This is a genomic window from Mesorhizobium sp. WSM4846 (assembly GCF_055811415.1).
This window is the reverse complement of sequence record NZ_JBVVPZ010000003.1, coordinates 1-56644: the sequence shown is the minus strand read 5'-3', so window position 1 is coordinate 56644 and position 56644 is coordinate 1. Positions and strand designations below refer to the sequence as shown.

At 63.3% G+C, this 56644-nt stretch carries 53 protein-coding genes, 1 tRNA gene and 1 pseudogene (1 of these 55 cut by a window edge); 33 read left to right on the top strand and 22 right to left on the bottom strand.

Annotated elements, in window-relative coordinates; translation table 11 throughout:
* Together AC0L15_RS04235 and AC0L15_RS04230 are read left to right on the top strand one after the other, a co-directional pair.
* Window positions 1–7, top strand: the end of a protein-coding gene (locus AC0L15_RS04235; protein ID WP_287122515.1) for an intradiol ring-cleavage dioxygenase. The gene continues 725 nt to the left of window position 1, outside the view; 7 of the gene's 732 nt are visible here — the last part of the coding sequence; the start codon falls outside the window, past its left edge; the stop codon is at window positions 5–7.
* A gap of 218 nt (window positions 8–225) precedes the next feature.
* Window positions 226–696 carry a MarR family winged helix-turn-helix transcriptional regulator gene (locus AC0L15_RS04230; RefSeq protein WP_023796815.1) on the top strand — a complete coding sequence of 157 codons (471 nt, stop codon included), beginning with the start codon at window positions 226–228 and terminating at the stop codon, window positions 694–696.
* Window positions 697–712: 16 nt separating this feature from the next.
* Here AC0L15_RS04230 and AC0L15_RS04225 read toward each other — a convergent pair whose 3' ends face one another.
* Window positions 713–1591, bottom strand: coding sequence for an AraC family transcriptional regulator (locus AC0L15_RS04225; protein ID WP_287246688.1), 879 nt, complete (start codon window positions 1589–1591; stop codon window positions 713–715).
* A gap of 35 nt (window positions 1592–1626) precedes the next feature.
* Between AC0L15_RS04225 and AC0L15_RS04220 the strand changes: the two genes are divergently transcribed.
* The 5 genes and pseudogenes from AC0L15_RS04220 (at window position 1627) to AC0L15_RS04200 (ending at window position 4803) form a co-directional block, all read left to right on the top strand.
* Complete coding sequence (locus AC0L15_RS04220; RefSeq protein ID WP_287246687.1) at window positions 1627–2034, top strand: DUF2000 family protein; 408 nt, start codon at window positions 1627–1629, stop codon at window positions 2032–2034.
* A gap of 44 nt (window positions 2035–2078) precedes the next feature.
* Window positions 2079–2192, top strand: a pseudogene (locus AC0L15_RS04215) (EamA/RhaT family transporter); the annotation flags it as partial.
* Window positions 2193–2315: 123 nt separating this feature from the next.
* The gene (locus tag AC0L15_RS04210) at window positions 2316–3338 is read left to right on the top strand and encodes a LacI family DNA-binding transcriptional regulator (protein ID WP_023796812.1); all 1023 of its coding nucleotides are present in this window, start codon (window positions 2316–2318) and stop codon (window positions 3336–3338) included.
* A complete protein-coding gene (locus tag AC0L15_RS04205; protein ID WP_287246686.1) occupies window positions 3335–4318 on the top strand; it encodes a 2-hydroxyacid dehydrogenase in 984 nt (327 codons plus the stop codon). The genes AC0L15_RS04210 and AC0L15_RS04205 overlap by 4 nt, the downstream gene beginning before the upstream one ends.
* An 89-nt stretch (window positions 4319–4407) precedes the next feature.
* Window positions 4408–4803 carry a hypothetical protein gene (locus AC0L15_RS04200; RefSeq protein WP_287246685.1) on the top strand — a complete coding sequence of 132 codons (396 nt, stop codon included), beginning with the start codon at window positions 4408–4410 and terminating at the stop codon, window positions 4801–4803.
* Between the two features lie 17 nt (window positions 4804–4820).
* Here AC0L15_RS04200 and AC0L15_RS04195 read toward each other — a convergent pair whose 3' ends face one another.
* Entirely contained in the window at window positions 4821–5594 is a 774-nt protein-coding gene (locus tag AC0L15_RS04195) for a gamma-glutamyl-gamma-aminobutyrate hydrolase family protein (RefSeq protein WP_287246684.1), read from the bottom strand.
* Between the two features lie 287 nt (window positions 5595–5881).
* Between AC0L15_RS04195 and AC0L15_RS04190 the strand changes: the two genes are divergently transcribed.
* The gene (locus AC0L15_RS04190) at window positions 5882–6991 is read left to right on the top strand and encodes a TRAP transporter substrate-binding protein (RefSeq protein WP_287246683.1); all 1110 of its coding nucleotides are present in this window, start codon (window positions 5882–5884) and stop codon (window positions 6989–6991) included.
* A gap of 65 nt (window positions 6992–7056) precedes the next feature.
* Here the strand turns inward: AC0L15_RS04190 and AC0L15_RS04185 are convergent, their stop codons facing one another.
* The 4 genes from AC0L15_RS04185 to AC0L15_RS04170 form a co-directional block, all read right to left on the bottom strand.
* Window positions 7057–8079 (bottom strand): zinc-dependent alcohol dehydrogenase family protein, encoded by a 1023-nt coding sequence (locus AC0L15_RS04185; RefSeq protein ID WP_473495942.1) that lies wholly within the window; start codon window positions 8077–8079, stop codon window positions 7057–7059.
* A 19-nt stretch (window positions 8080–8098) separates the two neighbouring features.
* Entirely contained in the window at window positions 8099–9871 is a 1773-nt protein-coding gene (locus AC0L15_RS04180; protein ID WP_473495941.1) for a TRAP transporter large permease, read from the bottom strand.
* Window positions 9868–10452, bottom strand: a complete 585-nt coding sequence (locus AC0L15_RS04175) for a TRAP transporter small permease subunit (protein WP_027151479.1) — start codon at window positions 10450–10452, stop codon at window positions 9868–9870. The genes AC0L15_RS04180 and AC0L15_RS04175 overlap by 4 nt, the downstream gene beginning before the upstream one ends.
* 267 nt (window positions 10453–10719) lie before the next feature.
* Window positions 10720–11625 carry a branched-chain amino acid ABC transporter permease gene (locus AC0L15_RS04170; protein ID WP_287246680.1) on the bottom strand — a complete coding sequence of 302 codons (906 nt, stop codon included), beginning with the start codon at window positions 11623–11625 and terminating at the stop codon, window positions 10720–10722.
* A 100-nt stretch (window positions 11626–11725) separates the two neighbouring features.
* On the opposite strand from AC0L15_RS04170, the gene AC0L15_RS04165 reads away from it, so the two are divergent.
* From AC0L15_RS04165 to AC0L15_RS04120, 10 genes are all read left to right on the top strand, one after another.
* On the top strand, window positions 11726–12334 hold the full coding sequence (locus AC0L15_RS04165; RefSeq protein WP_287246679.1) for a CGNR zinc finger domain-containing protein: 609 nt from the start codon (window positions 11726–11728) through the stop codon (window positions 12332–12334).
* Complete coding sequence (locus AC0L15_RS04160) at window positions 12327–12866, top strand: hypothetical protein (RefSeq protein ID WP_287246678.1); 540 nt, start codon at window positions 12327–12329, stop codon at window positions 12864–12866. Before AC0L15_RS04165 ends, AC0L15_RS04160 begins: the two co-directional genes overlap by 8 nt.
* Before the next feature lie 220 nt (window positions 12867–13086).
* On the top strand, window positions 13087–16566 hold the full coding sequence (locus tag AC0L15_RS04155) for an indolepyruvate ferredoxin oxidoreductase family protein (RefSeq protein WP_473495940.1): 3480 nt from the start codon (window positions 13087–13089) through the stop codon (window positions 16564–16566).
* 135 nt (window positions 16567–16701) lie between these two features.
* Window positions 16702–19014 (top strand): putative bifunctional diguanylate cyclase/phosphodiesterase, encoded by a 2313-nt coding sequence (locus AC0L15_RS04150; protein WP_473495939.1) that lies wholly within the window; start codon window positions 16702–16704, stop codon window positions 19012–19014.
* Window positions 19015–19161: 147 nt separating this feature from the next.
* Entirely contained in the window at window positions 19162–19941 is a 780-nt protein-coding gene (locus AC0L15_RS04145; RefSeq protein WP_473495938.1) for an N-acyl amino acid synthase FeeM domain-containing protein, read from the top strand.
* 128 nt (window positions 19942–20069) lie between these two features.
* Window positions 20070–20219, top strand: coding sequence for a DUF3096 domain-containing protein (locus AC0L15_RS04140; RefSeq protein WP_023796799.1), 150 nt, complete (start codon window positions 20070–20072; stop codon window positions 20217–20219).
* A gap of 199 nt (window positions 20220–20418) precedes the next feature.
* Window positions 20419–20643, top strand: coding sequence for an aa3-type cytochrome c oxidase subunit IV (locus tag AC0L15_RS04135; RefSeq protein ID WP_023796798.1), 225 nt, complete (start codon window positions 20419–20421; stop codon window positions 20641–20643).
* Window positions 20644–20728: 85 nt separating this feature from the next.
* Entirely contained in the window at window positions 20729–22000 is a 1272-nt protein-coding gene (locus AC0L15_RS04130) for a Re/Si-specific NAD(P)(+) transhydrogenase subunit alpha (protein WP_287246675.1), read from the top strand.
* Window positions 22000–22425, top strand: coding sequence for an NAD(P) transhydrogenase subunit alpha part 2 (locus AC0L15_RS04125; protein ID WP_287246674.1), 426 nt, complete (start codon window positions 22000–22002; stop codon window positions 22423–22425). Before AC0L15_RS04130 ends, AC0L15_RS04125 begins: the two co-directional genes overlap by 1 nt.
* Window positions 22426–22431: 6 nt before the next feature.
* Window positions 22432–23829, top strand: a complete 1398-nt coding sequence (locus AC0L15_RS04120; RefSeq protein WP_287140775.1) for an NAD(P)(+) transhydrogenase (Re/Si-specific) subunit beta — start codon at window positions 22432–22434, stop codon at window positions 23827–23829.
* Between the two features lie 46 nt (window positions 23830–23875).
* Here AC0L15_RS04120 and AC0L15_RS04115 read toward each other — a convergent pair whose 3' ends face one another.
* From AC0L15_RS04115 to AC0L15_RS04105, 3 genes are read right to left on the bottom strand one after another with little or no spacing between them, the layout of a single operon-like run.
* Complete coding sequence (locus AC0L15_RS04115) at window positions 23876–24295, bottom strand: DUF1284 domain-containing protein (protein WP_287246673.1); 420 nt, start codon at window positions 24293–24295, stop codon at window positions 23876–23878.
* Window positions 24292–24870: a biotin transporter BioY gene (locus AC0L15_RS04110; protein ID WP_287246672.1), complete on the bottom strand. Its 579-nt coding sequence runs from the start codon at window positions 24868–24870 to the stop codon at window positions 24292–24294. The genes AC0L15_RS04115 and AC0L15_RS04110 overlap by 4 nt, the downstream gene beginning before the upstream one ends.
* A 35-nt stretch (window positions 24871–24905) precedes the next feature.
* Window positions 24906–25208: a hypothetical protein gene (locus AC0L15_RS04105; protein ID WP_287246671.1), complete on the bottom strand. Its 303-nt coding sequence runs from the start codon at window positions 25206–25208 to the stop codon at window positions 24906–24908.
* An 11-nt stretch (window positions 25209–25219) separates the two neighbouring features.
* Here AC0L15_RS04105 and AC0L15_RS04100 point away from each other — a divergent pair, with 11 nt between their 5' ends.
* On the top strand, window positions 25220–26743 hold the full coding sequence (locus AC0L15_RS04100) for a hypothetical protein (RefSeq protein WP_473495937.1): 1524 nt from the start codon (window positions 25220–25222) through the stop codon (window positions 26741–26743).
* An 86-nt stretch (window positions 26744–26829) separates the two neighbouring features.
* On the opposite strand, the gene AC0L15_RS04095 is transcribed toward AC0L15_RS04100, so the two are convergent.
* Both AC0L15_RS04095 and gyrB read right to left on the bottom strand, forming a co-directional pair.
* Window positions 26830–27747, bottom strand: coding sequence for a hypothetical protein (locus AC0L15_RS04095; protein ID WP_473495936.1), 918 nt, complete (start codon window positions 27745–27747; stop codon window positions 26830–26832).
* Window positions 27748–27993: 246 nt separating this feature from the next.
* On the bottom strand, window positions 27994–30465 hold the full coding sequence (gyrB, locus tag AC0L15_RS04090; protein ID WP_473495935.1) for a DNA topoisomerase (ATP-hydrolyzing) subunit B: 2472 nt from the start codon (window positions 30463–30465) through the stop codon (window positions 27994–27996).
* 312 nt (window positions 30466–30777) lie between these two features.
* Between gyrB and AC0L15_RS04085 the strand changes: the two genes are divergently transcribed.
* Window positions 30778–32148 (top strand): cytochrome P450, encoded by a 1371-nt coding sequence (locus AC0L15_RS04085; protein WP_287246667.1) that lies wholly within the window; start codon window positions 30778–30780, stop codon window positions 32146–32148.
* A 13-nt stretch (window positions 32149–32161) separates the two neighbouring features.
* On the opposite strand, the gene AC0L15_RS04080 is transcribed toward AC0L15_RS04085, so the two are convergent.
* The 7 genes from AC0L15_RS04080 to AC0L15_RS04050 all read right to left on the bottom strand — a co-directional run bounded on the left by AC0L15_RS04080 (window position 32162) and on the right by AC0L15_RS04050 (window position 38405).
* Entirely contained in the window at window positions 32162–33136 is a 975-nt protein-coding gene (locus AC0L15_RS04080) for a complex I NDUFA9 subunit family protein (RefSeq protein ID WP_287246666.1), read from the bottom strand.
* Between the two features lie 119 nt (window positions 33137–33255).
* Complete coding sequence (locus tag AC0L15_RS04075; protein WP_128172920.1) at window positions 33256–33708, bottom strand: DoxX family protein; 453 nt, start codon at window positions 33706–33708, stop codon at window positions 33256–33258.
* Between the two features lie 232 nt (window positions 33709–33940).
* A complete protein-coding gene (locus tag AC0L15_RS04070) occupies window positions 33941–34942 on the bottom strand; it encodes an Ldh family oxidoreductase (RefSeq protein ID WP_287246665.1) in 1002 nt (333 codons plus the stop codon).
* A 125-nt stretch (window positions 34943–35067) separates the two neighbouring features.
* Window positions 35068–35877, bottom strand: a complete 810-nt coding sequence (locus AC0L15_RS04065) for an ABC transporter permease (protein ID WP_287246664.1) — start codon at window positions 35875–35877, stop codon at window positions 35068–35070.
* The gene (locus AC0L15_RS04060; RefSeq protein ID WP_023796782.1) at window positions 35877–36542 is read right to left on the bottom strand and encodes an ABC transporter permease; all 666 of its coding nucleotides are present in this window, start codon (window positions 36540–36542) and stop codon (window positions 35877–35879) included. Before AC0L15_RS04060 ends, AC0L15_RS04065 begins: the two co-directional genes overlap by 1 nt.
* Window positions 36543–36748: 206 nt before the next feature.
* Complete coding sequence (locus tag AC0L15_RS04055) at window positions 36749–37543, bottom strand: transporter substrate-binding domain-containing protein (RefSeq protein ID WP_473495934.1); 795 nt, start codon at window positions 37541–37543, stop codon at window positions 36749–36751.
* Between the two features lie 49 nt (window positions 37544–37592).
* Complete coding sequence (locus tag AC0L15_RS04050) at window positions 37593–38405, bottom strand: ABC transporter ATP-binding protein (protein ID WP_287246959.1); 813 nt, start codon at window positions 38403–38405, stop codon at window positions 37593–37595.
* Between the two features lie 219 nt (window positions 38406–38624).
* Here AC0L15_RS04050 and AC0L15_RS04045 point away from each other — a divergent pair, with 219 nt between their 5' ends.
* The 3 genes from AC0L15_RS04045 (at window position 38625) to AC0L15_RS04035 (ending at window position 41924) form a co-directional block, all read left to right on the top strand.
* On the top strand, window positions 38625–39473 hold the full coding sequence (locus tag AC0L15_RS04045) for a dimethylarginine dimethylaminohydrolase family protein (protein WP_473495980.1): 849 nt from the start codon (window positions 38625–38627) through the stop codon (window positions 39471–39473).
* Window positions 39470–41050, top strand: a complete 1581-nt coding sequence (locus tag AC0L15_RS04040) for a 5-guanidino-2-oxopentanoate decarboxylase (protein WP_473495933.1) — start codon at window positions 39470–39472, stop codon at window positions 41048–41050. Before AC0L15_RS04045 ends, AC0L15_RS04040 begins: the two co-directional genes overlap by 4 nt.
* A 166-nt stretch (window positions 41051–41216) precedes the next feature.
* Entirely contained in the window at window positions 41217–41924 is a 708-nt protein-coding gene (locus AC0L15_RS04035; RefSeq protein ID WP_091592748.1) for an SDR family NAD(P)-dependent oxidoreductase, read from the top strand.
* A gap of 167 nt (window positions 41925–42091) precedes the next feature.
* Here AC0L15_RS04035 and rpsA read toward each other — a convergent pair whose 3' ends face one another.
* The 4 genes from rpsA to aroA form a co-directional block, all read right to left on the bottom strand.
* Window positions 42092–43789: a 30S ribosomal protein S1 gene (rpsA, locus tag AC0L15_RS04030; protein WP_027151507.1), complete on the bottom strand. Its 1698-nt coding sequence runs from the start codon at window positions 43787–43789 to the stop codon at window positions 42092–42094.
* A gap of 205 nt (window positions 43790–43994) precedes the next feature.
* Complete coding sequence (gene cmk / locus AC0L15_RS04025) at window positions 43995–44645, bottom strand: (d)CMP kinase (protein WP_287246661.1); 651 nt, start codon at window positions 44643–44645, stop codon at window positions 43995–43997.
* The gene (locus AC0L15_RS04020) at window positions 44642–44968 is read right to left on the bottom strand and encodes a hypothetical protein (protein ID WP_287246660.1); all 327 of its coding nucleotides are present in this window, start codon (window positions 44966–44968) and stop codon (window positions 44642–44644) included. Before AC0L15_RS04020 ends, cmk begins: the two co-directional genes overlap by 4 nt.
* Complete coding sequence (gene aroA, locus AC0L15_RS04015; protein ID WP_473495932.1) at window positions 44968–46326, bottom strand: 3-phosphoshikimate 1-carboxyvinyltransferase; 1359 nt, start codon at window positions 46324–46326, stop codon at window positions 44968–44970. The genes AC0L15_RS04020 and aroA overlap by 1 nt, the downstream gene beginning before the upstream one ends.
* Window positions 46327–46522: 196 nt before the next feature.
* Between aroA and AC0L15_RS04010 the strand changes: the two genes are divergently transcribed.
* The 10 genes from AC0L15_RS04010 to AC0L15_RS03965 all read left to right on the top strand — a co-directional run.
* Window positions 46523–46909, top strand: coding sequence for a TIGR02300 family protein (locus AC0L15_RS04010; RefSeq protein ID WP_202364872.1), 387 nt, complete (start codon window positions 46523–46525; stop codon window positions 46907–46909).
* A gap of 169 nt (window positions 46910–47078) precedes the next feature.
* Window positions 47079–47154 (top strand) — tRNA-Ala (locus AC0L15_RS04005).
* 662 nt (window positions 47155–47816) lie between these two features.
* On the top strand, window positions 47817–48416 hold the full coding sequence (locus AC0L15_RS04000; protein WP_023796771.1) for an ANTAR domain-containing response regulator: 600 nt from the start codon (window positions 47817–47819) through the stop codon (window positions 48414–48416).
* A 2-nt stretch (window positions 48417–48418) separates the two neighbouring features.
* On the top strand, window positions 48419–49657 hold the full coding sequence (locus AC0L15_RS03995) for a CmpA/NrtA family ABC transporter substrate-binding protein (RefSeq protein WP_287180502.1): 1239 nt from the start codon (window positions 48419–48421) through the stop codon (window positions 49655–49657).
* A 360-nt stretch (window positions 49658–50017) separates the two neighbouring features.
* Entirely contained in the window at window positions 50018–51334 is a 1317-nt protein-coding gene (locus AC0L15_RS03990; protein ID WP_287246657.1) for a CmpA/NrtA family ABC transporter substrate-binding protein, read from the top strand.
* Between the two features lie 61 nt (window positions 51335–51395).
* Window positions 51396–52292, top strand: a complete 897-nt coding sequence (gene ntrB / locus AC0L15_RS03985) for a nitrate ABC transporter permease (protein ID WP_128172929.1) — start codon at window positions 51396–51398, stop codon at window positions 52290–52292.
* 11 nt (window positions 52293–52303) lie between these two features.
* Window positions 52304–53101, top strand: a complete 798-nt coding sequence (locus AC0L15_RS03980; RefSeq protein WP_236379053.1) for an ABC transporter ATP-binding protein — start codon at window positions 52304–52306, stop codon at window positions 53099–53101.
* A 398-nt stretch (window positions 53102–53499) separates the two neighbouring features.
* Window positions 53500–53691 carry a hypothetical protein gene (locus AC0L15_RS03975; RefSeq protein WP_128183418.1) on the top strand — a complete coding sequence of 64 codons (192 nt, stop codon included), beginning with the start codon at window positions 53500–53502 and terminating at the stop codon, window positions 53689–53691.
* Window positions 53692–53806: 115 nt separating this feature from the next.
* Window positions 53807–55048: an MFS transporter gene (locus AC0L15_RS03970; protein WP_287246957.1), complete on the top strand. Its 1242-nt coding sequence runs from the start codon at window positions 53807–53809 to the stop codon at window positions 55046–55048.
* A 19-nt stretch (window positions 55049–55067) separates the two neighbouring features.
* Window positions 55068–56644: FAD-dependent oxidoreductase (locus AC0L15_RS03965; RefSeq protein WP_473495931.1), on the top strand; the 1577-nt coding region annotated here is incomplete at its 3' end.

The window sequence follows — 56644 nt, the reverse complement described above, 5'->3', positions numbered from 1 at the left end:
TGATTGAGTCCCGCATCGGGTGTGGCGTTCCTTCCGAACGCGACCACCTGCGCTGAAAAGTCGTTTGTCATCTAAGTGAAATAAACATCTGGCATTAGCCACGGCGGACACCGCATTGCTTGCCGGCAAAGCTGTTTTGCAAAGCCGGATCTTTTTGATCGTCCATTGCCAACCGGGCGGCTGCCTCTATGCTGTCCACACCGGTTCGGCCGAAGAGGGATAGCCATGGCCAAGGCGGACAAGACTGCGACAATGAGCCGGCTGCATTCGGCGGCGCGGCTGGCGCGTACGGCACTCGCAGCGCGGCTTTTGGCGCACGGCTTCTATGCCGGCCAGGACCAGATCATGCTGGCGCTCGACCGTGAGGACGGGCAGACGCCCGGCAATCTTGCCGGTCGCCTCGGTGTTCGCCCGCCGACCATCACCAAGACCATCAACCGGCTGCAGGCGCAAGGCTTTCTGGAAAAACGCGCTTCTTCCGCCGATGCCCGCCAGGCCCATATCTTTCTGACCGATACTGGCCGCGAAATCATTCATGCCATCGAGAAATCGGTGAAGAAGACCGAGAAGCAGGCGCTGAAGGGGCTCGATAAAAAGGACCAGAAGGCGCTGTTCAAGCTGCTCGCCCGCGTTGAGGCGAACCTCTCGAACGGAGAGATGGTTCTCGTCGATGACGAGATCGACGCCGACGAATGATCCGCGGCTGACGCCATCAGGCAGCGGCTGCTGACGATCCATGCACCAATGCCGACCAGCGGCCCGGCGTGACACCGTACGCCTTCTTGAAGTGCCTACTGAAATGACTTTGGTCGTTGAAACCGGCCGCTATTGCGATCTGCGCCAATGACTCGCTCGCCTCGATCATGCGGCGTGCTCGTTGAAGCCGGCGCATCAAGAGAAAGCGGTGCGGACTGGTGGAGAAAGCGGCACGGAAATGCCGCGACAGGGCATAGCGATCGAGCCCGGTGATCGCCTCCAGCTCCTCGGAACGGACGGTACGGAAAACATTTTCTTCCAGATAGTCGCGTGCCAGGCTAACAGCCCGCCACGCTGTCCTTGGGATCGGTTTCGCCGGCAGGCCTGAATGCCGTGCCAGGCTTTGCATCAATTGCGCAACGAAGTCGGCGACAAACAGATCGTCCAGCTTCTGGTCCAACGGCCCCAGCGCCGAAAGCAGCCGCGTGCGGAAAACAGGATCCGTCACCACGGCATTCCTGACGAAAGGCAGCGATGCGCCTGTCTGATTGAGGCAGTCCAGCACGATGGACGGCTCCAGATAAAGTATCCTGTAACGCAAACCGTCTTCAGTGCCGGCGCCGCCATCGTGCAATTCGTCGGGATGGAGCACGATAATCTGGCCGGGCAGACTGTGATGCGTCGCGCCGCGATACCGGAAAGTCTGGACGCCATGCAGCGTCACGCCGATGGCGTAGGTATCGTGACGATGGAGATCGAAGGCGCTGCCGTGGAACCGGGCCTCGATACGCTCCATTCCGACGCAATCGGGCGCCGAGATGACGCAGTTCTCAGCCGCGTCAACGCACAAACGTCCAAGACCCTGAAAGGCCTCGCCATCTAGACCGTGTGACATCGCCTCATTCACAAACCTCGAATGGCAAATGTCTCATGTTCGACACGAAATTTGCAATCGTGCTGCAGGATAACCTTCCCGTCTGGCAAAAGCTCAACGTAACCGCGTTCCTGACCAGCGGCATCGTCGCGCAGTATAGCGACATCATCGGCGAACCGTATCGCGACCGCGCCGGCAATATCTATAATCCGCTCTCGATCCAGCCTATCATCGTGCTTTCGGCCGATCGCTCGACGCTCAGTGCGATCCACCGGCGGGCGCTGGAACGCGGTGTGACGACCTCGCTCTACGTCGACGAAATGTTTTCGACCGGCTACGACGCGGCGAACCGCGCCGTCTTTGCCGAATTCGCACCCGATGATGCCAAGGTCGTCGGCATCGCGCTGCGCGCCGAAAGGAAGCTTGTCGACAAGATCACCAAGGGTGCCCGCATGCATCCCTGATGCATATCGACACTGGTTCATCCTGTTGATGCTTGGTGTCCTCGGCGCTCGTCATCGTCGCCAGCGGCTTTTGTATCGTTCATCGCGAGCACCGGCTTCGCGTGCGCAACTGCGCTGCCCTCGACGTCGAGGTGGATACGCTGGCAAAAAAACTTTGATTTGTTTCGGAAGGGTGGCATAAGGCCGCGTTTAAACTGTTTAGACCATGATCCCGAAAACGGGCATCCGGTTTTCGCTGGAGATCATGGATTAGCTCTGGATCGTCGGGGGAGCGCAAGGCGCTGGCACAGAAGATCAAGCTTTCGACGATCGCGGATGCGCTCGGTGTGTCCACGGCCACGGTCTCGCTGGCCCTGCGCGACAGCCCGCTGGTTGCTGGAAACACCCGCGACCGCATCAAGGAACATGCCCGCGCCATCGGCTATATCTACAATCGCCGCGCCGCCAGCCTGCGCACCTCGCGTTCGGGCATCGTCGGCGTCGTCGTCCACGACATCATGAATCCTTTCTTCGCCGAGATCCTGCGCTCGATCGAAAGCGAGCTCGACCGCAGCCGGCAGACCTTCATCCTGTCGAACCATTACGACCAGCTCGAAAAGCAGCGCACCTTCATAGACACGCTTCTGCAGCTTGGCGCCGACGGCGTCATCATGTCGCCGGCCATCGGCACGCCGCCCGAAGACATCTTCATGGCCGAGGAAAACGGCCTGCCGGCGGTGCTGATCGCACGCACCGTCGAAGGCGCTGACGTGCCGGTGTTTCGTGGCGACGATGCCTATGGCACCGGGCTAGCCACCAACCATCTGATCTCGCTCGGCCATAAACGCATCGCCATGATCGGCGGCACCGACCAGACCTCGACCGGCCGCGACCGCTACCAAGGCTATCTCAACGCCATGGAGGCGGCAGGGCTGGAGGTCAGGCCGTCCTGGCGCATCCCCGGCCCGCGCACCAAACAGGCTGGCTTCGAGGCCGCCGGGCAGTTCCTGGCGCTGAAGGACAAGCCGACCGCGGCCTGCTGCTGGAACGACCTCGTCGCAATCGGCCTGATGAACGGCATTGCACGCGCCGGGCTGGTGCCGGGCATTGACATATCCGTGACCGGCTATGACGATCTCGAGGAAGCGGCGATCGCGACGCCGGCGCTGACCACCGTGTGGAATGGCCAGCGTGAAGTCGGCCGCCGCGCCGCGAGCGCGCTGCTCGACAAGCTCAATGGGCAGATGGTGCGGCCGTCGCAGGAACTGATCAAGCCGGAACTGCATGTGCGCCAGTCGACCGGCAAACCAGTGGAACGTGCATGACAAAAGCCGAACAGCAGCAAGCAGTCGCCATTCTGGTGCCGGGCCAATTCAACGACCACGCGGTCGGCCGCATCGACCGGACGTTCAGCCGTGCCTGGATCGAACGGCCGGATGCGTCGCTGGTCACCGACGAGATGCGCCGGACGGTGCGCGGCATTGCCGCCTTTGGCGGGATCAACGCAGCCCTCATCGACGCGCTGCCGAATCTCGAGATCATCGCCAATTTCGGCGTCGGCTATGATTCGGTCGATGCCCGTCACGCAGCACAGCGCGGCGTCATGGTCACCAACACGCCGGATGTTCTGACCGAGGAGGTCGCCGATACGGCGATCGGGCTTTTGATCAACACCGTCCGCGAGCTGCCGCGCGCCGAGAGCTGGCTGCGCGACGGCAGTTGGGCACGCAATGGCAACTATCCGCTAAGTCGGCTGACCTTGCGCGGCCGTCGTGTCGGTATTTTCGGCATGGGCCGCATCGGTCTCGCCATTGCGCGCCGGCTGGAGGCCTTTGGGCTGCCGATCGCCTATCACAACCGGCGCCAGGTCGAAGGCTTGCCCTACGAATACCACGGCACGCTGAAAGGCCTTGCCGAGGCGGTCGATACGCTGATCTCGGTGGCGCCCGGCGGCGCCTCGACGGAAAAGGCGGTCAACGCCGAGATCCTGTCGGCGCTCGGCCCGAATGGCGTCTTCGTCAACATCGGTCGCGGCAGCACGGTCGACGAGGCAGCACTTGCCGCGGCGCTTGCCGGCGACACCATCGCCGCTGCCGGGCTCGATGTCTTCGCCGACGAGCCGAACGTGCCGCCGGCGCTGCTCGGCGCCCCCAACACTTCACTTTTGCCGCATGTCGGCTCGGCTTCGGAACATACCCGCCGCGCCATGGCCGATCTGTGCGTCGACAATCTGATTTCCTGGTTTTCGAAAGGGAGGGCGTTGACGCCGGTGCCGGAAACGGAAAATGTCAAGGCGCGCAGTTGAGCTGCATGCTTTCCGGTTTGTTAACGATTAACGACGGCTTAACGCTTTGACATCATTCTTCATCTCTCGCCAACAAGTGGAGAACGCAGATGAAAGCACTTGCTGCATTGATAGCGGTGGTCGCGCTGTTCGGCAGCGTTCAGCTGTTTTACAGCGGCGCAGGCGAAGGCCGCACAGCCGATGAGTCGGCGCAGTCACCCGGCGACTACAGGCTGGTGGCCAATGGCGACGAAGCGTCCTGCGCGGTCAAGCGCGGCACTGAGGTTGCGGATGGCCTGTCGCTGTTGACGGTCACTGAGAATTGCCACCGGGTCTTGCCCGGCATCGAGCGCGCGAAATTCTGGCGTGAGCAGGATGACGGCACGGTTACCTTCAGCGCGAACGGCATCGACCCGATCGTCACTTTCGGCGTCGCCGATGGCGACGGTTATGAATCCTACGCACCAGCCCTGCCGCTGCTGTCGCTGGCGGCCAGCAGCGATTGACGTTGACGTCCGACGGACTATTCCGCGGCGGCCCGCGCGCCGGATTTCGCCGCGGCGTGCACGCGTACCGCCTCGCCAAAGGCGCGGAATATTCTTGCTGAGACGCTGTCCGACTTGACCCAGTATTCGGGATGCCACTGGACGCCGACGGCGAAAGCGCGGGCGTTGCGCACCGAAACCGCCTCGACCGTGCCGTCAGCGGCGACCGCCTCTATCTGCAGCTTCGGGCCGAGCCGGTCGATGGCCTGGCGGTGCACCGAATTGACCTTGATGTCGCCTGCGCCGAACACGCCGGCGAGGCAGCTACCGGGCTTGATCGAAATGGTCTGGCGGATGGCGAACCGTTCGTCCTGATTGTCGCTCGCCGGTGCGCGATGGTCCAGCGATCCCTCGCGCTCCTGGATTTCTGTGGCCAGCGTGCCGCCCAGCGCCACATTCATCTCCTGGATGCCGCGGCAGATGGCGAGCAGCGGCACGCCACGCTCCACGGCCTTGCGGATCAGCGGCAGCGTCGTGGCGTCGCGGGCCGGATCGTAGGGGCCGTTGGCCTCGCTGGCATCGCCGCCATAGAGCGAGGGATGCACATTGGACTTCGAGCCGGTGACCATGACGCCGTCGACCGATGACAGGAGTTCACCGAAATCGAGCCGGTCGCCGAAGGACGGCACCAGCACCGGGAACACGCCGGCGGCCGAAAGCGCCGCCTCCAGATACTGCTGCGGAGCGGCATGCCAGGTGTAGTTGTCGAACTGGCGGACGTCGGTCGATATGGCGACTAGCGGCTGCTGCATCTTTGATCCGGGTCCATTCAGTGCAAGGATTGTTCTGCCTTTAAAATAGGCGATCCGAAGGCGCTTTGCCATGACAAGTTCGGCATGTCGCATGGGCCACGGAAAGGGCGTTAGACTTAAGCTGCAGGAGGTGCGTTCGCGCCGCGTATTTCGCGAAAACGCCGCCGGCAAAACCGGCTCCGATGGCTGGACTCGACTTCTTGCCCGTGTATTGTTTGCCGCGAAGCCGATCCGGGGCACAGAGCATCTCCCGAACGTCGGTCTGTTGATCCAATAGGGAGGACTTCATGGATCGTCGATCATTCATCCGCAAGGCCGGTGTGACCGGTGTCGGCGCTGCGGCGGCTACGGCGGCGCTTGCCGCGCCGGCTATCGCCCAAACCAATCCGAAAGTGACATGGCGCCTGGCGTCGTCCTTCCCGAAATCCCTCGATACGATCTATGGTGGCGCCGAGGTCTTTTCCAGGATGCTTTCGGAGGCGACCGACGGCAACTTCCAGGTGCAGGTCTTCGCCGCTGGTGAACTGGTGCCCGGCCTGCAGGCCGCGGACGCCACCACCGCCGGCACCGTCGAGGCCTGCCATACGGTGGCATATTATTATTGGGGCAAGGACCCGACATGGGCACTAGGTGCCGCGGTTCCGTTCTCGCTCAACGCGCGCGGCATCAATGCCTGGCATTACCACGGCGGCGGCATCGACCTGTTCAACGAGTTTCTCGCCACGCAGGGCCTTTTTGGCCTGCCGGGCGGCAACACCGGCGTGCAGATGGGCGGCTGGTTCCGCAAGGAGATCAACACCGTCGCCGACCTTTCGGGACTCAAGATGCGCATCGGTGGCTTTGCCGGCAAAGTGGTGGAAAGGCTCGGCGTCGTGCCGCAGCAGATCGCCGGCGGCGATATCTATCCAGCGCTGGAGAAAGGCACCATCGACGCCGCCGAATGGGTCGGCCCTTATGACGATGAGAAGCTCGGGTTCTACAAGGTCGCGCCCAATTACTATTATCCCGGCTGGTGGGAAGGCGGGCCGACCGTCCATCTGATGTTCAACAAGGCAAAATACGAGGAGCTTTCGCCGGCCTACAAGGCGCTGGTGCGCACCGCCGCGCAGGCCGCGGACGCCAACATGCTGCAGAAATACGACTTTCTGAATCCGGCGGCCGTGAGGCGGCTGGTGTCCGCGGGTGCCAAATTGCGCCCGTTCAGCCCGGAAATCTTGGCAGCCTGCTCCGAAAAGGCAAACGAGGTCTATGCCGAGATGGAAGCCTCAAACGCGCCGTTCAAGAAGATATGGGACTCGATCAAGGCATTCCGCAAGGAGCACTATCTCTGGGCGCAGGTGGCCGAGTACAATTATGACACCTTCATGATGGTCCAGCAGCGCTCTGCCAAACTCTGACAACAGTTTTGTTCGGCGCCACGCGTTCTTCGGACGCGTGGCGCCGAAACACTTTGATTTGCCGATCAGAGGGGCAGCACCAGCACCTTGACCTCGCCTGGCGCAGGCGGATTGGCGATCACCGCAGCCGCATCCTCAAGCGTCACCTGCCGGGAGATGAGCTTGTCGATCTCGATCGCACCCGAGGCGATGAGATCGGCAGCCCGGCGATGCGTAAACGGATTGAGGAACGACCCCAGCACCCTCAATTCCCGGAACAACAGGTCGAAAGGCTCGAATTCGGCCTTCATGCCTTGAGGCATCACGCCGACGACGACAACCGTGCCACCGGCCCTGGCGAGCCGCATCGATTGCTCGACCGTGTCCCTTACGCCGGCACATTCGAACACCACATCGACACCACCCGGCAGGAGGCCCGACGAACCGACGACCGTGTCGATGATGTCGCAAGCGGTTGGATCGACCGTCGCTGTTGCGCCCAATTCTTCTGCAAGGGCACGCCGCGAGGCCTGGCGCGTCGACAGGATGATTGTCGTCGCGCCGGCAAGCCTCGCCAGTTGCACGGTGAGCAGGCCGATCACGCCGCCGCCAAGCACGGCGACCGAGGAGCCGGGTCTGATCTGCGCCAGGTCCACGCCATGCAGGCAGCAGCCAAGCGGCTCGCATAACGCGCCATGCGTCGGCCTCAGGTCTTTCGGGAGGAGGAAGGCCTGCTTCTGAGGCAGCACGACATATTCGGCGAAGCCGCCGTCGCGGCGGATGCCGATGGCAACCAGATTATGGCACAGATTGATGCGACCGGCGTGGCAGTGCGGACAGTGCCCGCAGGCGATGTTGGGATCGCCGGTGACGCGATCGCCGACCGAAAAGCCGGACACGGCGGTTCCAATCGCCTCGACGATCCCGGAGAATTCATGTCCGAGCGTCACCGGCGGCGTACAGGGAAATTCGCCATGGAAAAGATGCCGGTCGGTGCCGCAGACGCCGCAGGCCTCGATTCGTACCAGGAGATCGTCCGGCCCGGCCACGGGCTTGTCGACCTCCCGAAGGGCGATGCTGCCGACGCCCTCCAGCCGCACCGCTTTCATGTCTGTAGAGCCTCCGGCGTCAATTGAAACTCGGTGGTTTGGACAGATCGGGCGCTGGCGCTGCCGGCTTGGCAGCCGGCGTTTCACCGAAATTCGGCGGCTGCGACAGATCCGGTGCAGGCGCAGTCGGCGCCGTGCCGCCATCCGCTGGCGGAACGCCGAGCGGCGACAGGCTCGGCGTTTCCGGCACCTGGTAGTCGATCGTGCCCGGGTCCGCTGCCGTGCCCTTGTAGTGCATCACCATTTGCGGGAAGGCGATGGTCAAGCCGATCATGATGACCTGGATGCACACGAAGGGCACCGCCCCCCAATAGATCTGGCCGGTGGTTACCGGCGCGATCTTTTTGCCGGTGAGGCGATCGAGATAGGGCACCCGGGCGGCGACCGAACGCAGGTAGAACAGCGCGAAGCCGAAGGGTGGATGCATGAAGCTGGTCTGCATGTTGACGCCGAGCAACACGCCGAACCAGATCAGGTCGATGCCGAGCTTGTCGGCGGCCGGCGCCAAAAGAGGCACGATGATGAAGGCGAGCTCGAAGAAATCGAGGAAGAAGGCGAGCAGGAAGACGAGGATGTTGACGCCGATCAGGAAGCCGATCTCGCCGCCCGGCAGCGATGTCAGGAGGTGTTCGACCCAGATATGGCCGTTGACGCCGTAGAAAGTGAGCGAGAACACGCGCGCGCCGATCAGGATGAACAGCACGAAGGACGACAGCCGCGTCGTCGACGCCAGCGCCTGCTTGACCACATCCAGCGACAGCCGCCCCTTCATCGCCGCCATGATCAGCGCGCCGACAGCGCCCATGGCGCCGCCTTCGGTCGGCGTGGCGATGCCGAGGAAGATGGTGCCCAACACTAGGAAGATCAGCGCCAGTGGCGGGATCAGCACGATGATCACCTGCTGCGCCAGCCGCGACATCATGTTGATCTTCAGGCGCTGGTCGGCGATTGCCACGACATAGATGAGGATCACACCGATGGTGGCGCCGAGGATGTCGGCGTTTTGGCCCTGCGAGGGCGCCAGATAGCGATACGCCGCGTAGGAAACCACGACTGTCGCCAGCACCGCGAACAGCAGCGACAGGACACCGTGGCCGAGGGTGCGGGCCTCAAGTGGCAGCGCCGGCATCGAGTTCGGCCGAATGATCGACATGATCACGATATACATCGTATAAAGGCCGGTCAGAACCATCCCCGGGATCAGCGCACCCGCATACATGTCGCCGACCGAGCGGCCGAGCTGGTCGGCCAGAACGATCAGCACCAGCGAAGGCGGAATGATCTGGGCGAGCGTGCCCGATGCGGCGATGACGCCGGATGCCACACGGCGGTCATAGCCGTAGCGCAGCATGATCGGCAGCGAGATCAGGCCCATGGCGATGACGGAGGCAGCCACCACGCCCGTGGTTGCGGCAAGCAGCGCGCCGACGAAGATCACGGCATAGGCGAGGCCGCCGCGGATCGGCCCGAACAATTGGCCGATCGTATCGAGCAGGTCCTCGGCCATGCCCGATCGTTCGAGCACGATGCCCATGAAGGTGAAGAACGGGATGGCCAGCAGCGTGTCGTTCGACATCACCCGGCTGCCGTAGAAATTGTCCGGCAGCGCGTGCAGCAGCGGCCAAGCGAGATTGATCGAGCCGCCCGAATAGGGTGACAGCACAACGCCGATGAAGAAGAACAGCAGGCCGTTGGCGGCGAGCGAGAAGGCGACCGGATAGCCGATCAGCAGGAAGATGACCAGCGAGGCGAACATGATCGGCGCCATGTTCTGGGCGATGAACTCGATCACGAGCGCACCTCTTCGGCGAGCGCCTTCGCTTCGAGTTCGGCTTGCTCATGCACCGATATGAACGGGGTGGGATCGTCCATGTCGCCGCGCATGATGGCGACCTTCTTGATGATCTCGGAAATGCCCTGAAGCGCTAGCAGGAAAAAGCCGGCCAGCAGGATCGCCTTCGCCGGCCAGATGATCAGCCCGCCGGAATTGTTCGACATTTCGCCGCTGCGAAACGACAGCGACACATAGGGAACGAAATAGATCACCATCAGCGTGACGAACGGCATCAGGAAAAAGAGGTGACCGAGAAGGTCGATCCAGTGCTGCACGCGGCGCGAGAACATGCCGTAGACGACGTCGATGCGGATATGGTCGTTCTGCTTCAGCGTGTAGGCGGCCGCCAGCATGAAGGCGGCGCCGAACAAATACCACTGCAGTTCCAGCCAGGCGTTCGACGACATGTCGAACGTCTTTCGGATGACCGCATTGGCGGCACTGACCAGGACTGCCAGCAGGATCAGCCACGACACCCATTTTCCGATGAACTCGTTCACACGGTCAATGGTTCTGGATAGAGTGAGAAGCCCTGCCATACATTCCTCCCTTTACGCATCAGCCCGAAAATCGGTGTCGATTTCGGAAAGCACGGTGCGTGACTCAAAGAATTAGCGGCGCGCCGATTCCCGCTTGTTTTCCGCCGCTTCAATGTGGCCCAACGGTATGCCGTGCGTGGCCCGGCGGGTCAACACAGGGCAGACCGAGTAAAACAATCTTGTGGGATGGGGAAGGGGCGAAACAGCCGCGGAAGGGATCATGCGCAAAAATCAAAGTGGCAGCCAACGCTTGCCGGGTTGGCGCAGTCAGACGATCTTGCTCTGGTCTCGCCCGGCGCCGATCAGCACCAGCATGGCGACGAGGAACAGATACATCCAGGCGTCGCGCCACTCGACCGGAAAATAGCCGGCCCACAGCGATTCGGCCATGCCGAAAGCGGCAGCGCCAAGTGCTGCCCGCAACGGCGAGAGATAGCCGCCCACCGCCGTCACGAACAGGATTTTCAGCCCGTAGACCAGGCCGGAGCCGAAGCTGATGTTGCCATAGTAAAGGCCGGCGAGGACACCGGCCAGCGCCGCGCAAAAGCCGCCGGCGAGCACCGCGTGCCGAAACACCGCGCGCACGTCGACGCCGCACATGGCGGCGGCTTTGGGGTCGTCGGACACGGCGCGCCAGCGCCGGCCGAAACTCGAGCGGGCGAACGCCCAGGAGGCGAGCACAATGGTTGCCACGACGATCCCGCAGTCGAGCAATTGGATAAGCGTCAGCGTGGCATTGAAGTTGGCCCCCTTCGCAAAAATGATGGGCTGGGCCAGCATTGGCGGCAGCCACAGGTCATGCGTGTCAGCGGCGATGCGGCTTGCCTCCGACAGCAGCAGCAATATGCCCAGCGTCGTCACCACGATCGCATTGGGCGTGCGGTCGGCCAGCGGCTCGAAGATGCTGCGCGACAGGACATGGCTGATCAGCCCCGCATACAGGAACGCCGCGACAATACCGAGCGCGACGGCCGCGAACAGGGTCAGCCACAGGGCCTGATAGCCGAAGGCCGCGGTGAGGATCATCGTCTGTCCGCAAAAGGCGAACAGCGCCCCATAGGCGAGGTTCGTCCGGTGCAGGATGCCGTTGGTCAGCACATAGCCGAAGGCGAGTAGGGCATAGAGCGCGCCGGAATGCAGCCCGTTCAGCACCTGCTGGAAGAAATAGAGCATGCGAATGTCCTTGGATCGCGGAGAACCGCGTCCGTGCGGAGCAGGTTTGCATCGGCAATCTAACTTGTCAAATGCAGCTTATCGGTTAGAAATGGCGCCCATGACGGTTTCCTGGACCCCGCACCGCTTCACTGGCGGCCTTCTTGCGCTCGACACGGCGAACACCGTCGTGCTGCGCGGCGATTCCCGGAAAACCTTCGACCGGTTCAAAGATTCGGTTGAGATTGCCCGTTTCGCCGACGCGGCGAGCGTCGTTCGCGCCGCCGAGCTTGGCGGCAGGCGGCTCGAAGCGCCGTTCCCGGACAAGATCGCGCCGGTCGTGCTGGCGATCCGCGAGACGACCGACCGGCTGTTTCGTCGAGCGGTGTCGAAGGGCGCGGTCACCACAGGCGATCTGCCTTGCTTCCTGAAGGCCTGCGCCGAGGGTCTCGCGGACAGCCTAACCGAGATCGGTGCGCCGGGACGGCCGTTCGGCGATCCGGCGACGCCCATCGCCTTCGAGGCGGCACTGGCGGTTTCCGCACTGTCGCTGCTGCAGGCTGACACCGTCGCAAGGCTGAGGATCTGCCCCAATTGCAGCTGGTTGTTTCTCGACCGAAGCCGCAATTCCAGCCGTCGTTGGTGCGACATGGCGGTGTGCGGCAACCGCCAGAAGGCAAGTCGCCACTATCGCCGCCGAACGGCAGCCAGAGGGACCGCCAATGTCTAGGAAAATCTTGCGCCTGATCGTTGTCGGCGCCATGCTCGTGGCCGCGGCAACGCTCGGCGCCTGCCGCGATACCGGCAAGCACGGCGAAGGCAGATTGTTCGAGATTTCCGGCAGGCTGGTCGTCTTCAATTATCGCCTCGCAAGGGCAACCTTTGTCGTCACGCTGAGACCGCTGCAGCCGTTGGGAGAAGGACAGGCGGCGGTCGCCAGCTTCCAGAATCCAGCAGGCGGCGAGCCGCTGATCGTCGAACAGAAAGTCTGGCCGAAGCTCGGCAAGGTGTCGCTGGAGAGCCCGGCGCTTTCCTGCATCGTCAAGGACAAGCCCTATGCGATATCGATCAGCATCAAGGATGCCAACGGTGCAATCCTCCAGAAGATCGAAACCACGCTGATGTCGACGCAGGACCAATCGGTCCTGCCCGACCGGCCGCTGGTCATCGATCAGCTCTATACGCCCAATCCAGAGCTTGCCGGCCATCCGGACGGCAAGCTGCCGGGCGCGCCCAAGCCCGACTGTTCGAAGGCCGGCTGACGCGACATCGCCGGTATCGGTCGCGGCCGGAATATTCTTGGCGCTGACGGACCAATTGGTGCGCGTTTCTTACAGAATCGGGCGTGGACCGGATCGTTTGTTACGCCTCGCCTGGCATCTTCGATTTTGTTTGACCTGCCCGGCAAGGGGAGAAACACTGCAGCCTCCAACTCCGACGTTGGCTGCGCTCGAACTGCGGCCTCCGCAGAGGAAATGCCTGATGACGCTGCATGATGTCGCGCTCGACGACAAGTTCGACCTGCGAAAGGAGCGCATCTTCCTTTCCGGCGCGCAGGCGGTCATCCGCATGCTTTTGATGCAGCGCGAGCGCGACCGCCGGGCTGGCCTGAACACCGCTGGCTTCGTCTCCGGCTATCGCGGCTCGCCGCTCGGCGGCCTCGACATGCAGCTTTGGAAGGCCAGGAAGCAGCTCGCCCAGTCGGACATCGTCTTCCAGCCCGGCCTCAACGAGGAACTCGCGGCCACCGCCTGCTGGGGATCGCAGCAGGCCGAATTGCTGGGGGAGGGCACGCATGACGGCGTCTTTTCGGTCTGGTACGGCAAGGGACCGGGCGTTGACCGCTCCGGCGATGTCTTCCGCCATGCCAATCTTGCCGGCTCGTCAAGACATGGCGGCGTGCTCGCCCTGATGGGCGACGACCACATGGCCGAATCCTCGACCAACGCGCACGCGACCGAGTTCCTGTTTGTCGACACCATGGTGCCGATCCTCAATCCGGCCGGGGTCCAGGAGATCATCGACTATGGGCTCTATGGCATTGCCATGTCGCGCTTCGCCGGCACCTGGGCGGCGATCAAATGCGTTAAGGACAACATCGAATCGACGGCTTCGGTCGATGCCGCGCTCGAACGGCTTGATATCGTCAACCCGGACTTCGGCATGCCGCCTGGCGGCCTCAACATCCGCAACGAGATCGACATGCTCGGCCAGGAGGAGCGACTGCATGAATACAAACGGGCCGCCGCTTCGGCCTTTATCCAGGCCAACGGGCTGAACCGGATCGTCTATTCCGGCGGCAGTGGTCCGAAGCTTGGCATCGTCACCATCGGCAAGAGCTATCTCGACGTTCGTCAGGCGCTGGAAGACATCGGCGTCGACGAAGCCGCCGCCAACCGCATCGGCATCAGGCTGTTCAAGGTTGGCTCCCCGTGGCCGCTCGACCTGCAGCACATCGCCGACTTCGCTCGCGGCCTCGACACCATCGTCGTCGTCGAGGAGAAACGCTCGCTGATCGAGGTGCAACTGCGCGAGAACCTTTACGGCACCGCCATGCAGCCGATCATCGTCGGCAAGAAGGACGAGCGCGGCGACGGGCTGTTCCCGGCCAAGGGCGCGCTCGACCCCAACGACATCGCCATCGCGCTCGGCGAGAGAATCTTGCGGACGATCGGTCCGTCGGACGAGATCGCCGCGCGGGTGGCAAAGCTTCGCCAGTTCCAGGCGATGCTCGCCGAGACAACAGACATTGCCTTGCGCACGCCCTTCTTCTGCTCGGGCTGTCCGCACAATTCCTCGACCAAGGTGCCCGACGGCTCGCTCGCCGCCGCTGGCATCGGCTGCCATTTCATGGCGCTGTGGATGGATCGCAACACCGTAGGTTTCACCGCCATGGGCGGTGAGGGCGCGCAATGGGTCGGCCAGGCGCCGTTCTCGAAGCGCGACCACATCTTCCAGAATCTCGGCGACGGCACCTACAACCACTCCGGCGCGCTGGCGATCCGCTTCGCGTTGTCGACCGACGCCAACATCACCTACAAGATCCTCTACAACGACGCCGTTGCGATGACCGGCGGCCAGCCGCACGAGGGCGGCCTGACCGTGGACATGATTGCCAGGCAGGTGCGGGCCGAGGGCGTCGAGCGGATCGCCATCGTCACCGACGAACCGGCCAAATATACCGGCAACGTCGAATTCCCTGCAGCCGCCACCATCCATCACCGCGACGACCTCGACCTCGTGCAGCGCGAATTGCGCACGGTCAAGGGCACATCCGTGCTGATCTACGACCAGACCTGCGCCGCCGAAAAGCGCCGCCGCCGCAAGCGCGGCACCTTCCCCGATCCCGACAAGCGCGTCTTCATCAACGAACTGGTCTGCGAAGGCTGCGGCGATTGTGGGGTGCAGTCGAACTGTGTGTCGATCCAGCCGGTCGAGACCGAATTCGGCCGCAAGCGCAAGATCGATCAGTCGAGCTGCAACAAGGATTTCTCCTGCATCAACGGCTTCTGTCCGTCCTTCGTCACCGTGCATGGCGCCAAGATCAGGAAGGCCGAGGGTATGGCCGGCACCACCGACCCGCTCGACGGCGTGCCCGCGCCCGCGGAATTCCCGCTCGGTGACCAAGGCTGGGCGGCGATCATCGACGGTGTCGGCGGCACCGGCGTCGTCACCATCGGCGCGGTGCTTGGCATGGCGGCTCATCTCGAAGACAAGGGCTGCGGCATGATCGACATGGCCGGCCTTGCCCAGAAGGGCGGCTCGGTGTTCACCCACGTCCGCATCGCGCGCAGCCCGCGCGATATCCATGCCATCCGCGTTTCGGCCGGCAAGGCGGACCTTGTGCTTGGCTGCGACCTCGTCGTGTCGGGCGCCCAAAAGGTGCTCGCCGCGGTGCGCGAAGGCCACACGATCTTCCTCGCCAACACCGCGGAGATCATGCCCGGCGAGTTTACCCGGTCGGCGGATTTCTCGCTGCCGGTTGAACGACTGAAAAAGGCGATCAGCACTGCCGCCGGCGACGACAAGGCGCATTTTTTCGATGCCACCCGCACCGCCACCGCGCTGTTCGGCAGCTCGCTCGGCGCCAACATGTTCATGCTCGGCTTCGCCTTTCAGCACGGCGGTTTGCCGCTGTCTGCCGAGGCGGTCGAAAAGGCGATCGAGCTCAACGGCCAGTCGGTGGCGATGAACGTCTCAGCCTTCCGTTGGGGCCGCCGCGCCGCCCACCAGCCGGATTTCGTGCGCGCCCTCGTCGTCCAGCCGGGCACGGCTGCACGGAACACCGCTGTCGCCGAAACGCTCGATGACGTCATCGCCCGCCGCGTCGCCTTCCTCACCGCCTATCAGAACGCCGCCTATGGCAAGCGCTATGCCGACAGAGTGGCCGTGCTGCGCAAGGCCGAAGCCAGCGTGGCGCCCGGTTCGACTGATGTGACCGAGGCCGCCGCGAGCAACCTGTTCAAGCTGATGGCGATCAAGGACGAATACGAGGTGGCAAGGCTCTACACCGATGGCTCCTTCGCCACCGAACTGGGCAAGCAGTTCCAGAGCTACGACAAACTCGAATTCCATCTCGCCCCGCCGATCATGGCCAGGCGCGGCAAGGACGGCAAGCCGAGGAAGTCGAGCTTCGGTCCCTGGATGATGAAGGGATTCCGCCTGCTGGCAGCGATGAAAGGCTTGCGCGGCACGGTCTTTGATGTGTTCGGCTACAGCTCCGAAAGGCGTATGGAACGGCAGCTTCTTGCGCAGTACGAGGCCGATCTGGAACTGGTCGCCGGCGCGCTGGCGCCAGGCAAGGTCGAGGCCGCGGCAGCGCTTGCCTCGGTGCCGGCGCTCATTCGCGGCTATGGTCACGTCAGGCGGGCCAGCGCCGAAAAGGCGGCCGGCGAGCGCCTGAGGCTGCTCGATCGCCTGGCGAAGACACCGGCTCGGCCGGAACTCCAGGCCGCCGAGTGATCGATATGTCTTGTTTACCTGAAGGGTCGCTTCCCCTGGCATTAGCCGACCTGATGGTGAGGCCCGGAACCGCCTCTCTAAATCTTTCTTAAGGCTGATGTGACACAGCTTGGCTCCCTAGGGTGGGACTCAGGCGTGAATCTGAAAAGAAAAAACGAGATCCCGGTCGACGTCTACATTCCGTTCGTGGAAACTCTGTTCCGCGACAGCCTGACGCTTTCGATTGGATTCTTTGCCCAAACCCTGCTGGTCGCGCTGGTCTACTGGAAGACCAGGGATCCGATCTACATTGCGGTGGTCGCCGGATTTCTGATCGTCGCATTTCTGCGCCTGCGTAACATCAGAAAATACCGCAACGCGCCGTCACCCAGGAACTGGAAGGAGGCGCGCCGCCGCGAAAATGATTACATTTTCTACGGCTCCATGCATGGTTTCATGCTGGGCACCTTCTGTTTCGCCGGCATCTACTTGGCGCATGACAACTATGCCGAAATCGCCGCTGTCTGCGTTACGCTGGCGTCCGCCACGGCGATCGCCGGCCGCAATTACGGCTCCCCGAGGATGGTCATGATCTTCATCATGACCATGACGTGGTCGATCTCGCTGGGCTTTATCCTGCGTGGCGATGTCTACCATGTGATCCTCGGTCTGATGTCGGCTCCCTTCCTATTCGCGATCAAACGCTTCGCCGATGTGGTCAGGGAGGTGCTTTTCGCCGCCTTGTCCGAAGAGAAGAAGGCGAACCGCCTCGCCCAGCGCTTCAATCGGGCGCTGAACACCATGTCGCACGGGCTTGTCATGCTCGGCCCTGACGGCCGGGTGGTGGTAGCCAACGCCGAAGCCGCGCATCTGATGTCGCTTAAGTCGCCCGACGCGCTGCTCGGGCGATCGATCCACGGCCTGCTGATGCGCGGCGTTGCCGGCGGCATGCTGGCGTCGAAGGACTGCCGCTACATCGAAGCCCAGCTTACGCGCGCCTTGCGCGAGGGCCGCGACCGCAAGGTTCTCGTCTCGCTCGCGAACGGGCAGCACTATGAGTTCTCGGCGCGTGAGGGCAGCCAGGAACTGGGCGTCATCACCTTCGAGGATGTGACGGCCCGCGTCGAGGCAGAAGGCAAGATCCGCTTCATGGCGCGCTACGACAGCCTCACCGGCCTGCCCAACCGCGCCTATTTCCACGAGCTGATCGGGGAGGCCATGGCATCCGGTGACCTCGAGCGTCTCTGCGGGCTCGCCGTGCTCGACCTCGACGACTTCAAGAGCGTCAACGACACGCTTGGCCACCCGGTCGGCGACGGATTGATCTACGCCGTCGCGGAGCGGCTGGCAGCGTTCGCCGGACCAGGCGTCACCATCAGCCGTTTCGGCGGCGACGAGTTCATGGCCTTCTTCGACCGCGTTGAGGACGAGAGCCACCTGACCAGCCAAATCGACGGGATTTTCATTGAACTGCAGGGCGAGGTCGACGTCGCCGGCCACGGACTGCGTATCCAGGCCAGCGGTGGCGCGGTGCTGTCGCGGGTCAGGGATACCGATGTCGACGCCATGATCGTCAAGGCGGACCTGGCGCTCTACAAAGCCAAGGAACTCGGCAAGAACACCTGGCGGCTGTTCGAGGCATCGATGGATGCCGCTTTCCGCAACCGTCAGCTGATGAAGGCGGATCTGCGCACTGCGGTGGAAAGCAAGGCGTTGCGGGTGGTTTACCAGCCGATCGTGGCGATGAGCACGATGCGCATAGCCAGCTGCGAGGCGCTGTGCCGTTGGGACCACCCCGATCTCGGACCGATCTCGCCCAGCATTTTCATTCCGCTGGCGGAGGAAATGGGCATCATCTCCGAGATCAGCACCTTCGTCCTGCATGCGGCGTGCATCGAATGCGCCAAATGGCCAGCACGGACCAGTGTCTCGGTCAATCTCTCGGCCAAGGACTTTCGCAACCGCGACGTTGTGCAAAAGGTTCGCGATGCGCTCGCCAGCTCCGGCCTCGCCGCCGGCCGCCTGGAGATCGAGGTCACCGAGACGGCGCTGCTCGACGACAAGTCGCTGACGCGTCAGTATATCGAGGAATTGAAGCGGCTTGGCGTGCGCATCGCGCTCGACGATTTCGGCACCGGCTATTCGAGCCTGAGCTATCTCCACAAACTGCCGCTCGACAAGATCAAGATCGACCGTTCATTCCTGATGGACGTCACCCAGAACAGCCGTTCGCTCGAACTGCTCAAGGGCATCGTCAATCTGTCACGGCCGCTGGGGCTTTCGGTGACTGTCGAGGGCGTCGAGACTTACGAGCAGCTCAAGATCCTGGCCTTGCAGGTCAAGCCGGACCTGGTTCAGGGGTTCCTGTTCGGCTCGGCGCTTAGCGCATCCGGCATCGAAACGATGGCGAGCACGGTCTGGCCCTTCGCCAAGGAGATCAAGACGGCCAGCAAGGCGACGCATCGCTGAATTCTACCGAAAAAACTGGTACTTTAGTATAATTATGCCAATTGTTAACCTTAATAGCTGGTAAATGATCTCTATCTTTTTTTCATCTTTACATCATACGGCCCTGCCGTAGTGTTGATCGCGGCGGCAGTTGCGGGGAACGAGTTGATGATTGTCGAGTTGACTTCGCCTCGCCAAGCGGCGGGTGCGGACGGGACTAATGCGTCTGACGATATGTCAGGCTTTGCCAGGAACGTCTCGGCGATGCTCGAGCGGACGGAATATCGCCGCTGCGACAAGGGCGAAGATCTCGAAGATATTTACAGGTTGCGCTACAAATCTTACCGTCTGAGCGATATGGTCCCGGAGAATCCCGACCATATTGTGCATGACGAGCTCGACGAAGCGGCCAATTGTTCCAAGTTCGGAATCTATATCGACGGCGTTCTGGTCAGTACGCTGCGTATTCACCATGCCTGCAGCGCCACGCCGCAGTCGCCTTCCACGACGGTTTATGGCGACATATTGCGCCCTATGCTGGCGTCTGGTCTGCATTTTGCCGATCCCAGCCGCTTTGCCGCCGATCCGGACTGGTCGCGGGTCTATCCGCAAATTCCGTATCTGACGCTGCGCCTCGCTGGCATGGCATGCTTCTACTTCGACGCGCCTTATTGTCTCTCCACCATCCGCCCGGAACATGCAGGCTTCTATCGTCGCATTTACTGTTCCGAGCAAATTGGCGAGTTACGCAATTATCCGGGCCTGAATTACAAGGTCGTGCTCTACCGAGCAGACGTCAGCGCCATTCGCGAACGGTCTTTCTCCCGGTTCCCATTCTTTCGGTCGACGCCGATGGAGCAGCGCATGCTGTTTGAGATACCCAGTGCCGGTGAACTCGCGCCGCTGACCATTCTGCCGACCGCCAAATACTACCGCGAAGCCGCCTGACAATAGGCAAATTTAGAGCGCGGCTGGAGCTTTCAGGCCGCTTCGGCGTTCTGGGAGGCGCGCCGGTGGTGCGCGGACGACGTCAATCTGGATCGCTTCGGCGGAAATTCTACCGAAAGGAACCCGACATGACCATTCCCACGCTCGCACTCACTCCGTTGATCTCGCTGATTGCCGGCGTGCTGATCCTGGTGATGCCGCGACTCCTCAACTACATCGTCGCGCTCTACCTGATCGTCGTCGGCCTGCTTGGGCTGTTTCCGCAACTCGCCGGCTGAAAATGTCGGCAGGCGCGGCGCGTTAGCCGGAAAGCAAGCGCGAGGCGGCAGCCGCGAGCGCCTCCGAAACGACATCCTGCATCTGGCGGCTCCAATTTTCTTTTGAGGCTGTTGTCTCCAGCGATGCGGCAATAGCGCCATTGCCCTCGGCCTGGCTTTTCGCTATGTGCCTGAAAGATGTCTTCGAAGGGGAATTCCTATGGCTGATCACTCGCCGACCGGTCCTGTCGAACTAGGCGCGAAGATGGACTATGCCGAGCACGACCGCACCTATGCCGGCTTTATCATGCTCGCCAAATACGGGTCGCTGTTTTGCGCCGCCGTGCTTCTGGCAATGGCTTTCGGTTTCTTTGCGGGCGGCTTCTTCTCGGGCTTTGTCCTGTTCGTTCTGATCCTCGCCGTCGGCGCTTTCATTCTCCGGTAAATTCTTCAAAACCCCTTGCCCGCGACATCGCCGGAAGTTCGGTCGGCGTCCTGCGCAGACAGGTTCCAGCCGAAAGGATCATGCGGTGGGACAGACGGTTTTCATCCCTCGTGAGCTCGATGCGAACGAGCCGCGCGTTGCTGCCTCGCCCGACACGGTGAAGCGGCTGGCGGGGCTGGGGTTTGACGTCATCGTCGAAAGCGGCGCCGGCACGGCATCGCGCATTCCCGACGAGGAGTTCGCCAAGGCCGGCGCTGCGATCGGTAAGGCCGGCGATGTCGCCAAAGCCGATGTGGTGCTGAAGATGCGCCGGCCTGATGAGACGGAGCTGAAGGCCTATCGCCCGGGCACCGCCGTCATCGCCGTCATCGATCCCTATGGCAACGATGCTGCCGTCGATGCTCTGGCAAGGGCCGGCGTCACCGCCTTCTCGATGGAGTTCATGCCGCGCATCACGCGCGCCCAATCTATGGATGTCCTGTCCAGCCAGGCCAACCTCGCCGGCTATCAGGCGGTGATCGACGCGGCTGCCGAATATGACCGGGCGCTGCCGATGATGATGACGGCGGCCGGCACGGTGCCGGCGGCGAAAGCTTTCGTCATGGGCGTCGGCGTCGCCGGCCTGCAGGCGATCGCTACTGCGCGTCGTCTCGGTGCCGTGGTCACCGCCACCGACGTGCGTCCCGCCGCCAAGGAACAGGTCGCCTCGCTGGGGGCAAAGTTCCTGGCGGTCGAGGATGAGGAGTTCAAGGCGGCCGAGACGGCTGGCGGCTACGCCAAGGAAATGTCTAGGGAATACCAGGCCAAGCAAGCCGCGCTGACTGCCGAGCACATCGCCAAGCAGGACATCGTCATCACCACGGCGCTGATTCCCGGCCGTCCGGCGCCGAAGCTGGTTTCGGCCGCGATGGTCGCCTCGATGAAGCCGGGCTCGGTGATCGTCGACCTAGCGGTCGAGCGCGGCGGCAATGTCGAGGGCGCCGTGCCCGGGCAGGTGGTGACCACGGCCAACGGGGTGAAAATCGTCGGCCATCTCAACGTGCCGGGCCGCGTCGCTGCCTCCGCCTCGCTGCTCTACGCCAGGAACCTCTTTGCGTTCCTCGAGACGCTGGTCGACAAAACCGCCAAGACGCTTGCCATCAACCGCGACGACGAATTGGTCAAGGCGACGATGCTGACCGATGGTGGCCAGGTCGTGCATCCGGCCTTCGTCGGCAAGCCGGCGGTGATGATCGCCTCGGCCGAGCCTGCGAAGCCCGCCGCTGCAGAAAAACCGGCCGCGCCAAAGAAAGCTGCCGCATCCAGGAAAGCTGCCGCACCCAAATCGCCCGCCAACAAGTCGAAAGGGATCGCGTGATGGACCAGACCCTGCAAAAAGCCCTCGACCAGCTCGACCAGGCGACCGCTGCCGTCCGGCTCGCGGTGCAGGATCTGGCCACCGCGCCAGGCGGCGCTGAGGCGGCGGGCGACGTCGCGCACGCGCTGTCCGGCGGGGCGATCGATCCGTTCGTCTTCCGCTTCGCCATTTTCGTGCTGGCGATCTTCGTCGGCTATTATGTCGTCTGGTCGGTCACACCGGCGCTGCATACGCCGCTGATGGCCGTCACCAACGCCATTTCTTCGGTCATCGTCGTCGGCGCGCTGCTTGCCGTCGGCATCTCGGCGTCCGGCATCGCCACCGGCTTCGGTTTCGTCGCGCTGATGCTGGTCTCGGTCAACATCTTCGGCGGCTTTCTCGTCACCCAGCGCATGCTGGCGATGTACAAGAAGAAGGACAAGTAGAGCGCCATGAACGCCAACTTCGCCTCCTTCCTCTATCTGGTCTCCGGCATCCTGTTCATCCTGGCCTTGCGCGGCCTGTCGCACCCGACCACCAGCCGCCAGGGCAACATGTACGGCATGATCGGCATGGGCATCGCCATTGCCACCACGCTGGCGCTTGCGACCCCTTCGGCGGGAGGCTTCGGCCTCATCGTGCTCGGCCTTTTGATCGGCGGCTCGGTCGGCGCGGTCACTGCACGGCGCATCGCCATGACCTCGATGCCGCAGCTGGTCGCCGCCTTCCATTCGCTGGTTGGCCTTGCCGCCGTCATGGTGGCGGCTGCCGCCGTCTATGCGCCGGAAAGTTTTGACATCGGCACGGTCGCGGACATCCACGCCCAGGCGCTGATCGAGATGAGCCTCGGCGTCGCCATCGGCGCCATCACCTTCACCGGCTCGGTCATCGCCTTCCTCAAGCTCGACGGCCGCATGTCGGGCAAGCCGATCATGATCGGCGGCCGTCATTTCATCAACGCCGCCCTCGGCATCGGACTGATCGTTCTGATCGTGCTGCTCGTCACCACCGAGTCCAAGCTGGTGTTCTGGTTGATCGTGGCGGCATCGCTTGTCCTTGGCGTCCTGCTCATCATCCCGATCGGCGGCGCCGACATGCCGGTGGTCGTCTCGATGCTGAATTCCTATTCGGGCTGGGCGGCTGCGGCACTCGGCTTCACGCTCGGCAATCTGGCGCTGATCATCACCGGCGCGCTGGTCGGCTCGTCCGGCGCGATCCTGTCCTACATCATGTGCAAGGGCATGAACCGGTCGTTCATCTCGGTCATCCTCGGCGGCTTCGGCGGCGAGACGTCCGCCACTGCCGACGACGGCATCGAGCGCACGGTCAAGCAGGGTTCGGCCGACGATGCCGCCTATCTGATGATGAACGCGCAGAAAGTCATCATCGTGCCTGGTTACGGCATGGCGGTCGCCCAGGCGCAGCACGCACTGCGCGAGATGGCCGACAAGCTCAAGGCCAATGGCGTCGACGTGAAATACGCCATTCATCCGGTCGCCGGCCGCATGCCCGGCCACATGAACGTGCTCTTGGCCGAAGCCAACGTGCCTTACGACGAAGTGTTCGAGCTCGAGGACATCAACTCCGAATTCGCGCAGGCCGACGTCGCCTATGTCATCGGCGCCAACGACGTCACCAACCCGTCCGCCCGCGACGACAAGTCGTCGCCGATCTACGGCATGCCGATCCTCGACGTCGACAAGGCCCGCACCTGCCTGTTCGTCAAGCGCTCGCTCGGCTCCGGATATGCCGGCATTGACAACACGCTGTTCTACAAGGACGGCACCATGATGCTGCTCGGCGACGCCAAGAAGATGACCGAAGAGATCGTCAAGGCCATCGATCACTGATCCGGGTTGGCGACCCCGACAATCGTCCCACTGCGAGCGTTGCCTTTCACCGGAGTGCCACCGTTCCATAGTCTGAAGCGGCGATTGAACTGCAAAGGTCAAACCACTCGCACCCGCCGCAAGCACCCCGGGTGCGGCCCGAAGAGAACGCATCGCGCATAGTTCGCAGAAGCGAGAGATGGAGCTGAAGTTCCATGTCCTCGGCAATCGCGTACCCCAGAAGCGTACCAACACTGGCCGCCGCCTGACGGTCGCGCTCCGTCACGCTGTCGCGAAGGCAGTGCGGCTCCGCCTCACCGAGCAGGGGCGCGCAAATATCGTCAGGCCCGGAGACGATCAGGATGTGTTCGCCCGCGGAGAGCCGAGTCGCGATCGCGTCGAAATTGGCGACGAACGCAGCGCTGTAACCTTTGCCTGCGTAAGTCAGCAGGCAAAGGAGATGGTGCGGCCGCAGCCGGACGGTCATTTTTGCGGGCGTGTCATGAGCTTGAGCGTCATCGCGGCCAATCCCGACTTGAGCGCCCCGCCGATCAGGAACGGCGTGACGCCGTGGACAATTGCCTGTTCGATGCCAATGGCGACGGAAAGCCATGCTGCGCCCAGCACGAGGCAAAGCGCGTTGCCCAGGAGCATGGAGACGAACGCCAGCCAGGGGCGGTTGCCGTTCCAGCCGCGCTCCGCCAGCCATCCCGTGAGCGCGCCGACCACGGGGAAGGCAAAGAGGTATCCGGCGGTCGGGCCGACAAAGTGATGCGCACCGGCAGCGCCCCCAGATAGAACCGGCAACCCGATCGCGCCTTCGACCAACCATGCAACGATCGTGGCCGCGCCGAGTCTCCAGCCATAGACCGCGCCGATCAGGGTGACCGCAAAGGTCTGCATGGTCACGGGCACCGGAACCATAGGCACTTCGATGTAAGACGCCAGCGCCAGAAATACGGTTCCCAGGACGACCGCCCCAATCTGCCAGGACAGCGACCAGTCGCGGATGCGCGGCGCACTTGATGCCGCGTGGGTGGCTGGGTTGGGGTTATGAGACATATGTGTTCTCTTTCGTACTAGCTGCGAAGCAGGCGCTATGCCTGAGCTGCGGGATTGAACGACGTGCCGCCCGAAAGGACGGAGTAGCGGATCAGGCGGCTGTCGGCAACGGCGGCTAGCCGATGCTTCATGGCGGCGCGATTAACGGCGCCGGAAGTCACAGTCCTAAGTTTCGCGACAAAATCGCCAGCGTTGAACTCTTCAACAAATTCCTGTCGCAAAACCCTCCCGCAAAAAGTCGGCGATTTGCGACAGATATCTGCGACGCTTTTTGCACTTGCTTTGGATTCAGCACTACGATGGGCAAGTTCTGTTCCGATGGACGGATTTGTCACCAACGGAGGCACCGGTGTCTGGCCCCCAGCCTGTCGCTTCGCCGACCAAGTCCGGCTCGCCCGCGAAGGCCAGCCTGCCGGCCCCCGGAAAGGCGCCGCGCAAGCTCAGCCAGGCCGTAGTCATCGTGCATGGCATGGGTGAACAGCGGCCGATGGGGACGCTGAGGGAATTTGTTCGGGCTGTTTGGAGTCATGATCCCGCCCGCGCGCCGTTTTATGCCCAAGTCGCCGATCCGGCCGACCCCGGCGGCGAGAAGGTCAACCGGAGCTGGATCACGCCCGACAGCCGGACCAATTCGCACGAGCTTCGCCGGATCACCACCCCTTACGATGTCGACGGTCGCCGCACCGATTTCTACGAGCTTTACTGGGCCGACATCACGCAAGGCACGACGCGGGGCCGGCTTGCCGCCTGGGTGACGAATCTGCTCTGGCGCAAGCCCGCCGACATTCCGCGCGATGCCCGTGGGCTTTATGTCATCACGCTTCTGGCCGTCGTAACAGTCCTGTGCGCGGCGCTCGTGCTCGCGACGTCGACCTCGCAAGGGTATATTTCCTGGACCACGGGCACGCTCGTCACGACCCTGGCCTCGTTCGTCGTCTGGTCGGTGGACCGGTTCGGTCTTCCTTATTTCGGTGATGTGGCCGCCTACGTCCGTGCTGAAGCGGCAACGGTCGAGAAGCGCGCGCTTGTCCGCGACCGTGGCCTGACGCTGTTGAGGCGCCTCATGCTGGACGACGGCTACGATCGCATCGTACTGGTCTCACACAGCCTGGGATCGATTATCGCCTACGATCTGCTGCAGATATTGTGGGCCGATTTCAGGCCACGAAAGCTGGAAGCCATCCGCGACAAGGCGAGACTGAAAGCGATCCGCGCCGTCGACAAGTCAGCGCTCAACGCCGATGGTTCTGCGTGGCTCGACAAATTGGATGATTTTTCCGGATTCCGGCGCGCCCAATGGGAGCTCTACCGCCAGCTCCGCGCCAGCGACGCCGATCATCCATTGCCTTGGAAGATCAGCGATTTCGTCACGCTCGGCAGTCCGCTGACCCACAGCGAATTTCTGGTGACCTCCAATCTCGCCGAATTCAGGCGCGGCATCGCTGAGCGGCTGTTCTCGGCATGTCCGCCGATCGGCGAGACGGCGGCCGGTGGAACCGTCCTATATCAGGAAGGGCGCAGCCGTTCGGGCAAGCCGCAGCGGGCGGTGCACCATGGTGCGGTGTTTGCCGCGACGCGCTGGACCAACATCTTCGACAGGGGCAATGGCTGGCTGACCGGGGACCCGATCTCAGGACCGATGGCGGAAAATTTCGGCCCCGGCGTGGAGAACATTCAGGTCGAGCTGCGCAGTTCGCTTGGCCGCATCTTCACGCACAGGCTCTACTGGTCGCTGAAGGCGACCGGCGTCGAGGCAACGGCAGCCGCCGGAACCCCGCCGCGCTCGCATATCGGCGTGCTGCGTGACGCCGTCGATCTCGGCCGCAAACTGGAGCCAAGCCAGGCGGCGCCGACGACTTCTGCCCGAAGATAGGACCCGCTCGTTTGGCGGTTCCAGCGCGCAGACCATGGCGATGACGTCGTCAAGGCCCGGCGTCGATGGAACCCCTCAAGCACCGATCAACGGTTGGTCAGGAAGACTGCCTCCTCATCGTCGCGCTGCCTGCCGCCAAGGGCGGCCGCGGCGCTTGCGATGAAAGCGCCGACGATCAGGGACAGCGCGCCAAGCAGCGCGAAGGTGGCACCGGCTTTCCTGGCGGTATCAGTAGCCTGCTGGGCCTGGACCTTCGCCTCTTCGACCCTGGCAAGCACGGCATCGACACGGGCCCTGGCATCGGGTTCCGACAGCCCGGTGCGGGCGGCTACCAACTGCGACAGATAGGTCTTGTCGTCGGCTGACACTTCGCCTGCTGCTGCGCTCGCGATCAAAATGCGCGAGGCCTGCGCCGTCGCCGCCGCATCGCTCTCCGGGTTGGCGGCAGCAAGCCTGGCCGCATCGGCCGGGCGGAACAACGCATCGACGAAGTACGACGTTGCGTTGTCGGTCGCGGCGTCTCCGGCGTTTGCAGTAGCACCTGCCGAAGCGCCCATTGCCGCGCCCGACGCGACTGTCGAAGCGGCGTGGACGCCGGTTCCGACAGCTGCGGAGAGCGCCGAGCCGAGCACACCGGCGACGAGCAACGTTGCAAGCGCCCAGGCGAGGAAGCCGTGTGCGGTATCGCGGAAAAAGACCTCATCGGTGTGGACGCCGACCCATTTGGTGCGTAGGCGCCCGGCAAGATAACCGCCTACGGCCGACGACAGCCACTGCACGATGATCAGCCACGCAGCCGTGGAGGCCGCGAAAGCTGTGACTGAGGTGCTCAAGCCGGACCACGGCGAAACCATTGTCAGCCCGAGCCCGGAGCCGAGCAGCATCAGGATCAATGTTAGCGTCGAGGCAGCAAAGGCGCCGGCCACGATTGGCCCCCAGCTGACAGCGGTAGAAGAGGATTCCGTCGGTGCGGAAACGTCGACAGCTGTTAGAGTTGACTGCATGTCAGCCCCCTAACGTGCGAAAAGCATGATGAGAATAATGATCGGAATCGGGACTCCGAGAAGCCAGAGCAAAATGCCACGTCCCATGAGTGCCTCCTGCGGCGATTGTGATCGATTACAATGCCTTGGATGCTCTTCCGTTCCGACCGGCCCTCATGATCCTTTTGTTGCGACGCAGCAGGGATCGTTGGTGGGCCTGGGCCTACTAATGCCTTAAGTGTCCGAAGCTGAGCAGCTGCTTGGGCTTTAAATGTCCAGGTTGGCGACCGACAGCGCGTTTTCCTGGATGAACTCGCGCCTGGGCTCGACTTCGTCGCCCATCAGCCGCGAAAACAGGGAGTCGGCGTCCGTTGCGTCATTGACCTTGACCTGCAGCAGCGAGCGCACATTCGGGTCGAGCGTGGTCTCCCAGAGCTGCTCGGCGTTCATTTCGCCAAGGCCCTTGTAGCGCTGCATGGTCAGGCCCTTGCGGCCGGTGGCAAACACGGCATTGAGTAGCGCCAGCGGTCCCGAGATAGTTTCCGATACATCCTTGCGGCGCAGCACCGGCGGCTCGCCATAGACTTCTGCGAGGCGCGGCGCATAGCGGTCGAGTTGGCGGGCGTCGGCCGAGTTGATCAGCGCGAGATCGAGATGCGCGAACTCCTTGACGCTGCGCACCGTGCGCTCGAACACATAACCGCCGACCCCTTCGTTTGAGGTCGACATGCGGCCGGTCCAGCCGCGTTCGGTGTCCTCGGCGATGATGTCGAGGCGCCGGGCGACACGCTCGGCCATCGCGTTGGCCCGGCCGAGATCGACGAAGACATCCGGATTGAGCGCGCCGGCGATCGCCGCCTGCTCGACCACGCCTCTGTTATAGCGGGTGTGCAGCCCGTTGATGAGCTGGCGCACCGCCAGCGCATCGTCGATGGCGCTGCGCAGGTCCTGCCCGGCCCGCACCTTGCCGGTACTGAGCGCAAGCGACGCCTCTTCCAGCCCTGAGCCGATCAGGAATTCCTCGAAGGCGCTTTCGTCCTTGATGTATTGCGAGCTCTTGCCGCGCGTCACTTTGTAGAGCGGAGGCTGGGCGATGTAGAGATGCCCGCGCTCGATCAGCTCTGGCATCTGCCGGAAGAAGAAGGTCAGCAGCAAGGTGCGGATGTGGGCGCCGTCGACGTCGGCGTCGGTCATCAGTATGATTTTGTGGTAGCGCAATTTGTCTGCGTTGAACTCGTCCTTGCCGATCGAGGTGCCGAGCGCGGTGATCAGCGTGCCGATCATGTCGGAGCCGAGCATACGGTCGAACCGGGCCCGCTCGACGTTGAGGATCTTGCCGCGCAGCGGAAGAATGGCCTGGTTCTGGCGCGAACGGCCGCCCTTGGCCGAGCCGCCGGCGCTGTCGCCCTCGACGATGAAGATTTCGGACTTCGCCGGGTCGCGTTCCTGGCAGTCGGCCAGCTTGCCGGGCAGTGAAGTGACGCCGAGCGAGCTCTTGCGGGTGATGTCGCGCGCCTTGCGCGCGGCTTCGCGCGCCGCTGCCGCCTGGATGACCTTCTCGATGACCACCTTGCCCTCGGTCGGGTGCTCTTCGAGCCAGGTGCCGAGCGCCTCGTTGACGAGCCCTTCCACCACCGGACGGACTTCGGACGAGACCAGCTTGTCCTTGGTCTGCGAGGAGAATTTCGGGTCGGGAACCTTGACCGACAGCACGGCCGTCAGCCCCTCGCGGCAATCGTCGCCGATCAGCGCCACCTTCTCCTTTTTGGTGAGGCCCGTGGATTCGCCATAGCCGGTAATCTGGCGCGTCAGCGCGCCGCGGAAACCGGCAAGATGCGTGCCGCCGTCCCGCTGCGGAATGTTGTTGGTGAAGGCCAGCACGTTCTCGTGGTAGCTGTCGTTCCACCACATGGCGACTTCTACGGTGATACCGTCGCGCTCGGCCTTGATGGCAATCGGCTTGTCGATCAGCGGCTTCTTGACGCGGTCGAGATATCTGACGAACTCCTCGAGCCCGCCATCATAGTGCAGCTCATGGCGCACAACGTCGGCATGGCGGGCATCGGTCAAAATGATGCGCACGCCGGAATTCAGGAAGGCGAGTTCGCGTAGCCGGTGCTCCAGCATGCCGAAGTCGAACTCGACCATGGTGAAGGTCTCGGTCGACGGAAAGAAAGTGATCTCGCTGCCACTGCGCCCCTCATAGGTGCCGGCAACCTTGCGCTGCTCGTAGCTGCCGGTGACCCTCAGCGGTCCGTCGGCATTGCCATGCGAGAAGCTCATCTCGTAGATTTGGCCATTGCGGCGGATTTTCAGCTTCAGCCAGGCCGACAGTGCGTTGACGACCGAGACGCCGACGCCGTGGAGGCCACCGGACACCTTGTAGGAATTCTGGTCGAACTTGCCGCCGGCATGCAGCTGCGTCATGATCACTTCGGCCGCCGAAATGCCTTCGCCGGTGTGGATATCGGTCGGAATGCCGCGGCCATTGTCGATGACCGTCACCGAACCGTCGGGATTGAGCGTCACCGTGACCAGGTCGGCATGGCCGGCCAGCGCCTCGTCGATGGCGTTGTCGACGACCTCATAGACCATGTGATGCAGGCCCGAGCCGTCGTCGGTATCGCCGATATACATGCCGGGCCGCTTGCGGACGGCATCCAAGCCCTTCAAAACCTTGATGGAATCGGCGCCGTACTCGGCCTCAGCGCCGTCGGCGTTGTCGATCTGATCGCTCATGAAAACCTGTCTGATTGATGCCGCACATCCAGCGCAAAAAATCGGCTCCGAATCGCGCGTCCTTGATGTTCAAGATATAGGTGCAAAAGGCGGTTTTTCCAAGGTTTGCAAGCATTTCCGAATGGAAGAAGAGCACGCCTGGCCGGCACGGCATCGGACCCAAAAGTCGAACCGGTTTTGGGAACAGAGCGGCCGCACAAATGCGGGCCGACCTGTTCCGACGCTCAGGCACTTTCCAATGCCCCTTTATAGCCGGCGACATGGACGCTTGCCCTGCCAGCCACTACATTGAGGTCACCAGCGGAGCACGCCATGGACAGTCAGCCCGCCCCCTTTGTCCCGCCGGCGCCGAAGCCGCGCACCTCGCCGCCTTCGACGCTGGAGATGATCCGCATCGTTTATCGCAACCCGCTCGAATTGTGGGGTGAGCCGACCTACAACCAGCCTTGGATTTCGGTGACCGGCATCGGCGGGCCGCTGGTCATCGCCAACGATCCCGGCCTCATTCGCCACGTGCTGGTCGACAATGCCAAAAACTACAAGATGGCGACGGTGCGCCAGATGATCCTGCGGCCGATCCTGCGCGACGGATTGCTGACCGCCGAGGGTGAGGTCTGGCGGCGTTCACGCAAGGCGATGGCGCCGGTGTTCACGCCGCGCCACATCTTCGGTTTTGCCGAGCCGATGCTGAGGCGTACGCGGGAGTTCGTCACCCGATACGAGGGCGGCGGCACGTCGGACATCGCCCACGACATGACGCTGCTTACCTTCGACATTCTGGCCGAGACACTGTTTTCCGGTGAGATATCGGGTGAGCCGGGCAGCTTCGCCAAGGAGATCGACCGGCTGTTCGAAACCATGGGCCGCGTCGATCCGCTCGACCTGTTGCGGGCGCCAGACTGGCTGCCGCGCCTGACCCGCATCCGCGGCCGCAAAACCATGGCCTACTTCCGCAAGATCGTCACCGACACCGTCAAGATGCGCGAAGAGCGGCTCAAGCGCGATCCGGACAAGGTGCCGCAGGATTTTCTCACGCTTTTGCTCAAGGCGGAGGGACCGGACGGGCTGACGCGCGCCGAGGTCGAGGACAACATCATCACCTTCATCGGCGCCGGCCATGAAACCACGGCGCGTGCGCTCGGCTGGACGCTCTATTGCCTGGCCGAAGCGCCTTGGGAGCGCGAAAAGGTCGAGCGCGAGATCGACGCCGTGCTGGCGCGTGAGCCCGACCCGACAAAGTGGCTCGACGCCATGCCGTTCACCCGCGCCGCCTTCGATGAGGCGCTCAGGCTCTATCCGCCGGCGCCGTCGATCAACCGCGAGCCGATCGAGCCTGAAACCTGGAACGGCCTCTACATACCGAGGCGTGCTGCAGTGCTGGTCATGCCCTGGGTCGTCCACCGCCATCGCAAGCTGTGGGACCGGCCCGACGCCTTCATGCCCGAACGTTTCCATCCGGGAAATCGCGAGAAGATCGACCGTTTTCAGTATTTGCCGTTCGGCGCCGGTCCTCGCGTCTGCATCGGCGCCAGCTTTGCCATGCAGGAGGCGATCATCGCTCTGGCGATCATGCTGTCGCGCTTCCGCTTCGATACCACCGCCGAGACCAAACCTTGGCCGGTGCAGAAACTGACGACGCAACCGCAGGGCGGCCTGCCGATGCAGGTCACACGGCGCCTTTGAGCCGCCTGATTGGCTATTCCGCCGTCTTGCGCTGGAACTGGCCGGCCGGCCGGTAGCGCCAGAGATAGCTCGGCAGGATGCTGCCGATCGACTGTGGCTGGATATCGAGGCCGGCGAGCGTCCGGTTTTCCCTGATGGCCGATTCCGAGACGATGTTGTCCCCGCGCAACTGCAGGACCTGATCCTTGGTCAGCAGCGGATTGGGCAAAAGCCCGAGGATCGATGCCTGCATGTTCGCCACCCACCACGGCACCGACACCAGGAACGGCTTGCGATCGATCATGGCAAGCATTTCCTGCATGCATTGCTTGAAGGTGAGCACCTGAGGTCCGCCTAGCTCGTAGATCCGGCCACCCTGGACTTTGCCGTCGACCGAGCGCGCCACCGCTTCGGCGACATCGCCGACATAGACCGGCTGGAATTTGGTCCGCCCGCCGCCGATCAGAGGCAGGACCGGCGAATAGCGCGCCATGCTGGCGAAGCGGTTGAAGAAACTGTCCTCGGGGCCGAAATTGATCGAGGGCCGCAAGATGACCGCATCCTCGATCGTTTCCAGGACCGCTTTTTCACCGAGCGCCTTGGTGCGCGCATACTCGGATTGCGCGTTCAGATCGGCGCCCAGCGCCGAGATATGGGTGAGCCCGGCGCCGACGGCGCGCGCCGCTTCGGCGATCGCGCGTGCGCCGAACTCGTGGACGGGCGTGAACTTCTGCCGGCCGCTCTCATGCAGGATGGCTACCAAATTGACGACATGGTCGGCGTCCTGCACGGCGCGGTCGACCGACCAGCGCACGCGAATATTGGCCTGCACCGGCTGGACCTGGCCGACATTGCCGAGCGGCTGCAGATGGCCGGCGAGATCGGGCCGGCGGCAGGCGACCCTGATGCGATAGCCACGCCGGGCCAGCGCCCGCACCACATGGCGGCCGACAAAGCCGGAGCCGCCGAACACGACGACGAGCTTTGGGGTCTGCAGGATTTCGGTCATTGCGGGCTCCGGCGCAGTTTCCAGATTTACTGGTGGCTTGGCTGAAGCCGTTCATAATCCGTTTCGCGCCGAAGGCAAAGGGCGATCCTTTGTCGCCGTTTGCCGCGGTATCGGCTGGTTCAGAACGCTTTGCCGATGCGCGCGTCGACCGATTGGCGGTTGCCGCCGCGGATAACGAAGAAGAACAGGATCGCCGCCCACAGCAGCGATTTTTCGGCACCCGAAAAGCCCTCGCCCAGGGTGACCCAGTGAAACCAGACGGTGACCAGGAGCACGAACATTCCGGCGAAGGCGGCCGGGCGGGTCAAGAGACCGATGGCGATGAAGATGCCGCCGAAGAACTCGGTGCAGGCCAGCAGCACCGACCAGAACGCGCCAGGATAGAAGCCGAGGCCTTCGACCATCTCGGCGGCGCCGAGCGGGTCGATGATCTTGCCAGAGCCATGGATGGTGAGGAAGATGCCGGCCACGGCGCGCAGGATGGTTTCAGAGGTAGTGTTCAGCGCCGCATAGAGGCTGCCAAGGGCCGGAACGACAAGATTGGTGCTGGGATTGTGGGTGCTTGCGGCCATTGGGGTTCCTCTTCTGCTGCTCCGCGCAAACAGCCGCCACCCCAGCCAAAGTCAAATGAACAAAAGTTGACCGGGAAATGCATGTTACGGGTCGGATGCGGAGAGCCCGGATAAACCCAGCCGACGCGAGGGTTTCCGGCTGTTTCCGAAACGTGGTTCGACGAGGCAGCCTGGGCGTAACGGCAAGTACGCCCGCTGTCGCGCGATCAACTATCCGAAGGTGTGGACGTCTTCAGGAAGAATATCGGGCGGCGAATTCGGAGATGCGCTGCACCACGGCTTTCGGAGCCGTTATGCCCCGTGCCGCTGCCTTCTCCGCCGCTTCGGCCCGGGCACGGCCGGGGACATGCACGCCGTAGCGGCGGCGCAACCGGTCGAGTTGATCTTTCATGCGCTTCTCGAAATTTGGATCGAGCAGCTTGGGCTCGACGGCCAGCACGAAGAGGCCGGTTCCGGGACTGTCCGGTCCGTCGGTGAACCATGGCGCATCGAGTGACCAGTTGGCGCCCGACAGGCCCGCCGCCAGCACTTCGACCATCAGCGCGATGTTGGCGCCACGCTGGCCGCCGAATGCAAGCATCGCGCCTTTCATGGCGGCGGCGGGATCGGTGGTCGGGTTGCCGCTCGCATCCAGTGCCCAGCCTTCTGGAATTTTCTTGCCGTCGTCAGCCGCCTTGCGGATGTTGACGAAGGCAGTGGCGCTCGACGACTGGTCGATGACCAGCGGCGCTCCGTCGGCGGCGGGCGCGGCGAAGGACATCGGGTTGGTGCAGTAGACCGGCTTGACCGAGCCGGAGCCGGCCAGCACGGCCGGTCCATTGGTCGCGGCGAAGGACACCAGCCCCTGCGCGGCCAGCCGTCCGGTGAAATAGCCGAGCGCGCCGCATGTATAGGCGTTCTTCTGCGAAAAGATGGCAACGCCGAACAGGCGCGCCGCCTTGGCGAGATCGTCGACGGTGCGGTCGAAGCCGGTATGCGCCAGACCGCCGCGCGCGTCGGAGAGATAGATCGCCAAAGCCGGCCTGGTGATGACCGGCTCGGCCTTGCCATCGATGCGGCCGGCCTCCAGCGCTTCGAGATAGTCGATGAAATGCGACAGTCCGACCGTCGACAGACCTTCTGCCTCGGCCGCCACGACGGAGGCTGCAAGCGACTGCGCCGCTTCCTCATTGGCGCCGGCGCCGAGCGCCGCCATCCGGCACAGCCCTGTCGCCTGGTCGAGACTGAGTTGCATCGTAGCGATCCTAAGGGAGTAGGGGAGTAAGGGAATAGGGGAATAGTGACCAGTGAATGCGAATTGGATGGAAATGTGTATGTGAATAGCGGCTGGCCCTACTCCCCTACTCCCCTACTCCCCTATCAACCAATCTTGCTCGGGATCCGCGCCTCGATCTTGCCGAGGGCGAAGACCAGAATGCCGGTGATCGCCATATAGATCAACGCCAGGAGCAGCAAGGGTTCATAGGTGAGGAACGTGCTCTGCCGCACCTTTGACGAGACGGCGAATATGTCGATCACGCTGATGGTCGCCACCAGCGGCGTCGATTTCAGTTGCAGCACGGTTTCGCCGGTCAGCGTCGGCAGCGCCCGGTAGAAGGCTTGTGGCAGCCAGATCCGCCGCAGGATCTTCCAGCGGCTCATGCCGAAGGCGCGCGCCGCTTCCAACTGTCCTTTCGGCACCCCGGCGAAGGCACCCCGCATGACTTCCCCCTCGTAACCGGCGAAGGACAAGGTCAGCGCCAGGACGCCATAGGGCCATGCTTGCCTGAGATACGGCCACATCCAGGACTCGCGTACCCATGGGTACTGTGGAAACAGCGAGCCGAGCCCATAGTAGAGCAGCCAGAGCTGCAGCAGCAGTGGCGTTCCCCTGATGACGGTGCAGAAGGCCTTTGCAGGCGCCGCGAGCCAGAGCGGGCCGGCAGCCTGCGCCAATCCGAGCGGCACGGCGAGCAGGAAGCCCAGTGTGCAGGTGACGGCGAGGATCCAGAGCGTACGCCAGAGGCCGACAAGCGCCATTTCGTAATATTGCGGCAGCCAGTCCCAGCGCATGAAAAAAGCGGCCGCGAAAACCAGCGCCAGTCCCGTTACAATCAGCACTATGCGGTGCGGCTGCAGCCACAGCGACGCGCGGGCGGCTACGTTGACGATGGTCGTTTCGACAGCCATCAACGCGCCTCCTTGAGCGAGGGCATGCCGCGCCGAGCCCAGACCTCGATGCGGCCGATGATTAGATTGGAGACCAGCGTCAACAGAAGATAGATCACGCCCGCGGCGAGGAAGAAGGTAAGATAGGCTTTGGTTACGCCCGCCGCTTGCCGCGTCGCCAATGTCAGTTCGAAGAAGCCGACGACGGCCAGCAGGGCGGTGTCCTTGGTGGCGATCAGCCAGAGATTGGCAAGGCCGGGTATGGCGAAAGGCAGCATCGCCGGCAGCGTGATGCGTCGCAGCAGCAGGCCGGGAGACATGCCATAGGCGCGCGCGGCTTCGATCTGTCCCTGCGGGATGGCAAGGATCGCGCCGCGCATCACCTCTGTCGAATAAGCGCCCTGGACGAAGCCGAGCACGGCAATGCCGGCCACCAGCCCGCTGATATCAATGCGCTGATATCCCATTGCCGTCAGCAACTGGTTGATCAAATCGGTGCCGGCATAATAGAGCAGCAGGATCAGCACTAGCTCCGGCACGGCGCGGACGATCGTCGTATAGACCGCCAGCAGATCGCGCACCACGGGCCCGCCATAGAGCTTGCCATACGCACCGCAAATGCCGATGACGAGGCCGAGACCGAACGCACCGGCAGCGATCTCGACCGAGTGGAGCAGTCCGACCAGAAGCGTTCCGCCCCAACCGGGTGGCGTCGGCGAAAGCAGTTCGATGATGCGGGCCACAGTGGCCGGAAGAAATGCGTCGATCAGCGTCGCCCCCGAATTGCTGGCGCCAAAACCACCGGCGATGCCGTCAGCGGAAAGCTTGCATAGGTAGAGTCCGACGAAGCCACACGGCGCGCTGTCTGCGCCGCGTGGTTGTTCGCTCGGCGTCAATTCGACTGTGGGTCGGCGCCATAGATGTCGAAATCGAAGTATTTCTTCGAAATCTCGTCATATTTGCCGTTGGCGCGGATCGCCTTGATGCCGGCGTTGATCTTCTCCTTCAACTCGGTGTCCTCCTTGCGGACACCGGCGCCGACGCCGGGCCCGAGGATCGCCAGATCCGGCGCGACCGTGCCCTTCAGATCGCAGCATTGCTTGCCCTGATCCGATTTCAGGAAGGCATCGAGCGCGATGGAATCGGCCTGCACGGCATCGATACGGCCGGCGGCAAGATCCTGATTGGCTTCGTCCTGGGTCTGATATTCCTTGATTTCCGCGGCTTCGGTGAAGTGCTTCTTGACGTAGTCGGCATGCACGGTCGAAACTTGCACGCCGATGATCTTGCCCTTGAGATCTTCCGGGGTAGCGCCGAACTTCTGGTCCTTCGGTCCGATGATAGCTGTCGGGGTGTTGTAATATTTGTCGGAGAAGTCGATCGTCTTCTTGCGCTCGTCGGTGATCGACATGGAACTGGCGATGACGTCGATCTTCTTGGTCGTCAGCGCCGGGATGATGCCGTCCCAGGCGACGGGGGTGATGACGCAATCGAGTTTCTGCTCGGCGCAGACCGCGTCGATGAATTCGATCTCCCAGCCAACCCATTTGCCGGAAGCATCCGGCGAGGTGAACGGCGGATAGGGTTCGGCAGCGACGCCGATCTTGACCGGCTCGGCCTTTGCAATGCCCATAGCGGCGACGCCGAGCAGAAGTGCTGCGGCAAATGTTTTCAGAACGGTCTTCATGCCAAAAACTCCCAGTTTGTTGTTGTTCCCGTTTTTCGTCCGCCTCGGCTTAACCGATGTTGCGGATGAATTGCTTCAGCCTTTCGGATTTCGGTGCGCCGAAGATCTGCTCCGGCGGCCCTTCTTCCTCGACCAGTCCGTTGTAGAGGTAGACGACATGCGTCGCGACCTCGCGGGCGAACTTCATCTCATGGGTGACCAGCACCATGGTGCGGCCTTCGCGTGCCAGGTCGCCGATCACCTTCAGCACCTCGCCGATCAGTTCCGGGTCGAGCGCCGAGGTCGGCTCGTCGAACAGCATGACGCGCGGATTGATGGCCAGCGCCCGGGCGATGGCCCCACGCTGCTGCTGGCCGCCTGACAGATAGGCCGGATAGACATCGCGCTTTTCGGCCAGGCCGACGCGGGCAAGCAGCTTTTCCGCCTCGGCGATGGCCACATCGCGCTTGACGCCCAGAACATGCACCGGAATCTCGATGACGTTCTCGATCAGCGTCATGTGGCTCCACAGATTGAAATTCTGGAAAACCATGCCGAGCTTGGAGCGGATGCGCTCGATCTGCTTGCGGTCGGCGGGAACGGTGTGGCCGTGACTGTCGGCCTTCATCCGGATCTCCTCGCCATTGACGCGAACGATCCCGCTGGTCGGGTTTTCCAGGCAATTGATGCAGCGCAGCAGGGTCGATTTTCCCGAGCCGCTGCCGCCAATGATGGCGATGACCTCGCCGTCGCGCGCCGACAGCGAAACGCCTTTCAGCACCTGCAGTTCGCCGAATCGTTTATGCAGGTTCTCGACATGGATGGCTTCGGCGGCGTCGTTCTGCGCCGTGTACTTCAGGGCGGGGGCGGTGCCTTGCGCTATCACCTTTGCGGTGCCTCACGAACTGGCCGGACCCGTCGCTGCTGGAATTTTTTACCCATTACCATCACTGGACAGACTTCTCATTCTCAAGATGTACCGTTCCGCTTGCCTCCGTCAACCATGCATTTTTGGACCATTGATCACTCCTCGCTGAGTGGCTATTGGCTGGATGGGATGGTTCAGGAGCACTTGGTGGGTAAAGCATACGGGTCGCAGTCCATGGCCAGGCCCCTGCAGCGCGTGCTGATGCGGTCCGCCGCAAGCGCCATGGCCCGCGCCAAAGCATCGGAATGGCACTATGGTGCGGGCTTCGATCCGCAAAAGGCCGCCGCCCAGCATGAGGCGCTGACGACGCTGGTTCTGGCGTCCGGCGCCGCGATCGAATGGCTGACCGACGCCGATGACGGGCTCGCCGATTCGGTCTTCACGCATGATCCTTCGTTGATGACCGACCACGGCGCCATCATCCTCGCCATGGGCAAGGCGCTGCGCCGGGCCGAGCCCGGCCTGCACGAGGCGGCCTACAAGCGCATGGGCGTACCTATCCTCGGCCGCATCGAGCCTCCCGGACAGGTCGAGGGCGGTGATTGCGTTTGGGTGGATTCAGGGACGCTAGCCGTCGGCCGCGGCGTGCGCACCAACCAGGACGGCATCCAGCAACTGGCCAACCTGCTCACCCCCAGGGGTATCCAGGTCTATGGCTACGACCTGCCGCTCTGGCATGGCGAGGACGCCTGCCTGCATCTGATGTCGGTGATCAGTCCGCTGGCCGACGATCTGGCGCTGGTCTATGCACCGCTTTTGCCGGCTGCCTTCTACCAGATGCTGCGGGCGCGGGGCATTCGACTGGTCGAAGGCGACGCCGGGGAGTTCTTCGCCTCCAACGGCCTCAGCCTCAATGTGCTGCCGACCGCGCCGCGCGAGGTGATCGCCGTTGCCGGCTTCCCGAAGACGGCGGCGGCCATGGCGGCTGCCGGCTGCAGGGTTTCAACCTTCGAGGCGGACGCACTGTGCATCGCCTGCGAAGGCGGACCGACCTGCCTCACACGTCCGGTGCTCAGGCAATGACGACAGTCGGCGAAGCGCTCATCACTTTGCTCGAAGCCCATGATGTCGATACGGTCTTCGGCATTCCGGGTGTGCATACGGTCGAACTCTATCGCGGCTTGGCGCGCTCGAAGATTCGCCACGTCACCCCGCGTCATGAACAGGGCGCCGGGTTCATGGCCGACGGCTATGCGCGCGCCGGCGGCAGGCCCGGCATCGCCTTCGTCATCACCGGACCGGGGCTGACCAACACCATCACCGCCATGGGCCAGGCCCGTGCCGATTCGGTTCCGATGCTGGTGATCTCGGGCGTCAACGCCACGCCGACACTGGGCAAGGGCCTTGGCCATCTGCACGAACTGCCCGACCAGCGCGGCATGATGGAAAAGGTCGCGCTGTTTTCGCACCGCGTCACCGACGCCGACGAACTGCCGGGCGTTCTTGCCCGCGCCTTCGCCCTGTTTTCGTCGTCGCGTCCGGGCCCGGTGCACATCGAGATCCCGACCGATATCATGGTCAAGCCGGCCGGCGGCATCGCCGCTTTGCTGACGAATGTCGCGCCGCCCGAGCCAAATCCGGCGGCGATAGCAGAGGCGGCAAAACTTTGCGCGGCTGCACGCCGCCCGCTGGTCCTTGCCGGCGGCGGCGCCAAGAGAGCCGAAGCGCCGTTACAGCGCCTTGCCAAAAGGCTGGGAGCGCCGGTTGTCCAGACGGCCAATGCCCGCGGCCTGCTGCACCGCCATCCGCTCGGCGTGCCGGCCAGCCCCAGTCTGAAGGCGGTGCGTGCATTGATGGCCGAGGCCGATCTGGTCATTGCCGCCGGCACCGAATTCGGCCCGACCGACTACGACGGATATAGCGACGGTGGCTTTGTCCTGCCGTCCAATCTGATCCGCATCGACATCGGCGCCGACCAGCTTGCCCGCCGGCCCGCCCGGATTTCTATCCATGCCGATTGCGGCGCAGCACTCGAGGCGCTGCTTGTCGAGATTGGTACGGACCAGCCGCCATCGGGCGACGGCCAGTCTCGCGCCGCTGCGACAAGGCAAGCAGCCTTTGCCGAAATGGCCCCGGCCCTCCAGGCGCAAACCCGCGCCGTCGAGATGATCCGCGATGCATTGCCGGGCTCGATCATCGTCGGCGATTCGACCCAGCCGGTCTATGCCGCCAACCTCTATTACGATCACGACCGTCCGGGCGGCTGGTTCAACGCCGCCACCGGCTTCGGCGCGCTGGGCTATGGTCCGCCGGCGGCGATCGGCGCAGCCCTTGCCGTGCCTGATGCGCCGGTCGTTTGTCTCACCGGCGACGGTGGTTTCCAGTTCACGCTGCCGGAACTGGGCGCCGCGCTCGACGCTGCGGCGCCGGTGATCTTCGTCGTCTGGAACAATCTCGGCTATCGCGAAATCGAAACCTCGATGCTCGATGTCGGCGTCGAGCCGGTCGGCGTCTCGCCGGCGCCGCCTGATTTCTGCAAGTTGGCCGAGGCCTACGGCATTGCCGCCGAGCGGCTCGCCGGCATCGGTCATCTGGCAGACGCACTCAAGCGCGCGCGGGCGACCGGACTGCCGTATGTCATCGAGATCACCATCGATTGAGTGCTGTGGCAGCGTCTGCCTGGGGATGCGATCAGCGTCGGATGGCCGACGTTCTGACGCGCACAAGCGGCGCTGCGTCATCAAGATTTCGGTTGAGTGATTGCGCGAAAGGCGCGACCTTCGGCGTCGGCGAGCAGCGGCATATGAGTGACAGGAGCGGTCGTAGATGACGGATACACTGGACGGCAGGCATGTTGTGGTGACCGGCGGCACCGGAGCGCTCGGTGGCGCGGTTGTCGGCAAACTGCTGGAGCAGGGCGCGATCTGCCATGTGCCGAACGCCCATGCCGCCGCGCCCGCGCATTTTCCCTTCCCGGCACATGAGCGCGTCAGGCTGGCGCACAATGTCGATCTCGCCGACCCCGCCAAGGTCGATGCGTTCTTCGCCAGCGTTACCGATTTGTGGGCATCCATCCATCTGGCCGGCGGCTTCACCGCCGCGCCGGTCGAGAAGATCGAGCCCGCGTCCTTTGCCGAAATGATGGACACCAACGCCCGCACCACCTTCCTGTGCTGCCGCGCGGCGATCCGCTCAATGCTGGAATCTTCCGTGTCGGGCCGCATCGTCAATATCACGGCGCGTGCCGGGCTCGACCTGCGGCGCGGTTCCGGCATGATCGCCTATGCCGCCAGTAAGGCAGCGGTCGCGGCAATGACGGTGGCGATGGCGGAAGAACTCAAGGGCAAGGGCATCCTGGTCAATGCGGTCGCGCCCTCGACCCTCGATACGCCGGCCAACCGGGCTGACATGCCGGCCGCCGATTTCGGCAAATGGGTCAGCCTCGAAGCGGCGGCGGAAGCGATCGCCTACCTCGCTTCGCCGGCCAATCTGGCGATGAGCGGCACACTGGTGCCGCTTTACGGCAGGGCCTGATCTCTCTTTCTGCTTGAACGCGGATTTCCAAAAAACCGGGCGCCATCCCAAGGCAGGCGCGAGAGCAGGCTTTGGCTCTGACGCCACGGCCAAACAAAACCCGCCGGATCGCTCCGGCGGGGTTTTGTTTTACAGGCCGCGCGCGAGGCGCGGCAGACAGCCGAAGCTTAGCTGCCCTGCTTCTTCAGCGCGGCACCCAGGATGTCGCCCAGCGAAGCGCCGGAGTCGGTCGAGCCGTACTGGGCAACCGCTTCCTTCTCTTCGGCGATTTCCAGCGCCTTGATCGAGACCTGCAGCTTGCGGGTCTTCTTGTCGAAGGCGATGACGCGGGCGTCGACCTTCTGGCCGACCGTGAAGCGCTCGGGGCGCTGCTCGTCGCGGTCACGGCTGAGATCAGAGCGCTTGATGAAGGTCTCGATGCCGCTGTCGACCAGCCGCACTTCCAGGCCGCCATCCTTGACGCCGGTGACCTCGCAGGTGACGACCGCGTTCTTGCGCAGTTCGCCTGAAGTCGCCGCCTCGCCGGCCGTATCCTTGGCCAGCTGCTTGATGCCGAGCGAGATGCGCTCCTTGTCGATGTCGACGTCGAGCACCTGCGCCTTGACGATGTCGCCGCGATTGTACTCCTCGATCACCTGCTCGCCCGGACGGGTCCAGTCGAGGTCGGAAAGATGGACCATGCCGTCGACATCGCCTTCGAGGCCGATGAATAGGCCGAACTCGGTCTTGTTCTTGACCTCGCCCTCGACCTGGCTGCCGACCGGATGGCTGCTGGCGAAAGCCTGCCACGGGTTCTCGAGCGTCTGCTTGAGGCCGAGCGAGATGCGGCGCTTGGCCGGATCGACCTCGAGCACCACCACGTCGACTTCCTGCGTCGTCGACAGGATCTTGCCGGGATGCACGTTCTTCTTCGTCCACGACATTTCCGAAACGTGGATGAGGCCCTCGATACCCGGCTCCAGCTCGACGAACGCGCCGTAGTCGGTGATGTTGGTGACGGTGCCCTTGATCTTCTTGCCGATCGGGAATTTTGTTCCGATCTCGGACCACGGATCGCTCTCGAGCTGCTTCATGCCGAGCGAGATGCGGTGGGTTTCCTGGTTGATGCGGATGATCTGCACCTTGACCGTCTGGCCGATGTTGAGGATTTCGGTCGGATGGTTGACGCGGCGCCACGCCATGTCGGTGACATGCAGCAGGCCGTCGATGCCGCCGAGGTCGACGAACGCACCATAGTCGGTGATGTTCTTGACGACGCCTTCGACCACCTGGCCCTCTTCGAGGTTCTGCACGATTTCCGAACGCTGTTCGGCACGGCTCTCCTCGAGCACGGTGCGGCGCGACACCACGATGTTGCCGCGGCGGCGGTCCATCTTGAGGATCTCGAAAGGCTGCGGATTGTGCATCAGCGGCGAGACGTCGCGGATCGGGCGGATGTCGACTTGGCTGCGCGGCAGGAAGGCCACAGCGCCGTCGAGATCGACGGTGAAGCCGCCCTTGACCTGGTTGAAGATGACGCCTTCGACGCGCTCGCCCTTGGTGAACTTCTCTTCGAGACGCACCCAGCTCTCTTCGCGGCGGGCCTTCTCACGCGACAGCATCGCTTCGCCAAGCGCGTTCTCGATGCGCTCGACATAGACCTCGACCGTGTCGCCGACCTTGAGCGTCGAATCCTTGCCCTTGACGCCGAATTCCTTCAGCGGCACGCGACCTTCGACCTTGAGGCCGACGTCGATGATTGCCATGTCCTTTTCGATCGCAGTGATCGTGCCCTTGACGACTTGGCCTTCGCCGGAATGGCCGGCGGAAAAAGATTCTTCGAGCAGGCTCGCGAAATCATCGCGAGTGGGATTTGCAACTGACATAGTTTCTCCTGGAATGCCCCGCATCTCAAGCGGGGCGGGCGCCGTGGGTTAGCGTTGCGTTGGCCTGCCGGCGTTCCGGGCCTCAAAAAAAGCCCTTGGCCGCCTAAGCGGCAATTCCGGCGCATGAAGAATGCTGGCAGGCTGGTTCGTGCCCGATATGGGTATCTTTTCGCCGCCGGCAAACGGCAACGGCAGGAAACCCGGCTCAGGCTTTGTTTCTCTTGGCCAGAACGCCGTCGATGATCGCCTTGGCCGCCAGGAACGCGGCTTCTATAGCCATTTCCGACGTGTCGAGCAAGTGCGCGTCGGCGGCGGGCTTCAGCGGCGAGTCGGCGCGACCCATGTCGCGCTCGTCGCGGCGCAGGATATCGGCGACGATATCGTCGAAATCGGCGGTGCCGCCGATGCTCTCGATCTCGGCCAGCCTGCGTTGTGCCCGCACCTCGGCGCTCGCCGTCACATAGAGTTTTATGTCGGCGTCGGGACAGACCACGGTGCCGATGTCGCGGCCGTCGAGCACGGCGCCCGGCGGCGCCTTGGCGAATTCGCGCTGCTTTTCGACCAGTATGCGTCGCACCGAAGGGATGACAGCCACTTTCGAAGCCGCTTCGCCGACCGCATGCGCCGTCAGCACCGACCGGTCGAGCTTGGCCAGGTCGACCTGCCGGGCAGCGGTCTCGGCGGCCGAGACATTGTCGAGCGGCAGGCCGAGCCGAAGCAGCGCACGCGCCACCGCGCGATAGGTGAGGCCGGTGTCGAGCAGGTTCAGCCGGTAATGGTCGGCCAGTCGGCGGGCAAGGGTGCCTTTGCCCGCGCCTGCTGGGCCGTCGATGGCGATGGTGAAGGTTGGACTCATCTAGCTTGCCTAAACAGACGGAACGCAAGTACCGCCAAGGCGATCAAAACCGATAATGGCAACGCAATTAAAGGTATTACGCCGATTGTCATAAAGGCCATTGCTCCAAACGCTTTGAAAAGCCCCGCCAGAAAGAACCAGTCGTTATTTGCTAGAAACTCGCCTGCATAGGCGAATAGGTACATGGTCAAAAATTGCAGGGCCAAAAGCCAAAAAAGAACAGCAAAAATGCCGACACGCTTTTTGAAAACGACGCGTTCGATCAGATAAGGAACCAACGCGGCCGCAAGACAGCCTGCTACCACTGGCCAGTCTCGCAGCATCAAACAATTTCCGCCCCCAGCCCCTTCATAAGCCCCATGAATTCCGGAAAGCTGGTCGCGATCATCGCCTGGTCGTCGATGGTGACAGGCTTTTCCGTTGCCAGTCCCATGACCAGAAAGCTCATGGCAATGCGGTGGTCGAGATGGGTCTGGACGATGGTGCTCTTTCCGTTCGGGTGCTGGCCAAGCCCCTTGCCGCCTGGTTTGCCACGCACCGCCAGCGAGGCCTCGCCCTCGGTACAGTCGACGCCGTTGAGCTTCAGCCCTTCGGCGACCGCCGACAGCCGGTCCGATTCCTTCACCCGCAGCTCTTCCAGTCCCTGCATCAACGTCTCGCCCTCGGCAAAGCTCGCCGCGACAGCAAGCACCGGATATTCATCGATCATCGTCGGCGCCCGTTCGGGCGGCACGGTGACGCCCCTCAACTCGGAATAGCGCACCCGCAGATCGGCGACATCCTCGCCGCCTTCATTGCGCGGCTCGAGAACGTCGATCCGGGCGCCCATTTCCTGTAGCGTCAACAAAAGACCGGTGCGGGTCGGGTTCATCAGCACGTTTTCGATTGTAATGTCCGAACCCGGCACGATCAGCGCCGCCACCAGCGGGAATCCGGCCGATGACGGGTCGCCCGGCACAGCGATTGTCTGGCCGGTGAGCTTGCCCTGGCCCTCGATGAAGATGTGGCGCACGCCGCGCTCGTCGGTCTCGACCGACAGATTGGCGCCGAATCCCTTCAGCATTTTTTCGGTGTGGTCGCGCGTCATCACCGGCTCGATGACGGTGGTGATGCCGGGCGTGTTCAACCCCGCGAGCAGCACCGCCGACTTCACCTGGGCCGAGGCCATCGGCACGCGGTAGCTGATCGGCGCGGCATGTTTGGGGCCGCGCAGCGTGATCGGCATGCGGTCGCCGGGCGTCGCCTTCAGCACCTGCACACCCATCTGGCGCAGCGGCTCGAGCACGCGGCCCATCGGCCGGCCGGACAGCGAGGCGTCGCCGATGAAGGTTGTCTCCATGTCATAGGTGCCGACCAGGCCCATGGTGAGGCGCGAGCCGGTGCCGGCGTTCCCGAAATCGAGCGGGCCTTCCGGCTGCAGCAGCGCGCCATTGCCGGTGCCGCGGATCACCCATTCAGCGCCGCGCTTCTCTATATGCGCGCCCATCGCCTTCATCGCGGCGCCCGTGCGCATCACGTCTTCGCCCTCCAGAAGGCCGGTGATGCGGGTTTCGCCGGAGGCGAGGCCGCCGAACATGAACGAGCGGTGCGAGATCGATTTGTCGCCGGGCACCCGTGCTGTGCCTGAAAGCGCTGGCGATTTGCGGGCGGTGGCCGGTTTCTCGGCGGCAGTATGCGACATGGGTTTTCCCTAGGTGAAAAACGCCGGTGGCCGGCCTTTTTCTTGTGGTTTGCGCGGTCTCGTATCACGGCGGACGGAAATGGTCATCCCCCTGCAGGAGGTCGCTCGAGGTGGGGATTTGAGACCTTGGCTTTAGGCTTTGACAGCGCCGTAAACTGTGGTTATGGGGACCAAACTTTCATCGACGAGGCTTGCTGTGGCAAAACCCGAACTTGGCACCAAACGCATCGACCCCGAGACGGGTCAAAAATTCTACGATCTGAACAAGGATCCGATCGTCTCGCCCTATACCGGCAAGAGCTATCCCCGCACTTATTTCGAGGAAGGCAAGATTGCCGCCCTTGAGGAGGAAGAGGAAGTTGCCGAGAAGGAAGTCGACGCCGAGGAGGAAGAGGGCGTCGAGGTCGTCTCGCTCGAAGAGGCCGACGAGGATGCGAAACCCGACGATCTTCCCGATCTCGGCGATGACGAGGACGATGTGGACCTCGGCGACGACGACGATACCTTCCTCGCCGACGAAGAGGAAGAGGACGACGATGTCGCCGACATGATCGGCGTCGGCGACGACGACGACGAAGTCTGATCCGGCCTCTCACACAGCGCCCGCCGACTTTCGCGGGGTCTTGATAAAAAGCGGCTCTTAAAGGCTTGATATTGACGGAAGGCGGGGTTAGAAGCCGCCTGCACTAACGGCGCGTCTCAACCCGCGCCGGATCTCTTCGCCGGCAACGGCGCCGGTTGACTGCCGGAGTGGGGCCATAGCTCAGTTGGGAGAGCGCTTGAATGGCATTCAAGAGGTCGTCGGTTCGATTCCGATTGGCTCCACCAGTTTTCTCTTTGGGAAATCAGTCTGATTTTGGCCTGCCTATAACTGGCAGGCCCGACAACTCGCGCGGATCCCTGAAAAATTCGCCGTATTCGGCTAGTCTGAGACTGAAAACCCCGGCAACCACCGGGGTTTTCAGCACACTAACTGCTAATAATACCAGCCCCAGACCCAAACACGCCTGCGAAAACACCGTCTGCGCAGACGGCCATATCGCCAGGCACGACGACAGGCCCTTCTCCAAGCCCGCCGCCGGCGCCGCCGCCTGCGGTGCCAGCTCCGATGTCGGACCCGCTCCGCCTGAGTATCCTCATCTTCGAACGGCTCTGTCTCCAGCGCGTCGAGTTCATCGAGGATGCCACTTCTGGCGCTCGGTACGCGGCCACGCGTTGATTGGCCGAACTGCGCTCGCAATGGCTGCTGCCCCAGCAACGCCCAACACTCCTGTCAAAAATAATCGCCGATCCATGGAACCTCCAATTTCAAAGCCAGCGAGACAAGCTCGCAATTGGGAAACAGCGCGGTGGATACAAAAGCAAAGTCAGATGCGTTTAGAGAGGCTTAACGGTCGGTTCCGCGAACATGTTACGGTCCCCGAAGCGATGACTTCGTCAATTCTCGCCATGCCGCATTGCACAATCACGCTGCGTGCGCAAAATGCGGCATGATCCGGAAATCCCTCACCGTCCTGGTGATCGACGAAAACCACATCCGCGCCTCCATCATCGAGGCGGGATTGCGGGAGGCCGGGCATGAGCAGGTCACGGTCGTTCACGATGTTGCGGGAATAGCGCGGCGCATTGCCGAGATCGAACCGGACGTAATCGTCATCGATCTCGAAAATCCCAACCGCGATATGCTTGAAAACATGTTCCAGCTTTCGCGCGTGGTGAAGCGACCGATCGCCATGTTCGTGGACCGGTCGGATCAGGCTTCAATCGAAGCTGCGGTGGAAGCGGGGGTCTCCGCCTATGTCGTCGACGGGCTGCGCCAGGAGCGCGTCAAGCCGATCCTCGACATGGCGATCAGCCGCTTCAACGCGTTCTCGCGGATGGCGCGCGAACTTGAGGAAGCCCGCAGTGAATTGGAGGACCGCAAGGTCATCGACCGCGCCAAGGGCATCCTGATGCGATCACGCGGCCTGTCGGAGGACGCGGCCTATACGCTTCTGCGCAAGACCGCCATGAACCAGAACCGCAAGATCAGCGAAATCGCGCAGAGCCTGGTGACGGCGGCAGGCCTTCTGGATCCCGGAGAGAGTTGAGCATGGCGGCCGAACACCAGATCAACGCAGGTTTCATACCGCTCTTCGACAGCGCCGTCCTTGTCGCAGCGAGGGAGATCGGCTTTGCCGCACGCGAAGGCGTCGACCTGACGCTCAGCCGCGAAACCTCTTGGGCCAACATCCGCGACCGCATCGCGATCGGGCATTTCGATTTGGCGCATATGCTGGGGCCGATGCCGATCGCCTGCAATCTGGGGCTCACCCCGCTCGCCTCCGACACGATCGTGCCGTTCTCGCTGGGACTGGGCGGTAACTGCGTAACGGTTTCGAACACGCTCTGGGCGGGCATGGCCGCGCACGGCGCCTTGCCCGATCTCAATCCGGCGCGGGCCGGCAAGGCCTTGGGAGCGCTGATCCGTGAACGGGCAAATGCCGGTCGCGACCCGCTGCGCTTTGCGGTCGTGCATCCGCACTCCGGACACAATTACGAACTGCGCTACTGGCTCGCCGCCTGCGGCATCGATCCGTCGCGCGAGATAGAAATCGTCATCGTGCCGCCGCCCTTCATGGCCGACGCACTCGCCGCCGGCAGGATCGACGGCTACTGCGCCGGCGAACCGTGGAACAGCGCCTCCGTCGTCGCCGGCACCGGCCATATCGCCACGGTCAAGGCCACCATCTGGAAGACCAGCCCCGAGAAAGTCGTCGGCGTGCGCAAGGCCTGGGCCGAAAAACACCCGCAAGCGCTTTCGGCGCTGCTGCGCGCGCTCCATCACGCCGCGCGCTGGTGCCAGGATCCGGCAAACCGCGGCGAACTGGCCGCCCTGATGGCGCAGCCTTCCTTCCTCGGCCTTTCGCCGGCGCTGCAGATGCCGATCCTGACCGGACATCTTGCGCTGGGCGGCGGCGCGGAACTGACCGTCGAGGACTTCTTTCTGGCTTTCGGCAAGGCGGCAAATTTTCCGTGGAAAAGCCACGCGCTGTGGTTCTACACGCAGATGGTCCGTTGGGGGCAGGTCAAGCACAGCGCTGCCCACATGGCGCTCGCGCGGGACACCTACCGGCCCGACCTCTATCGCGCAGCGCTGAAGCCGCTCGGCGTCGCACTTCCCGGCGCCAATTCTAAGGTGGAGGGCGCGCTGGCGTCTGCCACACCTGTCGGCTCCGCCGGCGCCAGTCTGGTGCTCGGCCCCGATGGTTTCTTCGATGGCCAGATATTCGATCCCGACGAGGTCGACGCCTACATTGCCGGGCAGAAATTGGCGCGCGCCGAAGCCTGATCATTTTCGCGCCATTCTTGTGCATTGCACAAAAATTATGCGTGCAACGGCGCTAATGACCAATCTTTGGCTTGCTCGCCCAACGGGCCAGCGCGCCAATGATTGTGGCATGCCCTTGATCTCATTGATGTTTGTCATCCATTCCGAAACTGGCACGGTTCCTGCTTTGCAATAAGCAGACTCTTTTCGGGTCACGGAACAGGCGTCCAATGGCGGGCGCTACAGGCAAAGCTGCCGCTCAGGTCAACACGCGATCCCGGATGGACGGACGCGCGCGGCCTGGCCGGCGGCTTTTTTTGTTTTGACCGAGCACGGCAATCGACGGCGCTGATCCCAAGCAGTGCCCAACGGGAGACGACGATGACGAAACGCATCAAGACTGAAGCCCCTCTCGAGGGCATGACCCGCCGCAATTTTCTGATGGCAAGTGCTGCCACCGCGGCAACCCTGGCAGCGGCACGCGCGCTGCTGCCGTCTGGCGCCTATGCGGCGCCCGCGGCACCGGAAGTCACCGGCGCCAAGCTCGGCTTCATCGCGCTGACCGACGCGGCGCCGCTGATGATCGCCAAGGAGAACGGCCTGTTCGAGAAATTCGGCATGCCCGATGTCGAGGTGCTCAAGCAGGCCTCCTGGGGCGCGACGCGCGACAATCTGATGCTGGGCGGCGAAGCCAACGGCATCGACGGCGCCCATATCCTGACGCCGATGCCTTACCTGATGCATACCGGCAAGGTGACGCAGAACAACCAGCCGATGCCGATGGCGATCGTCGCGCGGCTGAATTACGACTGCCAGGCGATTTCCGTCGCGCAGGAATATGCCGGCACCGGCGTCGGCCTCGATGCCTCCAAGCTGAAGGACGCCTTTGCGGCCAAGAAGGCCGAAGGCAAGGAGGTGAAGGCCGCCATGACCTTCCCGGGCGGCACCCATGATCTCTGGCTGCGCTACTGGCTGGCTGCCGGCGGCATCGATCCTGACAAGGATGTCTCGACCATCGTTGTGCCACCGCCGCAGATGGTCGCCAACATGAAGGTCGGCAATATGGACGTGTTCTGCGTCGGCGAGCCATGGAACGAGCAACTCGTCCATCAGGGAGTCGGCTTCACGGCCGCCACCACGGGCGAGTTGTGGAAAGGCCATCCGGAAAAGGCGCTCGGCCTGCGCGCCACCTTCATCGACAAAAACCCGAACGCCACCAAGGCGATCCTGATGGCCGTCATGGAAGCCCAGCAATGGTGCGAATCCTTGGAAAACAAGGACGAGATGGCGGCCATCATCGGCAAGCGGCAATGGATGAACGTGCCGACCGCCGACATCATCGGCCGCCTCAAGGGCGACATCAACTATGGCAACGACCGCATTGCCACCGGCACCGACCTCTACATGAAGTTCTGGAAGGGCGGCGTGTCCTATCCGTTCAAGAGCCACGACAGCTGGTTCCTCGCCGAGAACATCCGCTGGGGCAAATTCGCGGCGACCACCGACATCAAGGCGTTGGTCGATCAGGTCAACCGCGAAGATCTGTGGCGCGAGGCGGCCAAGGATCTCGGCGTTGCTGCGGCCGATATCCCGGCGTCGCCATCGCGCGGCGTCGAGACCTTCTTCGACGGCAAGATTTTTGATCCAGCCAACCCGTCCGCCTATCTCGACAGCCTGAAGATCAAGGCATCGGCCTGACGTCGACGGCAAGCGCCGCCGCTGGCGCCGCTTGCCAGTGCTCAAGGAGCTTTTTGCGAAAATGTCTATTCAAGCCATCGAGGACACCAAGGTCAAGGCGTTCCCCGCGCCTGCCAAGCCTGCAGAGGTCATAGCTTTCACCGCCAAGGTGAGGCGCCGCTTCGATCCCGCCGCGATCGCCGGCAAGCTGGCGAGCACGCTGGTGCCGCCGGCCGTAGTCATCATCGTCATGCTCGTCGTCTGGCAGGTCGCCTGCTCGTCGCCCAATGCCAGCTTGCCGCCACCTAGCCAGGTATGGAACGAGGCCTACGATCTGATCGCCCATCCGTTCTTCGACTATGGTCCGCAGGATATCGGTCTGGCCTGGCGGGTGCTGATCTCGCTGCAGCGCGTCGCCATCGGCTTCGGCCTGGCTGCCATCGTCGGCGTCGCGCTCGGCGCTCTGGTCGGCCAGTCGATCTGGGCGATGCGCGGCCTCGATCCTGTGTTCCAGATTCTGCGCACCGTGCCGCCGCTCGCCTGGCTGCCGCTGTCGCTGGCTGCCTTCCGCGATTCCAGCCCGTCGGCGATCTTCGTCATCTTCATCACCTCGATCTGGCCGGTGATCATCAACACTGCCGTCGGCGTCCGCAACATTCCAGAGGATTATCGAAACGTGTCCCGCATCCTCAGGCTCAACCAACTCGAATTCTTCGTGAAGATCATGGTGCCGGCCGCGGCACCTTACATCTTCACCGGCCTGCGCATCGGCATCGGCCTGTCCTGGCTCGCCATCGTCGCCGCCGAAATGCTGACAGGCGGCGTCGGCATCGGCTTCTTCATCTGGGACGCCTGGAACTCGTCGCGGCTGCCCGACATCATCGTCGCGCTCGCCTATATCGGCGTCACCGGCTTCTGCCTCGACCGCCTGGTCGCGGCGGTCGGCGCCTTCGTCACCCGCGGCACAACGGCAAAGTGAGGAGAGGGGCGATGACGGCCTACCTGAAACTCGACCATATCGACAAATCCTTTGCCCGCGGCGGCCAGGTCAGCGAGGTGCTGAAAGACATCCGGCTGACCATCGATAAAGGCGAATTCGTCTCGATCATCGGCCATTCCGGTTGCGGCAAGTCGACCTTGCTCAACCTGATCGCCGGGCTGACGAGAGTGTCCGCCGGCGCCGTCCTGCTCGAAGACAAGGAGGTCGACAGCCCCGGTCCCGAGCGCGCCGTGGTGTTCCAGAACCACAGCCTATTGCCGTGGCTCACCGTCTACGAGAACATCAATCTGGCGGTGTCGAAGGTGTTCGGTTCGATCAGGACCAAGGCCGAGCGGCATGACTGGATCATGCGCAATCTCGACCTCGTGCAGATGGCGCATGCCAGGGACAAGCGGCCCGCCGAGATATCGGGCGGCATGAAGCAGCGCGTCGGCATCGCCCGCGCGCTGGCCATGGAACCGAAGATCCTGCTGCTCGACGAGCCCTTCGGTGCGCTGGACGCTCTGACGCGCGCCCATCTGCAGGATGCCGTGATGGATATCCATTCGAGGCTTGGCTCGACGACGATCATGATCACGCACGATGTCGACGAGGCGGTGCTGTTGTCCGATCGCATCGTCATGATGACCAACGGTCCAGCGGCGACCATCGGCGAGGTGCTTGCGGTGCCGCTGGCCCGGCCGCGCCGGCGCATCGAGCTTTCCTCCGACCGGACCTTCCTGCGCTGCCGCGAGGCGGTGCTGAAGTTCCTCTACGAACGCCACCGCTTCGTCGAAGCCGCGGAGTAAGGCCATGACCGAAAAACGCGTCATCATCTAAATTGGCAATCTGCATCGGCAATGGGCAATCTGCCGCAGTGCACAAATATTATGCTGCTGTGCAAGGCATTCTGACTAATCTTTGATCCGCTGCCGGGCTTGGTCAAAAATTGCGCGGCTGCGGTTCACATTGATTTCATTCGATAATCTGGAGCGCTGTCGAATTGGCACGCTTCCTGCTTTTCAGAATGTAGGGTCCGCAAGGGCCAAGTGACACGGCGTCCAATGGCGGGCGCCACAGGCAAAGCTGCCGCTCAGGTCAATACGCGATCCCGGATGGACGGACGCGCAAAGACCTGACCGGCGGCTTTTTTGTTTTTACACGATCGACGGCGCTGGTCCCAAGCGGCGCCCAACCGGAGACGACGATGACGAAACGGATCGGAACTGGCGCGTCCCTCGCGGACTTCACGCGCCGCGATTTTCTGGCCAGCAGCGCGCTGACGGCGGCACTGTTCACCGCCGCGCTCCTGCTGTTTCCCGTCGGCGCCAAGACGGAAAGCAAGGACCTGACCGTGGCGAGCCCGGTCTCGTTGCACGCACAGATGCCGCGCCGCTGATCATTCACCCACAAACATCCGCGGTGCCTCCCACGCCGCAAACCGGAGCCAGACGTTGACCGCAAATCTCCCAGCCGCGCCCAGCCAGGACAATGCTCCCCGCCAGGCGCTTGTGATGTCCACCATCGCCTTCACCGTCTGCTTCGCGGTGTGGACGATATTTTCAATCATCGGCGTGCGCATAAAGCAGGACCTTGGGCTGAACGAGACGGAGTTCGGCCTGCTGGTCGGCACGCCGATCCTCACCGGTTCGCTCGTGCGCATGGTGCTCGGTGTCTGGACCGACCGTTTTGGCGGACGGCTGGTATACACCGCGACCATGCTTGCGGCGGCGGTCGCGACCTTCCTGCTCGCTTTTGCGCATACCTACGGACAGATGCTGGTCGCCGCGCTAGGCGTTGGGCTCGCCGGTGGTTCCTTCGCCGTCGGTGTCGCCTATGTCTCGCGCTTCTTCCCGGCCGGCAAGCAGGGCACGGCGCTTGGCATTTTCGGTGTCGGCAATGTCGGCGCCGCGGTCACCAAGTTCCTCGCACCGTTCGTGCTTCTCTCCTGGGGCTGGCAGTCGGTCGCGCTGATCTGGGCGGCAGCACTCGTCGTCATGGCCGCCGTCTTCTGGTTCACGACCGGCGACGATCCGGTCATCCGCGAGCGCCGCGCCGGCAAGGCAGCGCCCGCGAGAAGCTTCTTGCAGGAATTCGCGCCGCTCAAGAACCTGCAGGTCTGGCGCTTCGCCTTCTATTATTTCTTCGCCTTCGGAGCATTCGTGGCGCTGTCGCTGTGGTTGCCGCGCTACCTGATCGGCGTCTACGGCTTTGGCATCGCGACCGCCGGCATGATCGGCGCGGCCTATTCGATCCCTGCAAGTATCTTCCGCGCCTATGGCGGCGTGCTTTCCGACCGGATCGGCGCCCGCACCGTGCTCTACTGGACCTTCGCGGTCAGTGCCGTCGCGACTCTCGTTCTGTCTCTCCCCTCGGCAGACTACGTCGTGCGCGGCATCAGCGGGCCGATCGCCTTCCATTTCGAGATCGGTCCGCTCGCCTTCATAGCCGTTGCCTGCGTGCTCGGCTTCTTCATGAGTCTTGGCAAGGCCGCCGTCTACAAGCACATCCCGGCTTACTACCCGCAGAGTGTCGGCGCGGTCGGCGGCGTCGTCGGCATGATTGGCGGGCTCGGCGGCTTTATCCTGCCAATCGCCTTCGGCGCACTCAACGACCTCACCGGCGTCTGGTCGAGCTGCTTCATGCTGCTCTTCGTCATCGTCGCCACCTGCTTTGCCTGGATGCACTTCAGCATCCGGCGGATGGAGCGCGCGGCCGCCGCCGAAGCTTCAGGCCTTTCCTACGCGGCTGAGTGAGACCGGAGTGGATCAGGACATGACCGAAAAACTCGTCATCATCGGCAACGGCATGGCCCCCGGGCGCATGCTGGAGCACCTGCTGGAAAAGGCGCCGGACCTCTACCAGGTCACCATCTTCAATGCCGAGCCGCGCGTGAACTACGACCGCATCATGCTGTCGCCGGTTCTGTCAGGCGAAAAGGATTATGAGGAGATCATCATTCATGGCGATGGCTGGTACATCAAGCACGGGATCACCCTTTACAAGGGCCACAAGATCGTCGCCATCGACCGGCAGGCAAAGACCGTCACCTCCGACCACGGCGTCACCGAGCCCTACGACAAGCTCGTCATCGCCACCGGCTCGGTGCCGTTCATCATCCCGGTGCCCGGCCACGATCTGCCGGGCGTGCTGACCTATCGCGATCTCGACGACGTTCGGGCGATGATGCTGGCCGCGCAGTCACGGGCCAAGGCCGTGGTCATCGGCGGCGGCCTGCTAGGGCTGGAGGCGGCTGCGGGCCTGAACGCGCAGGGCATGGACGTCACCGTGCTGCATGTCATGCCGACGCTGATGGAACGACAGCTCGATCCGGCGGCCGGCTATCTCCTGCAACGGGCCGTCGAGCAGCGCGGCATCAAGGTCATCACCAAGGCCAACACCCAGGCGATCACAGGCAAGGGTAAGGTCGAGCAGGTGGAACTCGCCGACGGAACCATCATCCCGGCGACGCTGGTGGTGATGGCGGTCGGCATCAGGCCGAACGCCGCTCTCGCCAAAGAGGCCGGTATTGCCGTCAATCGCGGCATCGTCGTCGATGCCGGCATGCGCAGCAACGACCCCGACATCTTCGCGCTCGGCGAATGCGCCGAGGTCAACGGCATGGTCTACGGCCTGGTCGCACCGCTCTATGAGATGGCGCGTGTCGCCGCCAGCCAGTTGGCCGGCGACGAGGCCGCCGCCTTCGTCCATTCGGACACGCCGACCAAGCTCAAGGTTACCGGCATCGAGCTGTTCTCGCTTGGCGACTTTGCCGAGGGCGAGGACCGCCAGGAGATCGTGCTGCGCGATGCCGCGGCCGGCGTCTACAAGCGCCTGGTGCTCAGGGATGACCGCATCATCGGCACCGTGCTTTACGGCGAGACGGCGGACGGCGCCTGGTTCAACGACCTCAAGAAGAAGCAGACCGACATATCGGAAATGCGCGACACGCTTATCTTCGGCCAGTCATACCAGGGAGGCGCCTCCCTGGACCCTATGGCGGCCGTTGCAGCCTTGCCGGATGATGCGGAAATCTGCGGCTGCAACGGCGTTTGCAAGGGAAAGATCACTGGCGCGATCACGGCCAAAAGCCTGACCTCGCTCGACGACGTGCGTGCTCACACCAAGGCGTCCGCCTCCTGCGGCTCCTGCACCGGGCTGGTCGAGAAGCTGATGGTGCTGACCATCGGGGACAAATATAATCCGGCCGCGGGGGGGGGGGGGGGGGGGGGGGGGGGGGGGGGGGGCGGGGGGGGGGGGGAGGGGGGGGGGGGGGGCGGGGGGGGGGGGGGGGAGGGGCGGGGGGGGGGGGGCGCGGCCGGGGGGGGGGGGGGCGGGGCGGCGGGCGCGCG

Coding starts and splice junctions, on each gene's coding strand:
- AC0L15_RS04230 (WP_023796815.1), top strand. CDS start 226: ATGGCCAAGGCGGACAAGACTGCGACAATGAGCCGGCTGCATTCGGCG.
- AC0L15_RS04225 (WP_287246688.1), bottom strand. CDS start 1,591: ATGTCACACGGTCTAGATGGCGAGGCCTTTCAGGGTCTTGGACGTTTG.
- AC0L15_RS04220 (WP_287246687.1), top strand. CDS start 1,627: ATGTTCGACACGAAATTTGCAATCGTGCTGCAGGATAACCTTCCCGTC.
- AC0L15_RS04205 (WP_287246686.1), top strand. CDS start 3,335: ATGACAAAAGCCGAACAGCAGCAAGCAGTCGCCATTCTGGTGCCGGGC.
- AC0L15_RS04200 (WP_287246685.1), top strand. CDS start 4,408: ATGAAAGCACTTGCTGCATTGATAGCGGTGGTCGCGCTGTTCGGCAGC.
- AC0L15_RS04195 (WP_287246684.1), bottom strand. CDS start 5,594: ATGCAGCAGCCGCTAGTCGCCATATCGACCGACGTCCGCCAGTTCGAC.
- AC0L15_RS04190 (WP_287246683.1), top strand. CDS start 5,882: ATGGATCGTCGATCATTCATCCGCAAGGCCGGTGTGACCGGTGTCGGC.
- AC0L15_RS04185 (WP_473495942.1), bottom strand. CDS start 8,079: ATGAAAGCGGTGCGGCTGGAGGGCGTCGGCAGCATCGCCCTTCGGGAG.
- AC0L15_RS04175 (WP_027151479.1), bottom strand. CDS start 10,452: ATGGCAGGGCTTCTCACTCTATCCAGAACCATTGACCGTGTGAACGAG.
- AC0L15_RS04170 (WP_287246680.1), bottom strand. CDS start 11,625: ATGCTCTATTTCTTCCAGCAGGTGCTGAACGGGCTGCATTCCGGCGCG.
- AC0L15_RS04165 (WP_287246679.1), top strand. CDS start 11,726: ATGACGGTTTCCTGGACCCCGCACCGCTTCACTGGCGGCCTTCTTGCG.
- AC0L15_RS04160 (WP_287246678.1), top strand. CDS start 12,327: ATGTCTAGGAAAATCTTGCGCCTGATCGTTGTCGGCGCCATGCTCGTG.
- AC0L15_RS04155 (WP_473495940.1), top strand. CDS start 13,087: ATGACGCTGCATGATGTCGCGCTCGACGACAAGTTCGACCTGCGAAAG.
- AC0L15_RS04145 (WP_473495938.1), top strand. CDS start 19,162: ATGATTGTCGAGTTGACTTCGCCTCGCCAAGCGGCGGGTGCGGACGGG.
- AC0L15_RS04140 (WP_023796799.1), top strand. CDS start 20,070: ATGACCATTCCCACGCTCGCACTCACTCCGTTGATCTCGCTGATTGCC.
- AC0L15_RS04135 (WP_023796798.1), top strand. CDS start 20,419: ATGGCTGATCACTCGCCGACCGGTCCTGTCGAACTAGGCGCGAAGATG.
- AC0L15_RS04125 (WP_287246674.1), top strand. CDS start 22,000: ATGGACCAGACCCTGCAAAAAGCCCTCGACCAGCTCGACCAGGCGACC.
- AC0L15_RS04120 (WP_287140775.1), top strand. CDS start 22,432: ATGAACGCCAACTTCGCCTCCTTCCTCTATCTGGTCTCCGGCATCCTG.
- AC0L15_RS04115 (WP_287246673.1), bottom strand. CDS start 24,295: ATGACCGTCCGGCTGCGGCCGCACCATCTCCTTTGCCTGCTGACTTAC.
- AC0L15_RS04110 (WP_287246672.1), bottom strand. CDS start 24,870: ATGTCTCATAACCCCAACCCAGCCACCCACGCGGCATCAAGTGCGCCG.
- AC0L15_RS04095 (WP_473495936.1), bottom strand. CDS start 27,747: ATGCAGTCAACTCTAACAGCTGTCGACGTTTCCGCACCGACGGAATCC.
- gyrB (WP_473495935.1), bottom strand. CDS start 30,465: ATGAGCGATCAGATCGACAACGCCGACGGCGCTGAGGCCGAGTACGGC.
- AC0L15_RS04085 (WP_287246667.1), top strand. CDS start 30,778: ATGGACAGTCAGCCCGCCCCCTTTGTCCCGCCGGCGCCGAAGCCGCGC.
- AC0L15_RS04080 (WP_287246666.1), bottom strand. CDS start 33,136: ATGACCGAAATCCTGCAGACCCCAAAGCTCGTCGTCGTGTTCGGCGGC.
- AC0L15_RS04075 (WP_128172920.1), bottom strand. CDS start 33,708: ATGGCCGCAAGCACCCACAATCCCAGCACCAATCTTGTCGTTCCGGCC.
- AC0L15_RS04070 (WP_287246665.1), bottom strand. CDS start 34,942: ATGCAACTCAGTCTCGACCAGGCGACAGGGCTGTGCCGGATGGCGGCG.
- AC0L15_RS04065 (WP_287246664.1), bottom strand. CDS start 35,877: ATGGCTGTCGAAACGACCATCGTCAACGTAGCCGCCCGCGCGTCGCTG.
- AC0L15_RS04055 (WP_473495934.1), bottom strand. CDS start 37,543: ATGAAGACCGTTCTGAAAACATTTGCCGCAGCACTTCTGCTCGGCGTC.
- AC0L15_RS04045 (WP_473495980.1), top strand. CDS start 38,625: ATGGCCAGGCCCCTGCAGCGCGTGCTGATGCGGTCCGCCGCAAGCGCC.
- AC0L15_RS04040 (WP_473495933.1), top strand. CDS start 39,470: ATGACGACAGTCGGCGAAGCGCTCATCACTTTGCTCGAAGCCCATGAT.
- AC0L15_RS04035 (WP_091592748.1), top strand. CDS start 41,217: ATGACGGATACACTGGACGGCAGGCATGTTGTGGTGACCGGCGGCACC.
- rpsA (WP_027151507.1), bottom strand. CDS start 43,789: ATGTCAGTTGCAAATCCCACTCGCGATGATTTCGCGAGCCTGCTCGAA.
- cmk (WP_287246661.1), bottom strand. CDS start 44,645: ATGAGTCCAACCTTCACCATCGCCATCGACGGCCCAGCAGGCGCGGGC.
- AC0L15_RS04020 (WP_287246660.1), bottom strand. CDS start 44,968: ATGCTGCGAGACTGGCCAGTGGTAGCAGGCTGTCTTGCGGCCGCGTTG.
- aroA (WP_473495932.1), bottom strand. CDS start 46,326: ATGTCGCATACTGCCGCCGAGAAACCGGCCACCGCCCGCAAATCGCCA.
- AC0L15_RS04000 (WP_023796771.1), top strand. CDS start 47,817: ATGATCCGGAAATCCCTCACCGTCCTGGTGATCGACGAAAACCACATC.
- AC0L15_RS03995 (WP_287180502.1), top strand. CDS start 48,419: ATGGCGGCCGAACACCAGATCAACGCAGGTTTCATACCGCTCTTCGAC.
- AC0L15_RS03990 (WP_287246657.1), top strand. CDS start 50,018: ATGACGAAACGCATCAAGACTGAAGCCCCTCTCGAGGGCATGACCCGC.
- ntrB (WP_128172929.1), top strand. CDS start 51,396: ATGTCTATTCAAGCCATCGAGGACACCAAGGTCAAGGCGTTCCCCGCG.
- AC0L15_RS03980 (WP_236379053.1), top strand. CDS start 52,304: ATGACGGCCTACCTGAAACTCGACCATATCGACAAATCCTTTGCCCGC.
- AC0L15_RS03975 (WP_128183418.1), top strand. CDS start 53,500: ATGACGAAACGGATCGGAACTGGCGCGTCCCTCGCGGACTTCACGCGC.
- AC0L15_RS03970 (WP_287246957.1), top strand. CDS start 53,807: ATGTCCACCATCGCCTTCACCGTCTGCTTCGCGGTGTGGACGATATTT.